This is a genomic window from Chloroflexota bacterium, from assembly GCA_009840355.1.
Classification (GTDB): domain Bacteria; phylum Chloroflexota; class Dehalococcoidia; order Lucifugimonadales; family JADFKI01; genus Bin90.
On record VXNZ01000044.1, the window covers coordinates 1 to 50260 of the forward strand.

Below are 50260 nucleotides of genomic sequence, written 5' to 3' on the forward strand. Positions count from 1 at the left end.
AAGCTGCGGTCGTTGAAAACGGACGACAACCTGCTGCTGCTGAAGACCAACATGGAAGCTGGGCACGGCGGCAGATCAGGCAGGTATGACGGGCTTTACGAAACGGCGGAGGCTTACACGTTCATACTCGTGAGCATAGGGCTGCTTGAGTAGCAGGAACGCTCCCGGCTGACTCCGAACACACGAAAGATGGACGGAGTATAAACTCCCTCGCGATACATCATCGAGTCGGGAAAGGGTCTTAACTGAAATGAACTCCGGCTTGCGACACCCTCCACCCAATAATTTGACTCTTCTGTTCAATGCCACTCCGGGCCGCTGGATAGAAGATGCACTTGGAAGTCGTTTTGCGCATGTAGAGTCCCTTGTACCCAAAGGATATGCGGCATACGCCCGCCTGTTCCATCCTGCTATGACGCAGGAAGACCGGCGCGTTCGATGGGCTACGGTCGCCGAATGGAGCGGCAAGGTCTATCACAGTCTGATGGCATTCCAGGGCATCAGCGTCCCAATAGCGGGGTATGGCTCCGCAGACCGGCCGTGGGCAGATGAACCCCGCGCAGGCGAAATGGATCCTGAAGATATTGTCGAATTGTCCCGCCTCCTCTCTGATTTCACCGGCACGCCGGACCAATACTACTTTGCCGTGTGGGACGGATCCTGACCTGCGCCCCGCTTACTCTGGGACTGAGCGAGTCAGCCAACTGATCAACGTCTCTAGGCTTTACCTGGCGAATTTCCATTCTTCGGTCCCCTGCCTTAACTCTACTCTACGTACTTGAGCAACTCGCATCGTAATCTGTCGAAGTACACAAGAGTGTATATGCTATTCTCCCTGTTGTAAGATTCCCCTCGGAAGAGAGAGAAACAAATGGCTGAGTTCGATCTCAATTATACCGCCAGATTCTACAACGCTTACGGAGACCTCGAGTGGGAGAGACTTGAAGCCACGCCCTACGGTCGTCTTCAAGCGACGATACACGCCGACTTCATTATCGACTCTACCACTTCTCGCACTTGCGACAGACTGTCCGCATCCATCAGTGCCTTCGATTCCGCGAATACCGCGCTGCCTATGTTCCGTCTGTACTCTCTAAGCAAGTTGAACTGGTACAACTGGTGTCTGTCCTACCGCCGTACATCTGCACACGGATGACGGGTGCCTGTTCCGGTTTCTTTCCTTTTGAAGAGATTGCTCACGAAAGCACCCAAGCCATCTCTCATGCCAGTCGACCATTCTGTGTCATAAGTAAAGCGAATCGGTATTAGTCCCTTCCCTCCATGGGGGGAAGGTAAGGATAGGGCAAAGAAACCCATAACGCGCACATTGGCAAGAAATGTTGAGGACGGTCTCTCGATCGCTCTCTCTTTTCTTATCGATGCGTGATTGCGGAATGGAGGAATGGCTAAAACAAAGACGCCTGCGCCGAATTCGGCTCGTCCTTGCCGTAGTTGAAGCCAAGATGGTCGTATGCTAGGCGTGTTGCGATTCTGCCGCGCGGTGTCTTGTCCAGAAAGCCTAGCTGCAGGAGATACGGCTCGTACACATCCTCGATGGTGTCGGAGTCTTCGCTGATGGATGCGGCTATCGTGTCCAAGCCTACGGGACCGCCGTCGAACTTTTCGATTATCGAACGCAGCATCCTAGTGTCCGTGCCATCTAGCCCACGACCGTCCACTTCAAGCTGCGACAGCGCCGCTCGCGCGATGTCCGCCGTAATGACGCCGTCGCCTATCACTTGCGCGTAGTCGCGGACGCGGCGCAGCAGCCGGTTGGCGATGCGCGGCGTTCCCCTCGCACGGCTGGCAATCTCGACTACGCCCTGCTCTTCCGCATCAATTTCCAGTATGCGCGCCGAACGCCCAACGATGGTCGCCATCGCGTCTTCGTCGTAGAAGTCGAGGCGATGGATGTTGCCGAACCTATCTCGCAGCGGCGGGCTGAGCATACCGTATCGCGTGGTCGCGCCGATGAGCGTGAACGGCTTGATGGACAGGTTCATGCTACGCGCCTTCAGCCCCTTGTCGATGACCCACGACACGAAGTAGTCTTCCATCGCCGGATACAGCACCTCTTCCACGACGCGGCTGAGGCGGTGGATTTCGTCGATGAACAGGATGTCGCCCTCTTGCATCTGCGTAAGCGTGGCGACCATATCGCCGGGACGTTCTATCGCCGGGCCCGATGTGGTCTTTATCTGCGCGCCCATCTCGAACGCCATGATGTTGGCAAGAGTAGTCTTGCCAAGACCGGGCGGACCGTACAGCAGCACGTGGTCGAGAGGTTCGCCGCGCTGCTGCGCCGCCTTGACGCTGATGACGAGCAGGTTTTTCACGGCGTTCTGGCCGATGTAGTCAGCGATACGGCGCGGGCGCAGGCTGCTGTCCAACGAGTGGTCGAACTCATGCGGCGCGCCGGAAACGATGCGTTCGTTCATAGCTCAGAAATCTCTTCTTGGATGCGGGATATTGCCGCCTGTGTGTAGTAATCGTCGATGTCGCAGCCGGCAAACATCCTGCCCTCTTGGAGCGCGGCGACGGCGGTCGTGCCGCTGCCTAAGAACGGGTCTATTACCATCGCGCCGCGCTCGCTGTGTTTGCGTATGAGTTCACGGAACAGGTCGAGCGGCTTTTGCGTGGGGTGAATGCGCTTGCCGCCGTGTCTCGGTATCGGATATGCGTAATCGCCGCTGTCGTAGGCGCTGTTGAACGCGGGGCTGCCGCCCTTCACGCCGACAACCGCCGTCTCGCGGCTGTTGGACAGGTAGGTGCACTTGCTGTTCAGCGGCACGGGATTGGTCTTATTCCACACCACAAGGCGCAGCATCTTGAACCCGGCATTCGATAACGCGTCGTACAGGTGGCTGATTTTCCACAAATCGTACCATACTATCGCCGTGCCGCCGCGCCGCAATACGCGGTATGCTTCCTGCGCGAGCGCGTCCAAGTCAATCTGCCGGTGGTCCCACTCCCCAAAGTCCATAGAGACGGCGAAGCGCTGCACGCCTGTCTTGACACTGCCAAAGCCTGTCTTCCTGCTGACGGAATAGGGCGGATCAGTGAGCACGAGGTCAACCGAGTTCCTGTCGAGCGAGTGCAGGAAATTGCGATAATCGGCGCACTCGATGCGGGGTTGGCTTGGGGCTGTTGTTGGGGTAATTGTAGGTAGCACGGTGTTGACCTGCGGGTAGCATGTGTTGGCTTGACAGTTGTTTTCACTATGAAAGCGGCGCGGATGGCGCTTACCCAGAACTGGTGTTCATTCTATGTGTCAGTAACATGATATGTCAAGAAACTAGCAACTTGTCTGGCATTATGACCAATGGCGGCGCACAGAAGACATCCCCACCCCCCATCTTAACCTTCCCCCGTTAAGGGGAAGAGGACAGACTTGCAAGCGACAACAATAGCCTATCTCAAATTGAGCGCGGAAGGCGCCGCATTGCAGTATAATCGGGGGCATGGAGGTTGCGATGGTTGATTTTGCGTCGCTGGGACAAGAGACGATTGGGATTTGGAACAGGAATGCCGACTTCTGGGATGAGCGGATGGGGGAAGGGAATGAGTTTCACAAATTTCTAATCGAGCCCACGCAATTGAAACTGCTCTCGCTGCAAGCAGGTGAGCGCGTGCTGGACATTGGATGCGGCAATGGGCAGTTCGTGCGGAAAATGGCGTCGCTTGGCGCGGATGTGCTCGGCGTGGACGCTGCGCCCGGTATGATCGAACACGCGCGGCGGCGCACTTCGACAGATACCGATTACGCCGGCAGCGTGCAGTTCGATGTCGTGGATGCGACGGACGAAGCCGCGATGGTGGCGCTCGGCGCGGGCGAGTTCGACTCCGTAGTCTGCACAATGGCGCTGATGGACATATCAAGCATCACACCAATCGCGAGCGCGGCACGGCTGCTGCTGAAACCGTCCGGACGGATGGTGTTCTCCGTGATGCACCCGTGCTTCAACTCGACACAAGGCTTTCGGCAGACTTTGGAGCGCGAAGAGAACGATGGCGAACTCACGGAGCGCGTGTCGGTGCAGGTTACACGCTACATCGAGCCGCACACACATAAGGGATTGGCTATGGTCGGGCAGCCGCTGCCGCAGAACTACTTCCACCGTCCGATAAGCGCGCTGCTCGGCGTATTCTTCGCGGTGGGATTCGTGGTGGACGCGATCAAAGAGCCGGTATTTCCGGAGGATTTACCGGACGACGACAAGCTAGGCTGGCTGATGTACAAAGACATCCCGCCCGTGCTTTCGGTGCGGCTGGTTAACTTACATCGCTAGACAAGATGGCAGCATAGGATAAGGACTGAGGGTATGGTGAATTGGGATGAGGGCGATTCGGCGGTTTATCGCGCGCTGGCAGAAGTCGCGGTGCCGAGGCGGGATGAGCAGCTCGCGACTTTGCTGTGCCTGCTGCCGTTTGGCAGGTATGACGCCTTTCGCATTGTGGATTTGGGGTGCGGCGAGGGTGTGTTGGAATATGCGGCGCTGACGGCGTTTCCGAAGGCGACGGCACTGGCGCTGGACGGATCGGAGTCGATGCGCGAACATGCCTCGAAACTGCTGCTGCCATTCGGGGGGCGTGTCGATGTGCGTTACTTTGCGCTGGAGTCGGATGACTGGCAGGGAGAACTGGACGGCGCGGACTGCGTAGTGTCGTCGCTCGTGGTGCATCATCTGACCGACGATGGCAAGCGGCAGCTGTTTCGTGAGGCGTATGGACGAATGAACGATGGCGGCGCACTGATGCTGATAGACTGTGTGCAGCCGGAGCGCGTCGAGGGCGTCAGACTGTTCTCGGACGCTTACGACAGAATATCGGCGCGGCAGTCGGTCGAGCGCACGGGCGATACGGCGCTGTTCGACAGGTTCGTGGAAGAGAAGTGGAATATCTTCAGGCATCCGGAACCAAGCGAGATGCTTTCGCCGCTGTCCGCTCAGCTCGCGTGGCTTGCGGATGCGGGGTTCGAGGGTGTGGACTGCTTCTGGCTGAACGCGGGGTATGCGGTGTTCGGCGGATACAAGGGCGGCGGCACGAAAACCGGCGGGCTGTCGCTTGTGGACGCGCGGTCGGCAGTTGAGGCGGCGTTGACGGAAAATAGAAGCATTTAACAGGATGGACAGGATATTCAGGATAGTGGGATAGTGGGAGATTGAGAATGTCGGGTTATTTGTTAAGCGAGGAAGAAGCGCTGCTGAAGTCAACGGTGAAAGACTTCGTGGACAACGAAATCGCGCCGCGAGCCGCCGCATACGACGAGAGCGGCGAGTTTCCTTATGACAACTTCAAGGGGCTTGCCGAATTGGGTCTGCTAGGGCTGACCTTGGACGAAGAGTACGGTGGCAGCGGCGGCACATTCCGGCAGCTTGCCATCGCGGTCGAAGAGGTTGCACGGGCGTGCGCCGCGACAAGCACATCGTACATCGCGCATCTATCGCTGTGCGCGCAGTTCATCAATATGTGGGGCACGGACGGGCATAAGCGGCAATTCTTGCCCAAGCTGGCAAGCGGCGAGCATATCGGCGCGTTCGCGTTGACCGAGCCGGGCTCGGGCAGCGACGCCGGGGCGATGCGCACGACCGCGACGCGCGACAACGGCGGCTACCTGCTCAATGGCAGCAAGACATTCATCACCAACGCGCCGGAAGCGGCAGTGTTCGCGGTGCTGGCGACGCACGACCGATCGCTGCGAACACGCGGCATAGACGCGCTCATCGTCGAGGGCGACAGCGCGGGGCTAAGTGTCAACCCGCTAAAGGGCAAGATGGGCATGCGCGCGTCATCCATCGCCGAGGTGGTGTTCGAGGACTGCCCGGTGCCGTCGGAGAATCGCATGGGCGACGAGGGCGAAGGATTCCGCGAGACGATGCATGTGCTGAACTCCAGCCGCATATCCATCGCGGCGCAGTGCGTCGGCATCGCGCAGGCGGCATACGAGGCGGCGGTCGCGCATGTGAAGCGGCGCGAGGCGTTCGGGCAGAAGCTGGCGGAATTGCAAGCAATCCAGTGGATGATAGCGGACATGGCGACGCAGATAGACGCGGCGCGGCTGTTGGTGATGCGCGTAGCCACGCTGCGAGACGAGGGCATGCCGATAGTCAAGGAAGCGTCGATGGCGAAGCTATACGCCTCACGAGTGGCGGTGGAATCGGCTGACAAGTCGGTGCAGATGCACGGCGGCGCAGGCTACCTCGCGCCAACGGACGCCGAGCGCTACTACCGCGACGCCAAGGTTACGGAGATATACGAAGGCACATCAGAGATACAGCGGTTGGTGATTGCGCGGAGCATCTTGCGGGACGGATTGGTGTGACAGGATGTACTGGATGGGGAGGATTGAAATGACCAAATGGGTGTCCTGCGACGCGGTGGAGAGCCATCCTGAAAAATTTGGGAGGTGCGCTGATATTTCGAGGCACGCGCGTGTTGGTGTTGGTGCTGCCTGAGAATCTCAAAGACGGCGCTACGGTCGCCGAGTTTCTGGAGTGGTTTCCGGGGGTAGAGGCATGGCAGGTGCAGGCGGTTCTGGAACATGAAGCTAAAGATTCGGAGGTTTCAAGTGGCCAGCAGACGGAAAGTTAGGCTGACGACTGGTAGGCGTCCAAATCTTTATCAGGCGAATTTTGGGGGCGTAATTGCGAATCCTTATAAAGAGAAAGGCTCTCGTCCCGGCAAAAGTGAAAGGCAATCTCTAAAAGAGAATCGGCGCATCTATCGCAACATACGGCGCGTTCTAGCCAGCGTAGGTTATAGTACACACTTCAATCCTAATCCAGACCATGATTGTTACGAAAAGAAAGTAGACGACGGCACCGTTTTCTTCGCGCATCTTCCTGACGGAAGGGTCACGGAGCACAAACCGGCGCACAAGTGGATTCTGACGATTTATGCTGCCGCTGGAGGGCACTTGCATACACACCACTCCAAGATTAGGGAGAGGATTACCTTCGTCCCAGACTTCATCCTTTCAGACGATCCCCAATGATTCATACGCCGATTAGAGCGTAGATTGATGAATCGTCCTGCGCACTCTACCTACAACAAGAGGAGAATCCAGCGCATAGGCGTTAACAATCTTGCTGCATAGCGCGTGTTGAAAGTACGGTGAGGCGTCTATATGATTGGCTTGCCATTGGTCAATTGATGTTATCCCATAAAGGTGGTTCGACAGGCTCACCACGAACGGAACAGATAGTCTTTCTACCAACAATGAATCGGTATTTTCGAAAGCAAAGGATGGCAATATGTCAGATAAGTTCAGTCGCATGTTCGCCGAGTATTCGGCAGGGCTGCAGTATGAGGATGTGCCGGCGGAGTCGGCGCACGAGGCGAAGCGCCGAATTCTGGACAGCATCGGCGTGAGCATGGCAGCTTTCTCCGAGGACGCGCCTAAAGCGGCGCGGATGTTCGCGTATGATTTCGAACAGCCGAACGGCGCGACCGTCTGGGGCGCGCCATCGCGCGTTACCCCGGAAGCGGCAACATTCGCCAACGGGCTTATGACGCGGTATCTGGACTTCAATGACACCTATCTGTCGCTTGAGCCGCTGCATCCGAGCGATATGATTCCCGGCTTTATGGCGCTGTGCGAGTGGGCTGGCAAGCCACCGCGCGACATCCTGACTGCCATCGCAGCCGGCTACGAAGTATCGGTCAACTTGTGTGACGCGGCGAGCGTGCGCGCGCACCAGTGGGACCATGTGGTGTACACCGGCATCGGCGCGGCGTGCGGCGCGGGCAGCATTATGGGGCAGTCCGCGGACACCATCGAGCACACGATTTCCATCGCCAGCGTGCCACACGCGTCAATGCGGCAGACACGCGCTGGCGAACTTTCCATGTGGAAAGGCGCGGCGGCGGCGAACTCGGTGCGAAACGCGGTGTTTGCAAGCCTCGTAGCACAGCGCGGACTAACCGGACCATACCAGCCGTTCGACGGCGAGATGGGTTTCTTCGCGCAGCTGCTGGGCGGCAAACCCTTTGACGATGCCGCGCTGACCTCCCTCACAGACGGTGCCGCTCCGACACGCATACAGGACACCTACATAAAGAAGTGGCCCGTCGAGTATCATGCGCAGAGCGCCGTGGACGCCGCGGTCGAACTGCGAGACGAACTCGGCGGCGACATCAACTTGATAGATTCGATTCACCTCGACACATTCAAGGTGTCGTACGAAATCATCGCGAAAGACCCAGAGAAGTGGGCGCCGAAGACGCGCGAGACTGCCGACCATTCGCTAATGTACATCGTGGCGGCGGCGCTGCTCGACGGCACGGTTACCAAGCATTCGTTCTCGCAGCAGATGCTCGACAGTGCGGACGTCAAGTCGCTGCTGGGCAAAACGACCCTTGAAGAGGACGACGCGCTGACTGAAGGCTATCCGGAAGGCATACCGAATCGCATTACCATCAAGACGAAGGACGGCGGCATGCTGGCGCGCGAGGTGAGCTTCCCGCGCGGGCACGCGATGAATAAGATGACCGATGATGAGGTCGAGCGCAAGTTCATGCTGAATGTCGAGGATGTGTGGACGGAAGAGCAGGCGCGGCGGGTCATCGACTTGGTGTGGCATATCGACGAGCAGCGCGACTTGTCGGCGCTGATGGAGGCGATGCGGATATGATCTGGATGCTGGAACGAGAGCCGGCGCAGAACCACGCCGTAAAGCTGCGCAAGATCCTGGACGCCGGCGAAACGGTGGTCGCGCCCGGCGTGTTCAACCCGCTGACTGCGATGATAGCTCGCAAGGTAGGGTTCGATGCGCTGTACTTCTCCGGCGCGGCGTTCTCGGCGAGCCTGGGGATACCGGACATCGGGCTGTTAACGCTCGCGGAGTTGACCGACTCGGTGCGGTGGATGACGCGCGCGTCCGGGCTGCCGTTTATCGTGGACGCGGACACGGGCTTTGGCGAGGCGATAAACGTCATTCGCACAGTCAGGGAACTCGAACTGGCAGGCGCGGCGGCGGTGCAGATAGAAGACCAAGTGCTGCCCAAGCGATGCGGACATCTGGACGGCAAGACGGTCGTTTCCACTGACGCATTCGTGGAGAAGATAGCGGCGGCGGCGCAAGCGCGCGAGAATATGCTTATCATCGCGCGCACCGATGTACGGGCAATCGAAGGCATGGAAGCGGCTATAGAACGCGGACGGCTGTGCAAGGAAGCGGGAGCCGACATCATCTTCCCGGAGGCGATGCAGTCGCCCGACGAATTCCGCATGTACGCGGACGCCGTGGGCGGCAGCCTGCTGGCGAACATGACCGAGTTCGGCAAGTCGCCGTATCTTACGGCGAACGAGTTCGCGGCGCTGGGCTACAACATCGTGATATTCCCGGTCAGCACACTGCGCGCGGCGGCAAAGACGACCGAAGCCTTGCTGACAGACCTAAAGCGGCACGGCACGCTAGTCGATTGGCTTCCGCAGATGCAGACGCGCGCCGAACTATACGACCTAATCGAATACGACGCCTACGCCGAAGCTGATAGCGCCATAGCCCTAACCGGCGATAGGGAGTATATGAGTGGACGCGGTTAACAAAAGAGCAGTTGAGCCGCCTAATACATGGAAACTACTGAATACTATGATACCGTTGACAGGCGCAATCACCCCGAAGTAAAGGATGAATGGGTTGAGAGAGTGTTGGACAAGCCGTACCGTACCGAAGTTCAGCCGGATGGCAGGATAAGGTATTGTGGTTACATCCCTGAAGCAGAAAAGTGGCTTCGCGTGATAGTTGAAGACGGCAAATTGCTCAACCGATTCTTCGACCACCACGCCTTGAAGAGATGGGGAACACCATGAATCTGAAGATCTCATATTTCATCGATACTGACACTCTGTCCATTTGGAGCGGCATGCCTGCAAGTGAGGCGGGTAATGTTACTCAAAACCTGATTGCCGACTATGACGCGGAAGGTGAAATTGTAGGATTCACTTTGGACCACGCGGCCGAATTGCTCTTGAACATTCCATTCCAAACTGGAATGGACTATGGTTACGAGACTATCTCATCTTCTGATCCAGACGCGTACAATCATTACGTTAAGGACGGGGCTCTGACTCTGGTCAATCTCAACGCCGTGAAATTCTCAAATCAAGTCTCCGAAAATCTAACGGCGCACTATGGCGACGATGGCGATGCGGTGGGCTTTACTCTGCTGCACGCCGCCGAATTGCTGTTGCCTTACCTGAAGGGTGAAGTTACAACACAGGACATGCGAACCTCCGCAGGTGCAGCGGCAGATAACGACTGATCACACATTCACTGGGAGAAAAAAGATGACAACACCGGATTACAGCCCCGGACTTGAGGGCGTGATTGCTACGGAGACTTCGGTTTCATACCTAGACGTGGACATCGAGCAGATTCTGGTTCGCGGCTATGACCTTATAGAGCTGGCTCAGAATCTATGCTATACGGATGTGGCGTATCTGGTGATTTACGGCGAACTGCCGACGCCGGAGCAGGCGCGCGCGTTCTGCGACAGGCTGGTTGCCGAGTCGGAAGTGCCGGACGAGATATACCGCCTGTTCGATCTGATGCCAAAGTCCACGGTGGCGATGGATGCGCTGCGAACGGGACTGTCGTTCTTGGCAGGCTACGAAGACCCAGCCCTGCTGCACGATAACTCGCATGAGGCAAACCTTGAGAAGGGCATCAAACTGCTTGCGCAGACGCCGACCCTGGTGGTCAATTCGTACCGAGCTCTGAACGACCTGCCCATCGTGCGCCCCAATCCCGATCTTCCTTACATGGAGAACTTCCTGTACATGCTACGTGGAGAGAAGCCGGATGCGGAGTCGTTGGACGCATTCGACCGCATTCACATGTGCTACATCGAGCACGAGATGCCGAATTCGACATTCGCGGCGCGGGTCATCGCTTCCACGCTGTCGGACATGTACGGCGCGATGGTCGGCGCGGTGGCATCGCTTAAGGGACCGCTGCACGGCGGGGCGAACGAAGCGGCGATCGAGTTCCTGATGGACATCAACGGCACAGGCGGTCCCGGGCACGCCGAGGACTACACGATGGGCAAGCTAGAGCGCCGCGAGCGCATTATGGGCTTTGGGCATCGCGTCTATATGCGCAAGTACGACCCGCGCGCGCGCTTCCTGATGGACTACATCCCGAAGCTTGCCAACCGCATACCGGAAGGCGAAGAGCTAGCGTCAATCTACTCGACGGTCGAGAGCGTGATGTACCGCGAAAAGGGCTTGTACCCAAATACGGACTATCCCATCGGATTGCTGTACTACCTGCTTGGCATACCGATTCCGCTGTACACGCCGATATTCTTGGCGTCTCGCACGGCAGGCAATGTGGCGCACGTGCTAGAGCAGCACGACGACAATCGGCTGTTCCGCCCGCGCGTGATTTACGGCGGCGGGCGCGGACTCACCCCGCCGGACAAGCCTATTTCGCCGATGTAGCCAACTAACAGGACGGGGGATCGGTAGGATTGGTCGTTAGCCTGTTGGCGGCGTGATGACGATGTCGGTGTTGTAGTCTGTGTAGGTAATGGTCACTAGAAACTCGGCGTCGCCGCCAATGTCGGCTGCGCCGAGTGTATTGCTTGCAATGCCTGCGGTGTCTTGCTCATCTACGGATGTCTCGCCAGCCATGCTGAGTTGGCGCAGCAGGTTGTCGTCCGTGCCTATCCACACTTCCACGAACAGTTTGTCAAAGGCGCTGCCCAGCACATTGGCGCGCAGGTCTGCCCTGATGTGATGCGTCTGCACGCCGTCGGTCGTCTTCTCGCCGACATACTGCAAATTCGTGTAGCGCGATGTGTCCGACGGCGCCAGCACTAGATCGTATGGGTCCGGCAAGCCTGTTAGAAATAGCGGGAATTGCTCCCACGCGCCTGTTTCGGGATTGGTGATGTATGCGGTCTCGCCAATCGTGATGATGTCCAATTCCAGCAGCGCTAAGCCCAAGGCGATTTGCAGCTTGCCGTCCGAGCGGTCGGGCATTTGGAAATCGCCTATGTATCGGATGGGGAACTCCGTGCCGAATGTCTCCTCGTCCATGCGGAAACTCGCCTCCGTCTGCACGACCTTGAACACAGCGTCCACTTCGGCGTGAAACGATTGCGTATGCTGCATCGCCTCGATTGAGGCTGCAATCAGCGCGGCGGGATCGCTGTCCCTACTGATTGAAGAACCTGTGCTTGATGATGCTTCGCTTCCTTGCGCGCCGGTTGTGCTTGCGCCGACGGCGACCGGTGTACGCGTTGGCGGTGGCATCGGCGGTGCGGTTGGTGGCGGTGCTGGTGTTGCCGTTGGGACGGGCGTGAGTGTTGGCATCAGCGTTGATGTGGCTGTTGGCGTGGAGGTTGGTATGGGCGTGGGCAGTGTTTCCTCTGCCGTGCCGCATGCGGCACTGAGCGGCAGCAATGCCGTCAGCAGAATGGTGATAGTGATGATTGTAATTTTGGTTGTTCGCATGTTTCCAATGGTACTTGAATGGCGGCTCGCGGGCAATTTCACATCAATGGACAAGAAGCCATTGATATAAGTATGCGGCTAAACAAATGTTGACATGTTTTCGTGTCTGAATGTAAAATACCCGTTTGTACGACCTTTTTGTTCGTGCTGATTTTGCGTTGAGCAATTCCACACATTTTTGAGTGAATGGGGTAGAAGTATGCCTACTGTGAACCAGTTGGTCAGGAAGGGACGAAAGGCGAAGCGAAAGAAGGACAAGGCTCCCGCGCTGCGTTTTTCGTTCAACTCGCTGCGAAACAGAGGCAAGCGAGATTCCGGCTCGCCGCAGAAGCGCGGCGTATGCACGCAGGTGCGTACTCAGACCCCGAAGAAGCCGAACTCGGCGCTGCGCAAGGTCGCTAGGGTGCGCCTGACAAACGGTATGGAAGTTACAGCTTACATACCGGGCGAGGGCCACAACCTGCAGGAGCACTCGGTCGTGCTGATTCGCGGCGGTCGCGTGAAGGACCTGCCCGGCGTGCGCTATCACATCGTTCGCGGCGCGCTGGATACATCCGGCGTTGACGGACGCAAGCGCGGTCGCAGCAAGTACGGAAGCAAGAGAAACTAGGTTTTTGCTGCGGTATGCAAGGGCTGCGCTGCCAAAGCGACAAGCGCGAGACGGCGGCTCCCACATTTTCGCAGCGAATATGGCTGACTATAGCTGGCAAGGGTCGAGACAAGAAGGATTTCAGATATGGCGCGTCGCAGAAGGGCAGAAGTACGCACACCACCACCTGACATCAAGCATGGCAGCGTGGAGTTAAGCCAGTTCATCAACCGGGTTATGTGGAGCGGTAAGAAGACTACCGCGCAGCGCATTGTGTACAACGCGCTGGACCTGGTGGAACAGGAAGCCAACCGCCCCGGTCTGGAAGTATTCGAGCAGGCGCTTCGCAATACAATGCCGATGCTGGAAGTAAAGTCGCGCCGAGTTGGTGGCGCGACCTACCAAGTCCCGACAGAAGTTCGACCTTCACGGCGCATGGCACTTGCCATGCGCTGGATTATTACGGCGGCACGCGCACGCGGCAGCAGGCCGATGCACGAAAGCCTAGCCGGCCAGCTGCTCGAAGCGGCGCGCAATCAGGGCCCCGCAGTGCGGCGCAGGGAAGAAGCGCACAGAATGGCGGAGGCGAATCGCGCCTTTGCCCACTACAGATGGTAATTCCGATTCCCCCGCAAGGGAGAATCGCGAGAAGTGAGAAGAGATGCCTGCAAGTTTGCAGAGTCTGGAAAAGACGAGAAACATCGGGTTCATAGCCCACATCGACGCCGGCAAGACTACGGTTACGGAACGCGTGTTGTATTTCACAGGACGCATTCGCAAGATTGGCGGCGTGGATGATGGTACGACCGCGATGGATTGGATGGCGCAAGAGCGCGAGCGCGGCATAACGATAACATCCGCCGCGACGACCGCTCAGTGGGGCGACTACGACATCAACATCATCGATACGCCCGGACATGTGGACTTCACCGCAGAGGTGGAGCGCAGCCTGCGTATCCTTGATGGCGGCGTGGTCGTGTTCGACGCCGTCGCGGGCGTTCAACCGCAATCGGAAACGGTCTGGCGGCAGGCGGACAAGTACGAAGTGCCTCGTATCTGCTTCGTGAACAAGATGGACCGCGTGGGCGCGGATTTCTATCGCACCATCGATTCCATATCCCATAGATTGCAGGCGAACCCAGTCGCGGTGCAGATTCCAATCGGGCAAGAGGACGATTTCCTCGGCGTCATCGACCTGATCGAAGGCAAGTCTTGGACTTGGGCTGAAGAAGGCGTTGAGATACCCAAAGAGGGTCCCGTTCCCGAAGAGTTCATCGAAGAATACCTTACCTATCGCGGCTTGATGATCGAGAAGATTGCCGAGACCGACGACGAACTTCTTTTCAAGTATATTGAAGAAGAAGAGATTACCAATCAAGAAATCAAGGATGCGCTACGCAAGGCGACAATCGGATACAGCATCGTCCCCGTGTTCTGCGGTACCGCGCTGCGAACGAAGGGCGTTCAACCGCTGATTGACGCCATCTGCGAATATCTCCCATCCCCTCTCGATGTCCCCCCTGTTACTGGCACTGCCCCCACTTCGGATTCAGACGAAGAGCTAATCCGTTCACCCGACCCGGAAGAGCCGTTCTCCGCGCTCGCATTCAAGACGGTCTCCGACCCGTACATCGGGCGGCTGGTCTATTTTCGAGTGTATTCCGGCACGGCGGCGTCGGGTTCGTCGGTGTATAACTCCACGAACCGCAGGCGCGAGCGTCTCGGACGCATTGTGCAGATGCACGCGCAGCACCGTGAGGAAATTGACGAAGTGCACGCAGGGCAGATTGCCGCCGCCGTAGGATTGAAGTTCACGGCGACCGGCGACACTATCTGCACGCAGAACGACCCCATCGTGCTGGAGACCATCAGCTTCCCGGAGCCGGTCATATCGGTCGCAATCGAGCCGCGCTCGCGCGCCGACCAAGACAAGCTCTCGGACGCGCTCGTCAAGTTGTCGGACGAAGATCCTACTTTCAGGATTAACTACGACGATGAGACCGGGCAGACGATAATGTCCGGCATGGGCGAGCTTCACCTTGAGATTCTGATTGACAGGATGAAGCGCGAGTTCAGCGTTGAGGGCAATGTCGGGCAGCCGCGCGTCGCATACCGCGAGACTGTTCGCAGGGCGGCAGGCGGTGTCGGGCGGTTCGTCAGGCAGACGGGCGGGCACGGTCAGTTTGGGCATGTAGTCATCGAGATGGAGCCGGGCGAAAGCGGCTCGGGCATCGTCATCGAAGACAAGATTACCGGCGGCGCAATTCCGCGCGAGTTCATCCCATCGGCAGAAAACGGCATACGCGAAGCCCTGAACACGGGTCCGCTGTCCGGCTTCCCGATGATTGATGTGAAGGTAACGATGGTTGACGGCAGCTTCCACGAAGTTGACTCGTCGCAGGTCGCCTTCCAGATTGCCGGCTCTATGGCGGCGAAGGATGCGGTTAGCAAAGCGCGCGCGCAGCTGCTTGAGCCCATTATGAGCCTCGAAGTGGTAACGCCGGGCGATTTCCTTGGCGAAGTGCTGGGCGACTTGGGTCGCCGGCGCGCCGCCATCCGCAATATCGAAGGGCAAGGCGAGATTCAGGTGGTCAAGGCGGCTATCCCACTGGGCGAGAGCTTTGGCTACGCGAACGCCATCCGCTCGCAGACGCAGGGACGCGCCAGCTACAACATGGAGTTCGACAACTACGAAGCCGCGCCGGACAGCCTGCTAGTGAACAAGTAGCATCAGACAGACTTTAGCAACACAGCCTTTGGCGCGTCCGACTGACGAATCTGGCAGACCAGGCGCTTGTGAGCAAGACGGCAACGGCATAGACGACAAGGGAGTTGGTAGAAGCGCGATATGGTTACAGCCAACAGCCAAAAGATACGCATCATACTGAAGGCATTCGACCACAGGCTGCTAGACCAGTCTGCTGGGCAGATTGTGGAGGCGGCTGAGCGCACTGGCGCGCGCGTTTCTGGCCCTGTGCCACTGCCTACGGCAATCAAGCGCTTCTGCGTGATTCGTGGTCCGCACATTGACAAGAACTCGCGCGAGCACTTCGAGCTGCGCACGCACAATCGGCTCATCGACATTCTGGAGCCGACATCGAAGACCATCGACTCGCTGACACGGCTGAATGTACCCGCGGGCGTGGACATTTCGATCAAACTCTAAACGCGGCATGTAACGAGATAGGCAAGGGCAGGCGGGCAAGCCCATAGAGCCTCCCACATCGCCCATCGCATAAAGAGAACAACAATGACGGTTCATGCACTAATTGGCAAGAAAATAGGCACGACGCAGGTCTTCCACGAAGACGGGCGCGCGGATTGCGTTACCGCCATCGAAGTTGGTCCCTGCACCGTAACACAAGTGAAGACGATCGAGAACGACGGCTACGAGAGCGTGCAGCTCGGCTTCGAGCCGGTCAAGCGGCTGAACAAGCCACGCGCCGGACACCTCAAGCGAAGCGGGCAGCAGATGTTCCGCCACCTGCGCGAAGTGGGCGTGGACGATGTTAGCGAAGTCGAAATCGGGCAGACGCTGGACGCCAGCCTGTTCGAGGAGGGCGAGGCGATCGAAGTCACCGGCAAGTCCAAAGGACGCGGATTCGCGGGCGGCGTGCGAAGGTACAACTTCCGCGGCGGTCCCAAGACGCACGGTCAGTCCGACCGACATCGCGCACCCGGCTCCGTCGGCGCGGGCAGCACGCCCGGCCGCGTGATCAAGGGACTGCGGATGGCAGGACACATGGGAGACGAACGGGTTACATCGCGCGGGCTGGAGATTGTGCTGGCAGACGCAGAGCGCAACCTAGTTCTCGTCAGGGGCACTGTGCCGGGCGCGCGAAACGGGCTTGTTATCGTCAGAAAAGCGGGCAAGAGGAAGTAGTCGTGAAGTTAGATGTGAGAAATATGAGCGGCGCCGTCGTGGAAGACATCGAAGTGCTCGACGACTTGTTCGACGTGCCGATGAACGCCGCGCTTGTGCACCAGGTCATGGTAGGACAGCTGGCGAACAAGCGGCAGGGCACCGCCAAGGTGAAGACCCGCTCAGAGGTTGCCGGTGGCGGCGCAAAGCCCCGACCGCAGAAGTACACGGGAAGGGCTAGGCAGGGCTCAATCCGCTCGCCGATTTGGCGTGGCGGTGGCGTCGTATTTGGTCCTACGCCGCGCAGCTACAGGCAACGAACGCCAAAGCGCGTCAAGCGACAAGCGCTCAAGATGGTGCTGTCTGACAAGGCTCGCGAGCAGCAGCTGATCGTGGTGGACGAATTGAGCATCGCGGCTGCGAAGACGAAGGAACTAGCGCAGGCGCTCAACGCGCTGGGAGTCGGCTCTTCCGTGCTGCTGGTCAGCAACGGCGCGAACGATGCCGTTGTACGCGCCGCGCGAAACATTCCCAAGACGCGAACGCTGCCCGTTGACCTGCTGAACACGGTTGACCTGCTAAACGCGAAGAGTGTCGTGATTTCCGTTGACGCGGTGCGCGAGGCGGAGCGGCTGTGGGGCGGCGATCTCGTGCGCATCAAGCAGGCGACGGCAGGTGCGGAGGAGGAAGCGTAATGGACTTGCATCCCTTCGAGATACTCAGGAAACCAGTAATCACCGAGAAGAGCACAGACCTTCAGGACGACGGTCGCTATGTGTTCGAGGTTGCGCGGTCTGCAACCAAGCACCAGATAAAGTGGGCAGTGCAGGAAGCCTTCGGCGTTACCGTAACGAAGGTGAACACAATGAACAGGCGAGGCAAGAAGAAGCGCTACGGACCGCGCATGTCGCAGAAGAAGGCGATAAAGAAGGCTATCGTAACGCTCCGACCCGGCGACACGATAACGATATTTGAAGGCGTATAGGCGAAGGCGGACATAATGCCGTTAAGAGCACTAAATCCACGAACACCGGGGCAGCGCGGCGCAGTGCTGTCAACATCGGACGACATCACCACGCGTAAGCCCAAAAAGGCGCTCGTGCGCCCGATGAAGAAAAACGCGGGCCGCAACTCCCATGGCCGCATCACGGTGCGGCACCGCGGCGGCGGTCACAAGCGCCGCTACCGCGTCATCGACTTCAAGCGCGACAAGCACGGCATACCGGGCGAAGTTACTACCATCGAGTACGACCCGAACCGCTCCGCGCGCATCGCGCTGATTAAGTACCCGGACGGCGACTGGCGCTACATCCTCGCGCCGGACGGCTTGACCGTCGGGGACAAGATCGAGTCGGGCGAGAACGCGGAACAGCGCGTCGGCAATGCGCTGCCATTGCGCGTCATTCGCGACGGCACGCAGGTGCACAACATCGAGATGAAAGTCGGCAGAGGCGGGCAAATGGTGCGAAGCGCCGGCGGCTCAGCTCAGCTGCTCGCGAAGGAAGGCAAATACGCGCTGCTGCGTCTGCCGTCCGGCGAGATGCGCAATGTGCTAAGCGAGTGCATGGCGACTGTCGGTCAGGTGAGCAATCTCGACCACAAGAATGTGAAGCTGGGCAAGGCCGGTCGCAAGCGCAATATGGGCTGGCGGCCGCAAGTGCGCGGTTCTGTGATGTCCCCGCGCGACCATCCGCACGGCGGCGGCGAAGGTCGTTCGCCCATCGGTATGCCGGGCCCTAAGACGCCTTGGGGCAAGCCCGCGCTGGGTTACCGCACGCGCAAGAAGAAGAAGCCGTCCGATAAGTTCATCGTGCGGCGCAGAGGTCGGAGATAGGGTTGAGATATGTCTAGGTCAACGAAAAAAGGGCCGTTTGTGCATCCCAAGCTGGCGAAGAAGGTGACGGCAGCGCAGAACAGCCGCAGCCGCACCGTAATTCGCACATGGTCACGCGCATCGACGATTATGCCCGACATGCTCGGGCTGACGATAGCCGTTCACGACGGACGCCGGCATGTGCCGCTGTTCATCACGGAGAACATGGTCGGGCACAAGCTCGGCGAGTTCGCGCCAACGCGCACATTCCGAGGACATATCTCCCGCTCCGAACGCGCGACTAGGGCTAGGTAGCACGCCGCACATCGCCAATCAAGCGTAACGCGTATCAAGTATCGCGGTAATGTACTGGGTATCCAGTAACCGCCCTGTCCTATCGCAATTATCGATAACAGGATTCCCGACGAATCGGGGAATAATGGAAGAGTAACATTTAGCGAGTCTGAACAATGCCGGTCCGAGCAGTAGCAACAAACACGGGCTATTCCGTGAAGAAGGTCAAGCCCATCATAGACATGATACGGGGCATGCATGTGGAAGATGCGCTGAACGCGCTGCGCTACCTGCCTTCGCCGATTGCGGCGCAGGTGGCGAAGGTGGTAAGCTCCGCCGCGGCGAATGCGGAAAACGAGCTGATGGCGCAAGTGAGCGACCTACGCATCACCGAGATTTACGCGAACGAAGGTCCGCGCGCCAAGCGCTTCAGAGCGCGAGCTCGCGGGCGCATCACGCGCATCATACGGCGCAACAGCCACATCACCGTTGTAGTTGACGAGGAGGTCTCGTAAGTTGGGTCAGAAGACGCACCCCATAGGGTTTAGGCTGGGCATCAGCAAGGACTGGCAGTCTCGCTGGTTCGCGTCGAAGCCCGAAGAGTACCGCAGCCTCGTCAAGCAGGATGTCGAAGTGCGAGATGTCATACTGTCTCGCTACCCGGACGCCGGCATTTCCCGCGTGGAAATCGAGCGCGGCAACGATGTCGTGATTACGATTCACACGGCACGGCCCGGCATCGTCATCGGACGTGGCGGGCAGCGCGTGGAAGAACTGCGCAAAGACATCGAACAACGGTCTGCACGGCGCGCACGCCTCAATGTACAGGAGATTAGGCAGCCCGAGTTGGATGCCTTCCTCGTGGGACGCAATATCGCGGAGCAGCTGGAACGCCGAGTCGCGTTCAGGCGCGCGATACGGCAGACCGTCTTGCGCACGATGCAAGCCGGTGCGCTCGGCATCAAGGTGCTGATTTCCGGCAGGCTTGGCGGCGCAGACATCGCGCGGCGCGAGAAGGCGATGGAAGGCAGAGTTCCGCTGCACACCCTGCGGGCGGACATCGACTACGCAATCTCAGAGGCGGCGACAGAGTTCGGCGTCATCGGCATCAAGGTTTGGATATACAAGGGCGACATAGTGCCAGAGCCGAAGCAGGCTCCCGTAGAAGAACCCGTGGCGCCGGAAACCATCGCGCCCATCGAGGTTACGGTCACGGCCGGATCCGCGGAATCGGATGGCGCAGCTCAAACGGCTGTGGCAGAAGCCCCCCCTGCACAAGCGCCTGCCGCTCCGGCAGAGCCGCCTGCGCAAGAAGCACCACCGACCGAACCCACAGCAGAGGTTTAACATGCTCCAACCCAAGAGAGTCAAGTATCGCAATCACCACAGAGGACGGCGCAAAGGACTCGCCACATCGGGCAGCACAATGAACTACGGCGAGTTCGGAATCAAGGCGACGGAGGCTGCGTGGGTCAGCTCGCGACAGATTGAAGCCGCACGCCGCGCGATGACACGCTACGCGCGCAGAGGCGGGAAAATCTGGATTCGCATTTTCCCGGACAAGACGGTTACGGCGCGCGCCGCGGAGACCCGCATGGGCAGTGGCAAGGGCGCGGTCGATCACTGGGTCGCAGTGGTCAAGCCGGGCAGAGTACTATTCGAGATTGCGGGCGTGCCGGAAGACACAGCGAAGCACGCGCTGCGGCTCGCATCATCCAAGCTGCCGATGGGCACGACTATCGTCACCCGGCAGAACATATAGATAATTCAGCGATCCGTTATCAGCAGCATAACGGCGAATGGCAGGTTGGCAATAATGGCGGAGATAGACGACATCAGAGCGATGTCTGACGAGGAACTCGAAGACGAGCTCGAAGATACGCACAGGGCGCTCATGAACCTGAGGTTCCGCGCCGCTACGATGCAGTTGGCGGACATGAACGAAGTGCGTAGAGCGCGAAAGCGCATCGCGCGCATCAAGACCGTGATACGAGAAAGGGAGCTTGCCGCAGGCGCAGTATGAGTTACGAACGACGCAAGGTAAGAATCGGCAAGGTGGTCAGCGACAAGATGGATAAGACCGTCGTCGTCGCTGTGGAATGGCGCCGCCCACACCGCATCTACAACAAGCCGGTGAGACGCGAGACGCGCTTCATGGCGCACGACGCGCAGAACGAATGCAGGCTCGGCGACACGGTTCGCATCCGCGAAGGTCGCCCGATGTCCAAAACGAAGCGCTGGCGCGTGGTTGACATCCTCCAGCGCGAAGACCTCGCCGAAGTGCAGCCGGAAGATCTGACCGCATCAGACGAGAGTGACATTATCGCCGAAGCGCGACCGAGCACCGATGTGAGCGCCAAGGTCGCTTACGAAGACGATTCCGCCGGCGATGGCGATGGATCGGAGGCACAACAACAATGATTCAGCAGTATTCGCGCTTGCGAGTTACGGACAACTCCGGCGCAAAGACGATTAGCTGCATCGGTGTTCCCGGTGGCAGCGGCAGAAAGTACGCTTGGCTCGGCGACATAATCGTCGCATCGGTCAAGGAAGCCGCCCCCGCATCCAATGTGCGGAAGGGCGAGGTTGTCAAGGCGGTCATCGTGCGCACTACGAAGAGCCACCGAAGGCAGGACGGATCGCACATTCGCTTCGACGACAACGCGGCGGTGCTGGTCAACGACGACCAGATGCCACGCGGCACACGCATCTTCGGACCTGTGGCGCGCGAGCTGCGCGACAAGAATTTCATGCGCATCGTATCCCTCGCGCCGGAGGTGCTGTAATGCGACTTCGACCTGACGACATGGTAATCATCACCAAAGGGCGAGACCGCGGCAAAACCGGGCGCGTTCAGCAGGTTATGCCGAAGGACGGCAAGGTGCTTGTGGAAGGTGTGAATGTCGCCATGCGGCACACGAAGCCAACGCAGGGCATCCGACAGGGTGGCATTATCCAAAAGGAAATGCCGGTGCGTATCAGCAATGTGCAGCTGATTTGCCCGACCACGAACGAGCCCACACGCGTGGGCTACACGCGTCTTGCGGACGGTACCAAAGCGCGCGTCTCCAAGAAGAGCGGCGAAATCATCGAACAGTAAGAGGGACCAGCGAGTGAGTACACAGAACGAGAACGGAGCGGCTCCCAAAGCGCCGCCCCGCATGCTGGAAAAGATACGCAGCGAAATCAGCCCCGTGATGATTCAGGACTTCGGCTACACCAGCGCTATGCAGGTGCCGCGCCTGAGCAAGGTTACGCTGAACATCGGGCTTGGCGAGGCGCTGACGAACGCGCGCGCGCTTGAAAACGCAACCCGCGACCTGACCGCAATCGCCGGGCAGAAGCCGGTTACGACCCGCGCTAAGAAGTCCATCGCCGGCTTCAAGATTCGCGAGGGCATGCCCATCGGCGTGAGCGTAACGCTGCGCGGACGGCGCATGTACGAGTTCGTGGACAGGCTGATAAGCTCGTCGCTGCCTAGAATACGCGACTTTCAGGGCGTATCGCGGCGCGCGTTCGATGGCAGGGGCAACTACTCGCTGGGCATACGCGAGCAAGTGATATTCCCCGAAATCGACTACAACTCAATCGACCGCATCCGCGGGCTGCAGATTGTCATCGTAACCACGGCGCGCTCCGATCCCGAAGGGCTTCGGCTGCTGGAACTGATGGGCATGCCGTTCGTGCGCCAAGAATCGCGGCAGGACGCGGCGTAAGCACATTTCACATTAAGCCTGTCCCCTACTTTGGACGGTAACTCGCCCTAGACGGTAACAGGCTTGAGCTAGAATTGACCGCAGTTTGACCTTACAAAAGGCAGGACAAAATTGGCTAAGGAATCTTCAAAGGCGAAGAACGATCGGCGCAAGCTGACTGTAGCGCGGTACGCCGCCAGGCGTGCCGAACTGCTTGAGATAGCGCGAGACATGAGCCGCCCGCAGCAAGAACGAGCGCAGGCACGCGACGAACTCGCGCTGCTTCCGCGAGACGCCAACCCGAACCGCGTCCGCAATCGCGACCTGATGACCGGGAGACCGCGCGGTTACATCCGCCACTTCGGGCTGTCACGCATCACCTTCCGCGAAATGGCGCTTAAGGGCTTGCTGCCCGGCGTGCGAAAGGCAAGCTGGTAAGCAACACCGCCGAAAGCCAAGCAACTGACAAGGGAATTGAGATGCCAGTAACAGATCCAATATCGGATATGCTGACCCGTATCCGAAACGCGATTATGGCGGGGCACGATTCGGTGCCGCTGCCGCTATCCAAGATGAAGGAATCGCTCGCCGAAATCCTGAAGAACGAGGGTTTCATCGAGGGATACAGCGTTCATCGCAGGGGCACGCCACAGGGAAACATCCGCATCTACTTGCACTACCGCGACCGCGACGAACCCGCCATAAGCGGGCTCAAGCGCGTCAGCAAGCCAGGCTTGCGAGTGTATGTGAAGAAGGGCGAGATTCCCCGTCCATACGGCGGCTTGGGTGTAGCCATCCTTTCCACTTCGCAGGGAGTGATGACGGGACGGCAGGCGTGGAGAGAGAACATAGGCGGAGAACTCCTCTGCTATGTGTGGTAAGGAGCCAATATGTCCAGGATAGGCAACATGCCCGTCACACTGCCATCCGGCGTTGATGTGGATATTGACGGAAGCGATGTTACGGTCAAGGGCGCTCAAGGCGTGCTGACTTACTCGTTCCACCCAGATATGACGATAGAGCGGGACAACGGTGCAGTGCTGGTCAGGCGACCAAGCGACGAGGGACCTCACCGCGCGCTGCACGGTCTTACGCGCAGCCTGCTCGCCAATATGGTAACCGGCGTGAGCCAGGGGTTCAGCAAAAGCCTCGAACTCGTTGGCGTAGGCTACCGCGTGCAGCAAAGCGGCAAAGGCATCTCCCTCAGCGTTATGTACAGCCACCCGGTAGTCATCGACCCGCCGGACGGCATCACGCTCGAAGTTGAAGGCAACAACCGCATTCATGTGCGCGGCATCGACAAGCAGAAGGTCGGACAGCTGGCGGCACAGATCCGCAAGGTGCGACCGCCCAATGTCTATACGGGCAAAGGCATCCGCTACCTCGGCGAACAGGTGCGCCTAAAGCCGGGCAAGAGCGCCAGAAGGGCGTAGCGAAACAGCCTTAATACCAGCCTAGCCTATGCCCGCTTGGGCATTTCAGGCTAGGGCAGGAGTGAACAAAGCGATGGTGAAGATTCGCACTAACAAGGCGAGAAGAGTGATGCGGCACATCCGCGTGCGGCGCAAGATTGGCGGCACGGCGGAACGACCTCGGCTGGCCGTTTACCGCAGCCTGAACCACGTGTACGCACAGGTTATCGACGATACGCAGGGCGTTACGCTCGCCGCTGCGTCCAGCGTGGAATCCGCAGTCCGAAGCCAGCAGAACGGCAAGAGCAAGACTGGCGTCGCCGAGATGGTCGGCGAACTTGTCAGCGAACGCGCAAAAGAAATCGGCATCAGCCAGGTCGTATTCGACAGGGGCGGCTACAAATATCACGGCCGCGTCAAGGCTCTGGCGGATGCAGCCCGCAAGGGAGGACTGGTGTTTTAAATGGCGATGCAGCGAGACAGAGACCGAGGCAGGGACAATCGCGGGCGTGGCGACAACCGCAACCGCAGTGATAACCGCAATCGGGACAACCGAAATAGAGACAGGGATAGGGACAACCGCAACCGGGACGGCGAAGGCGAGGACGACGAGTTTCCGTTGACCGAAAGGGTCGTCAGGATTTCCCGTGTCGCCAAAGTTGTCAAAGGCGGACGACACCTTAGCTTCAACGCCGTCGTGGTCGTGGGCGATATGGACGGGCATGTGGGCATCGGCATGGGCAAGGCGGACGCCGTTCCCGACGCCGTGCGCAAGGGCGCGACAGACGCTCGCAAGAACATCATCGAAGTTCCGCGTCAGGGCAGCACCATCCCGCACGAAGTTCTGTCGAAGTACATCGGCTCGGTGGTAATGCTCAAGCCGGCTCAGCCGGGCACGGGCGTAATCGCGGGCGCTTCGGTGCGCGCCGTCGTCGAGCTCGCGGGCATTCAGGACATTATGACGAAGGTACGACGCAGCACCAATCCGGTGAATGTGGTGAAGGCGACATTCAACGGTTTGCAGGAGCTGAAGAACCCGGAGCAGGAGTTTGCCAATCGCCGCAACCTGTACGAATACGGCAGGCAGCGCGAACGCGAACGCGCCGAACGCCAACGCCAACGCCAAGCGCGCCGAGCGGCACAGCAACTGGCAGCGGCTCAACGCGCGGCGGCAGCAGAACAAGCAGAACCGGCTCCTGTAGCACCTGCGCCTGCGCCTGCGGCACCCGCAGCGCCGGCAGCGCCACCCGCGACGCAAGCGCCTGAAGAATAGATAAAGGTGCGCACATTCGGTTCACCCCATTCTAATCTCCACCATCAAGAGGGAAGGAACAAGGTGAACGGCAGTTGCGCCCAGCCCTAATACGTCCTAATACTTGGCACGGAAAGTAGTTCCAAATGGCAAACAAACTATCGGTAACTTGGAAGGTCAGCGGGATAGGCTATAAGCGAGACCAGCGCCGCACCATCGAGGCGCTAGGACTTCGCAAGCTTCACCAGACAGTCGTTCACGACGATACGCCATCCATTCGAGGCATGGTGTTCAAGGTGCGCCACCTAGTCGAGGTCGAAGAGGTATAGTCGCTGCCGAAAAGACGGCGCGACCTACCACGCATATTCACGAATACTGCACGAATATCCAGGCCATAACGAAGAATCACCTTCCAACGAACAGATTACAAGCAAGCACTCTGCAACAGGACAGAAAATGCAACAGCAAGATTTCAGGCCGCCGGCGGGCGCGAAGAAGGCGCGGCGACGGCGCGGACGCGGCGACAGCAGCGGCTACGGCAGTTTCGCCGGACGCGGCATGAAAGGGCAAAACTCCCGCAGCGGCGGCGGCGTGCGACCCAACTTCGAGGGTGGTCAGCTACCACTCACCAAGAAACTGCCGTTCATTCGCGGCTTCACGAACATTTGGCGCGTGGATTACAACGTGGTCAATGTCGAAAAGCTCGCCGCTGAGTTTGAGGCAAACAGCGAAGTCAGCCCGGAGACGCTGCGCGAATCCGGCGTGCTGCGGACGCTCAACAAACCTGTGAAGATTCTCGGACGCGGCGAAATTGACATCCCGCTTACGGTCACGGCGCACAAGTTCTCCGCATCAGCGCGGCAGAAGATCGAAGCCGCAGGCGGAAGCGTTAGGGAGACAGGCTGATGATGCGCCAAGCGCCGGCGGCACGGCAGGATGCGGTCTCACGGCCGCAGCTTATCCAGTCTATGATCGACGCCATGCGCGTCCCGGACCTGCGCGGCAAGATTCTGTTCACGCTGGCGATGCTGGTCGTGTTCCGCTTTGTGGCGCATGTGCCAGTGCCGGGTGTTGACCCACAGGCGCTATCGCAGGCGTTCGAGTCGCAGGCGCTGCTCGGCTTCTTAGACCTTTTCAGCGGCGGCGCGCTCGCAAACCTGAGCGTTGCGGCGCTGGGCGTGTATCCCTACATCACATCGTCCATCGTGATGCAGATACTCGTACCGGTCATACCAAGCCTGAAGGCGCTCTCACAGGAAGGTGAGTACGGCCGGCAGAAAATCAACCAGTTCACGCACTACCTCGCCGTGCCAATCGCCGCGCTTCAAGCGTGGGGGCAGCTCACATTGCTGCAGCAGGCGGGCGTGCTGCCATTCATCGATTTCGGCTTCAATCTGCCCACGCTGGCAATGGTCGCATCGATGATCGCGGGCACGATGTTCCTGGTATGGCTGGGCGAGCTCATAACCGAGCGCGGACTGGGCAACGGCATCTCGCTCATCATATTCGGCGGCATCGTGGCGAGTTTCCCACGAATCATCGGTCAAGGTTTGCTGCAAAGTCAGCAGGGCGAGGGACTGCTGCTACTGGCGGCGTTCACCTTCATCGTAATCTATGCCATTGTGCTGTTCACCGAAGCGCAGCGGCGCGTTCCGGTACAGTACGGGCGCAGCGTGTTCCGTGGCGGCAGGATGCAGCGGCAATCCGGCTCCACATTCCTGCCCTTGCGCGTGAACTCGGCTGGCATGATTCCGCTTATTTTCGCGTTTTCCATCGTCATTCTGCCCGGCACGATTGCCAGCTACTTCCGAAACCCGCTGAGCGACGACTTCGGTTCGCGCATCGCGCGGTTCTTCGCGGACAGCCTAGACCCGTCGGCGTTCCCATACTGGGCGCTGGTGTTCGTCTTAGTCGTGATATTCACCTTCTTCTACACGCTGGTAACCTTCCAGCAACAGGACTTATCGGGCAACCTACAGCGAAACGGCGGCTTCATCCCCGGCATCAGACCCGGTCAGCCGACGCAGGATTATCTGACGCGCGTGCTGGTGCGAATCACCTGGGGCGGCGCTCTGTTCTTGGGCATCGTCGCCATCCTACCCTTCTTCGTAACATACGCCACCGATGTGCGCTCTCTCACGCTCAGCAGCACGAGCCTGCTCATCATGGTGGGCGTCGCCCTCGACACGATGCGACAATTGGAAGCCCAGCTCCTGATGCGTAACTACGAAGGGTTTATCAGATAGGCTGAGGTGGGCATAGCTCGGCTCATTCGCATACGAACCCTCCTATCAAGGGGGTATAAGACACATAACAGGTAGATAGGCGCAGAGCGCCGAATAGGGAAACAAGCGTAAGTGAAAGTCATACTCTTGGGACCGCCGGGCGCGGGCAAAGGGACACAAGCGGCGCGTGTCGCCGACGAACTGGGCGTGACACGCGCGGCGTCGGGCGACTTGTTCCGCGAAAACCTGCGCAACGAGACGGAGTTGGGCTTGCTCGCCAAGTCGTACATGGACAAGGGCGAGCTGGTGCCGGACGATGTCACAATACGGCTGGTCATGTCGTGGATTAATGCGCCAGAGCAGGACGGCGGCTTCGTACTGGACGGCTTCCCGCGCACACTACCGCAAGCGGAAGCGCTCGATAGCGCGCTAGAGCCGAGCGGCGGTCTAGACCGCGTGCTGTATGTCAATGTTGCGGCAGACGAACTAGTGCGGCGGCTCGCCGGACGCTTCATCTGCCCTATATGCCAAACGCCGTATCACCTGCTAGCATCACCGCCCAAAATCGAGGGCAGGTGCGACTTCGAAGGCGGCGTACTTTACCAGCGAGACGACGACAAGCCAGAAGTGGTAAAAAATAGGCTGCGGGTCTATTTCGATGAGACTGAGCCGCTCGTGGGACACTACCGTGGTTCCGGCGTGCTGCGCGAGATTGACGGAAAAGGCACAATTGACGCCGTTGGCGCCCAACTCGTGGACGCGCTCCGCTGAAACGGCTACGCAATGCGTAAACTTAATTTGCTATAATAAATGTTCGGGATTAGCATTGCAGTGAAAGATGATTACCTTGCGGCAAAGAGCAGATGGCATAACGATTAAGTCAGACCGAGAGATTGGTCTAATGCGGCAGGCTGGCAAGGTCGTCGCGGAAGCCAAATTTCACGTTAAGGAGGCGGTCAGGCCCGGCGTAACCACCGGCGAGCTGGACCAAATCGCCGAAGATGTGATACGCAAGATGGGTGCTATTCCGGCATTCAAGGGATATGACGCCGGCGGACCGACTCCCTTTAGCGGCACGATTTGCGCTTCGGTAAACGAGGAGATTGTACACGGCATCCCGGGCAGCAGAGTTCTGCAAGACGGGGACATATTCAGCGTGGATGTCGGCGCGATAGTCAAGGGCTTTCACGGCGACAGCGCATTCACCGTAGGCGTAGGCGACATATCGGACGAAGCGCAGCGGCTAATCGACGACACGCGCGAATCCCTGAAGCGCGCCATAGCGCAGGCAAAGGTGGGAGCGCGCGTAGGCGACATCGGCAACGCGGTGCAGACTTACGCCGAAGGTCTAGGATACGGCGTGGTGCGCAAGTATGTCGGACACGGCATCGGGCGCTCGTTGCACGAAAATCCGCAAGTTCCGAACTACGGCAGACCGGGACGCGGAGCGCTGCTCAGAAAGGGTATGGCAATCGCCATCGAACCTATGCTGAACATCGGCACAAGGGAGACTTTGGAGCTTCCGGACGGCTGGACTGTCGTCACCGCGGACGGCAAACTTTCGGCGCACTTTGAGGACACTATAGCGATAACGCAGAAGGGACCCGAAGTGCTGACTACGCCGGAAGGGTATTACTTTTAGAACGAACCTACCCGCAGCAATGGTAAAGGCAATAGCCAAGAATACGATTGGCGGGAAAACGAAATGACAACGGGCGAGCGGACGAAGAACGCCGCCCACGAATGGCACTCAAGGGAGAGTGTATGCCAAAAAGGGAAACCATCGAGGTCGAAGGCACTGTAACGGAGTCTCTGCCTAACGCCAGTTTCCGCGTGGAGCTGGCTAATGGGCACGAAGTGATGGCGTATGTGTCCGGCAAAATACGCATCAACTTCATTCGAGTACTGCCCGGCGACAAAGTTCTGGTGGAACTGTCGCCCTACGATCTCGCAAGGGGCAGGATAACCTACCGCTTCAAGTAACCACAATCGGGCTGTCCGCAATGCCCAAAATGCCATGCCAAGCGCATGGTGGGGCATGTTCACACTTCATACGGGGCAAATCTGCAAGATTCGCCTGATTTGCGCCCCAATCGCGCGCTGATTAGGCGGAATTTGGCAGTGGATATGCGGCAGCAGGAAAGGCAATCAGCATGAAAGTATCAGCATCGGTCAAAATCAGGTGCGCCAAGTGCCGCGTGATAAGGCGGCGCGGCAGAGTTCTGATTATTTGCGAGAATCCGAAGCACAAGCAGCGTCAAGGCTAGGAGGGACGCAATGGCGATTGTATCCGGCGTAAATATCCCCGACAACAAGCGCGTGGAAATCTCCTTGCGCAGTATCTACGGCATTGGTCCCTATCAGGCGAAGGACATCGTGGACAAGGCAGGCATCGTGGGCAATCCGCGAGTGCGCGAACTCGACGAGACCGACCTGACGCGAATCAGGGAAATCGTTGACCGCGAGAAGATGGTCGAAGGCGACCTGCGGCGCGAGGTGGACATGAACATTCGCCGCCTGATGGATGTGGGCACATACCGCGGCTTGCGCCACCGGCGTGGACTACCATCGCGCGGGCAGCGCACACGCACGAACGCCCGCACCAAGCGCGGCAGACGCCAGACCGTAGCCGGACGCGGCCAGCGCTCCACTACCAAGTAGCGCGCCAATTGCACAATTTTATCTCTACGGACAACAATCACGGAAAGGCAAGGCAGAATGCCGCGAAGACCGCGAACCAGGCGCAGAGAGCGCAGGTCCATCCCAATCGGGAAGGCATACATACAATCCACATTTAACAACACAATAATCACGCTGGTGGACCCGGAAGGCAATGTCATCTGCTGGGGCAGCTCAGGCACGGCAGGCTTTCGCGGATCGCGTAAGTCAACGGCGTTCGCCGCACAGCGCGCCGCAGAAGACGCAGCGCGCAAAGCCCGCGACAACGGATTGCGCCAAATAGAAGTCTTCGTCAGGGGACCCGGCGCCGGCAGAGAGGCCGCTATCCGCACGCTGCAAGCGCAAGGCTTGCTGGTAACGAGCATCCGCGATGTTACGCCCATCCCGCACAACGGCGCGCGACCTCGCAAGCGGCGGCGCGTATAGCCGCAGCAAAGCGAACAGGCATAACAAGTGGAACAGCCGGAGCAGCCCACACATCAGTCACCGTTCAAACGCAGCCCGTTCGAGATTGTCGGGGAGTGCCTCGGCATCTATGCCAGACACTTTCGGAAACTCTTCCTGATTGCGCTGATAGTCCAAGTTCCTTTGGCAGTCTTGGGGTTCGCTATGGCGGACAGTCTGCCCGAGGCAGAAGACCTAGAGCGCCTTCAAGTCAACTTCATGGGCGACCCGCGAGCGTCCTTACCGGAGACTGCGACGTATTCGATGACGGATACGCAGGAACTACCCGAACCTCTGACAAGCGATGAGATTGTCGGATTTGCGACTTCGGTGGCTAGTTTGTTCATCGCAACGCTGATCCTGCAAACCTTCGCAAGCGGGGTAACCGTAGTGGCGGTTGCTATGCAGTACGCAACCGGACGGATAGATGTAGGCGTGTGCTATGGCAGGGCTTGGTGGCGAGTGCTTTCGCTTGTCATTCTAGGTTTGTTGCTGTTTGGCTTAATCGTGCTAATGGTAGCGGGCTTAGTGCTGTTCATTGTGCCCGGCATAGTCATAATTGTGCTGATAATCTACTGGTCTGTGGATGTGTCGGCGGTTGTGATAGAAGGCTACAAACCGATGTCGGCATTGAAGCGAAGTTTTGAGTTGGTGCGCGGAAATTGGTGGAGAACATTCGCGGCATTGATACTGATGACGCTTGTAGTCTTTGGACTGTCTATCGTGTTGACGCTGCTGCTAACAGTTCCGATGATGCTAATAGGAAATGAAGGGGTTATAACGCAGGCGGCGAATGCGCTACTAGGAATGCTGACGAATGCGATTGTTGTACCGATAGCCGCAACTGTCGGCGCACTGATATACCTCGACCTGCGAGCGCGCAAAGAAGACTACGACATAGACACGCTAAGCCAAGAACTGGGCTTCGCGCCGCGAAACGGAAGTCAACCTGATTTACAGGATGGATAGGATTTAGTCCCTTCCCCATTGGCGGAGAAGGCGTCAAACAAAAAATCCCTTCCCCTTAATGGGGGAAGAGGCTAGGATGGCGGGGCCCCCGCTCAACAAACATCCTTTGGAGGGTGAAGAAGAGAAGAAATGGCAAGATACACCGATGCAGTATGCCGACAGTGCCGCCGAATTGGGGAAAAACTTTACCTCAAAGGCGAGCGCTGCTACACGCCCCGATGCGCTGTGGAGCGCCGCAGGAAGCCGCCCGGAGACAGCATTCCGCGGCGCAGGCGCTCGTCCGACTGGGCGCTCCAGCTCCGTGAGAAGCAGAAGGCGCGCTTCACTTATGGCGTGCTCGAAAAGCAGTTCAGGAAGTACTTCGAGATGGCGCGGGAAAACCCCGGCGTCACCGGCGATACGCTGCTGCAGCTGCTCGAGACGCGCTTGGACAATGTGGTGTTCCGCCTTTCCTTCGCAGAGTCGCGGCAGCACGCACGCCAGCTCGTCAACCACAGCCACTTCACGGTGAACGGCAGGCGCATGGACATCCCGTCGTACCTCGTGCAGCCGGGCGATGTCATCGCTTGGAAGCGCGGTGGCTCCAACGGCAGCGTGCCGCAGTTCATCCAGGACCTGACGGAGGGTCCGCCCAAGCGGACCGTGCCTATCTGGCTGCGGCTGGACGCCGGAAAGCGCGCCGGTGAGATGGTCGCGCTTCCGGACCCGTCCGAAATCGACACGAATATCGATGTGCGCCTAGTTGTGGAGTTCTACTCGAAGTAGCGCCGCCACTCGTCGAACTGCAATTGCACCACCGTGATACGGCGCTCATAGCGCGGACAGGAGATGCACTATATGGTCTTGGATTACACATTCGCACTTTCTGACATCCAAGAAGAAGAAGAAATAGAAATCACTACCGAGATAAATCAGATCGAATCCGCGGACAGGTATGGCAAGTTCGCGATCGAGCCGCTGGAGCCGGGCTTCGGCATGACGCTCGGCAATCCTCTGCGCCGCGTGCTTTACGGCTCGCTTACCGGCACGGCTATAACCTGGATTAAGATCGAAGACGTGCTGCATGAGTACGCCACGATACCCCACATGAAGGAAGAGGTCTCCGAGTTCCTGCTGAATGTCAAAGGCATTCGCCTGCGCTCCGAGACGGACCGGCCCGGCAAGTTGCGGCTGGAAGTCGCAGGTGAGGGCGAGGTGTGCGCCGCCGACATAATGGCGTCATCAAACTTCGAGGTGGTCAACCCTGAGCTGCACTTGGCGACACTCGATTCGCCGGAGGCAAAGCTCGCCGTCGAGTTCAATGTCGAACAGGGCGTCGGCTACAAGGAAGCCACAAGCGGCAGCGACCAAGTCATCGGCACGCTGCCCGTGGATGCCGTTTTCACGCCTATTCGCAAGGTCAATTATCGCGTAGAGCCGACGCGCGTCGGGCAGCGAACCGACTACGAACGGCTCGTCATCGAAGTATGGACAGACGGCACAGTCGAACCACTCGACGCGCTGCGGCAGTCCGGCGAAGTACTGATGAACAAGTTCTTCCTGTTCGCCAAAGTGCAGATGGATTCCAGCGAGGCAGGCAGCCCGGTGCTAATTCCGAGCATATCGCCGGAGAAGTACAACGTAACCGTCGAGACGCTGCAACTGTCATCAAGGACGCTGAACTGCCTCAAGCGCGCCGGCATCGACAAGGTTGGCGAAGTGCTTGAGAAGTCCAAGGAAGAACTGATAGCCATTCGCAACTTTGGCGAGAAGTCATACGCCGAGTTGTTCGACCAGCTTCGCGCAATGGATCTGCTGCCCGAAAATCTCGACCCGCAGAACATTGAAGAAGACGAAGAGCAAGCCGTCGCGGCCGTCGAAGAATAGCCTCATGTCCCTTGACATTCCCTACCCCTAACCCCTATGGGAAAGGTATAAGATGGGGCAATCTGAAATACATTCAATAGAAATTTCCAAGACAACATACTGATTAGGAGTAGAGAGGACGACAATGAGACACCGCCTCTCGGGAAGAAAGCTAAACCGCCCGACCGCGCACCGCATGCTGATGCTGCGCGGGATGGTTACGGACCTGCTCAGGCATGAGAGCATTAGGACAACGGAAGCGAAGGCGCGCGAAGTGCGCCCGCTCGCGGAGAAGGTCATTACGCGCGGCAAGCACGGGACGCTGCACGACCGCAGACAAGCCGCCGCGTTCCTGACCGACGACGATGTGCTGAGAAAGGTGTTCGACGAATTAGCCGACCGCTACGAAGACAGGCCCGGCGGCTACACGCGCATCACCAAGCTAGGACCCCGCAAGGGTGACGCCGCACCAATGGCTGTCCTAGAACTTATGCCATAGCGAAGTTCCTTCTCCCTTCGGGGAAGATTAGGATGGGGCATGGGGGCAATGAAATCGCCCACCTTCCCCTGAAAGCAACTTGCAGAACCGGAAAGCACGCCGCTATATGCGACTTGCGTTAACAATCGAATACGAAGGCACGCGCTACCACGGTTTTCAGTATCAGGTAAATGCGCCATCGATACAAGCCGCGTTGGAGCAGGCGATAGAACGGCTGACCGGCGAGCGCGTGCGAATCAAGGGCGCGGGGCGCACGGACGCCGGCGTGCATGCAGAAGCGCAGGTCGTCGCGTTCGACACGGATTCGACGCATACTGCGGACACATTCGTGAGCGCGCTGAACCACCACCTGCCGCAGGACATCGCGGTGAAAGCGGCACACATCGTTGAGCCGGATTTCGACCCGCGAAGGCACGCGATAAGCCGCACATACCGATACAGCATCCTGAACAGCACGACGCCATCGCCAATGATGCGGAGGTTCGCCTGCCATATCCACGAGCCGCTGGATGTGCCCCGGATGCACGGCGCGACACGCCCGTTTATCGGCGAGCACGACTTCCGCAGGTTCGCGGCGCCATTGCCGCACGGCAAGTCTAGCAGCGTCCGCGCAATCTACGATGCTTCCGTGCGACAAGACGGCGATGTGATATACATTGGCGTTAGGGGCAGCGCGTTCCTGCAGCGCCAGGTGCGGCGAATGGCGGGCGCGCTGGTGGACATCGGACGCGGCAGGTTGTCGCCTGACGACCTGCAAGCGATGATAGACAATGCGCCCACGGACAAGATAGCGCACTCGCTGCCGGCGCATGGTCTGTGCCTAGTGAGAATAGAATACGCGAACTATCCCCCCTGCGCGAAGTGAAACTCGTTTCGCCGGACAGGGCAAATCGAACAATTGGAAAAGGTGAAGAAATGCCAAGAGGTAACAAGCCGTATCAGACGACGGCTGCGGAATTAGAACCGGAGTGGCATGTGGTTGATGCCGCCGACAAGACGCTCGGCAGGGTGTCGTCCGAAATCGCCGTGCTGCTTCAAGGCAAGCACAAGCCCATCTACGTGCCGCATCTGAACACCGGCGACTATGTGATTGTGGTGAACGCCGAGAAGATTCGGGTTACCGGCAAAAAGCTGGAACAAAAGATGTACTACCGGCACAGCGGCTATCACGGCGGCTTGACCGAGCGCACGCTGTCGGACATGCTAGAGCGCACGCCGACGCGCGTCATCACGCAGTCGGTCAAGGGCATGCTGCCCAAGAACGCGCTGGGCAGGCACATGCTCGCGCGAATGAAGGTGTACGCCGGACCGGACCACCCGCATCAGGCGCAGCTCGCGTCTGCCGCAGCCAAGCAAGGAGAGGAAGCCTAAATGACGACGATGCAGCAGCAGTATTACTACGCCACGGGCAGACGCAAGTCGGCTATCGCGCAGGTCCGCCTGTTCATGGAGAACGGCCCCATCGTGGTCAACGGCAAGCCAATCGAAGAAGCATTCCCGTGGGACAACTGGCGGCGCGAGATAATGGAGCCGTTCCGCATCGCGCGTGTCGGTGGTCAATTCCGCGTGGTGGCGAAGGTAACCGGCGGCGGCGTAACCGGGCAAGCGGGCGCACTGCGGCACGGCATATCGCGCGCGCTAATCGAAGCCGATCCATCGCTGCGAACGCCGCTCAAGCGAGCCGGTATGCTAACCCGAGACCCGCGAGTCAAGGAACGCCGCAAGTACGGTCTAAAGAAAGCCCGCAAGGCACAGCAGTACACGAAGCGGTAGTTTTTCTCCACATTCCACGAGAATAATGACAGGATTGGATGGCCTTACTGATACAGCATCCATCCAATCCCGTTACTTCCTGCCCACGTAGTTGGGTATTCCCCTACACCATCGCCCGCAGCGGGTCTATGTTCGCCTCGGCGTAGGGCATGTCGCCGCGTTCTACTCGGCGGACTATGTCCACTATGCCGTCGCAGAAGGGCGTGTCCACACCGACAACATCGCCGCGAGACGCGACAAAGCCGTTCAGGTAGTCAATCTCCGTGCGGCGTCCCTTCATCACATCTTGCAACATTGACGGGCGCCCCGCGCCCAAGCTGCTTGCGCCCTCCGCTAGGCGCGATTTCAGGTCTTCCATCGCCTCGGTGTTGTCGGTCGGCAGGTAGGCGTCCGCCGGCACGCCGCTTATCGGCTCGACCTGTATGCCCAGCGACTGCGCCACCCGCACGACCTCCGCCGCGATGTTGACGGACACATCGTTGACGCCGGGCGTACTCCTGACGGCTGCCGAACCCAGCCCTGTCGATGCCGCTATCGGGTTCGCCATGCTGTTGACGGCGAGCTTTGCCCAGCGCTCGCCCCAGATGTTGCAGCTGACCTTCGTCGGCGCGATGTCGTTCATCACTTCGGCAAGCGCGTTCACGCGGTCGGTGGGCAGACCGTTCAGCTCGCCAAGCGTGAACGACAGCTTCTCCGGGTCGCCGGTGTGAATCGCCTGCGCGGGTTCGTACAAGCCTGCGCCGAGCGTTATCACGCACGCGATTTCGCGCGAATAGCCGACGATTGGCGCAATCGTTTCGTCGTTGATGCCATTCTGCGCGGACACGATAACGCCCGTCGGCTTCAGAAAGCGCATCGCGTAGTGAGTCGCCCAAACGGTGTCGTACGACTTGACAGCGAGAAATATCGCGTCGAACGGCTCTGATATCTTGTTCGCGTCTCCGAGATGCACGGCGTTGACGCTTGTGGTGAACTCGCCATTCTCAGCTGAAATATGCAGCCCGTCGGCGTTCATCGTGTCCACATGCTCCGCCCAAGTGTCGATGAGTGTGATGTCGCGGCCTGCCCTAGACAGGTATCCGCCTATGACGCTGCCTATTGCGCCCGTCCCTACGATTGCAAGTCTCTCGAACATTCCTGTGTCCTCCGTATCGGTTAAATTATCCTATCCTATGCATCCTGCGCATTGATGTAATGTAGTCGTTACCCCAGCAGTTCGCGGCGCACTTCGTCTAGCCGGGCGCGCTGCTCGTCGGTTACATCCGCATACGGCTCGCCCTTCTGCCGAATACTGCCTGTGAACTCGGGAGCGCGCTTTTCTATGAACGCGCGTCTGCCTTCGTCACCGTCCGCGCTGAGCTGCGTGAGCAGCGTGTTCATCAGAGTCTGCACGCGCCACGCCTCCGTTACGGGCGTATCCCGGAATCTTATCACGAACTCTTTCATCATACGCACGGCGAGCGGTGGCATGCCAGCGATATGATTCGCCACTTCTTCGGCACGGGTCATAAGCAATTCGTGCGGCACGACCTCGTTGATGAGGTTCATCCGCAGCGCTTCCTTCGCGTCGAACGGTTCGTCCGTGAGCAGGATGCGCATCACATCGGCATAGGCAATCTGCTTCATCAAGTATGTCGCGCCGGGCCCATTGCCTACCCAGCCCTGGCTTAACAGCGCGAACTTGAAGCGCGCGTTCTCGGCGCTGGCGATGCGAATGTCGGTGGATGTGAGCATCAGGTAGAAACCCGCACCCGCCGCCCAGCCGTTGATCGCTCCGACGACAGGTTTCCAAATCTGCGGGTAATGGTCACCGAGCCGCCCGTCTGCCCCAATCTTCGCCGCGCCGTTCACCGTGCCGGACGGCGGCCAGAACACGGCTTCGGCGCGGATACGCTCGCGCTCTTCGACGGTGATGTCCGGTCTAGTGGCGAGATTGTGCCCGGCGCAGAAGTGCCGGTCGCCCTTGCCGGTCAGAATCGCCACGCGCACATTCCAATCGTCCCAGACTTCTTTCCACACTTCCGCCATTTCGTCCGAAGTCTGCCGGTCGAGAATATTCGCCTTCTGCTGATTGTCAATCGTTACATAGGCGATAGCGCCCTGCTTTTCATATTGAACTGCCATTGTTGTACCTCATGAGTTGGTCAGTGTTTAAGTAGGTCAGTTTGTTGGTAGGTCGGTTTGTCCAAAGTCCCTTCCGCCTTGATGCGGAATGGTCAGGATGGGGATTATGACGCCCGAAGGTGCATTCACGCTACATTCTGAACTAACCCACATCATTGGATTGGTATCTGATAAATCGTCCTAGTATATGATTTGCCGCTCAATCAAGTCATGAATTTCATCATCGGACAGCCCTAGCAATTCGCCGTACACATAGGCATTGTGCTGCCCTAATACGGGCGCGGCGGTGATGCGCGGCGCGGGACCGCCATCGAAGCGCCAGCCTAACGCGGGCAGGTCGCGCCGTTCTCCATCGCTTGTCGTAAGTGCGGTGAAGAAGCCGCCTTCGCGCAATTGTGAATCAGTGAAGACGCGCTGCGGATCTAAGTACGGCGCGGCGGATATGCCGGCGTCCTGCAGGATTTGCATGGCGTCGTAGTCGTCGTGTTTGCGCGTCCATTCGGTGATTGCGGCATCGATGAGTGCAGCGTGGTCGCGCCTGCCGTGTGCGCCGGACAACGAAATGTCATCTGCCAAATCCGGTCTGCCGATGATGGTACAGAGCCGGCACCACTCGTCATCGGTCCGCACGGCTATCGCAAGCCAGCGGTCATCGCCCTTGCAGCGATAGACATTATGCGGCGCGTGGTGCGTGTCCGCGTTGCCCATCGGTTGCGGCACACGGTCGTTCATCTGGTAGTCGAGCAGCGCTTCCGGAAGGCTTGCCGTCAGCGCCTCCGCCATGGAGAAGTCGATGTAGTTTCCCTCGCCGGTGGCGGCACGGTGGTTGAGCGCGGCAGTGGCAATCATCGCGAGTTCCATGCCGACCCACGGATCAGCCCACAGCCCACCCTTGATCGGCTCGGAATTCGGATAGCCGGAAATGGAGTTCCAGCCGGTGTAGTACTGTAGCAGACTGCCGTATGCCACATAGTCCTTGTCCGGACCGGAGTGCCCAGTGCCGGACGACGACACCATGATAATGTCCGATTTCGCCTGTCGCAGCGCGTCGTAGCCAAGCCCAAGCCGTTCGATTACGCCTGCCGCGAAGTTCTCCACAACAATATCCGACAATGAGACGAGGGACAGCGCGAGTTCCAAGCCTTCCGGACGCGATATATTCAGCGCGGCGTAGAGTTTGGACTGGTTGTATGCTTGAAACGGTGCACCTCGCGTGGACGGATCCGGACGGCGCGCGCTGCCCACCTTTATGACCTCCGCGCCCATCATCGCGAGAAAGCGCGTTGCAGTGGGGCCGGCTATTATCCAGCTAAGGTCAAGCACGCGCACGCCGGTCAACGGCAGGGATTGTCCGGGCACGGCTGTATCGGGCAGGTTGTCGTGCATGGCTAGGCGTCCTCGCGCAAGTAGATTTCGTTGTGCTGGCCGAGCAGCGGCGCGGGGCGTTCAGCCAATGGCAACGGCGTGCTGGGCAGATTGTACGGCGTGCCCGGGTATTGAAGCGCGCCGGCTATCGGGTGCTCTATCGTCTTGAAGAAACCGCGCTCCTTCAGGTGCAGGTCGTTAAACAGATCGTGCACCGTGTTCACCGGAAAGCAAGGGATGCGCCGCTCCTGCCCCATCCGCGCGATGTCGTGCTTGGAACGATGGCGTGTCCAATCGCCGACCAATTCCCACAAGGCGGCGAAGTTGCCTTCCCTACCTTCGCGCGTTAAGAAGCGGTCTTCGCTCGCCCAATCGGGACTGCCCATCAGCTCGACCCAGCGTTGCCATTGCGCGTCTTCGCGCGGCGAGATTGCGACATAGCCATCATTACACGGCAATATGCCGCCAACAGCGGACACCACGCCGCCGGTCGCCGCCTCTCGGACTTCTGATATTGAACGCGACGGCGGCGATTGATCGAAGGCGCAACTCGCAAGCGCGCTGATGAGATGCGTTGCCATCGCTTCGTACGCGGACGATTGGATGTGGCAGCCCTCGCCGCTCATCCGCCGGCGAAAGAGCGCCATCAGTGTGGCAGTCGCAGCCGACATTCCGGCGACAAGTTCGGCTTGATGCCCACCGGCGCGAATCGGCGGCTCGCTATCCGTGTCCGAAACTGGTCCAAGGAGGCTGTGTGCCTGCCCACTCATGTGAAAAAGCGTCAGCTCGGTAAGCCGATAACCTGCATAAGGTCCCCAAGTCCCGAATGGCGAAAGCGAGGTCATAATGAGCGCAGGGTTGTCTTCGATGAGATGCGCGTATCCCAGTTGTCTTTCGTCAAGCCAGCCTATTGGCATGCTCTCTATCACGATGTCGGATGCCCGCGCAAGTCGGCGTATCGCGTCAGGACAGCCTTCGGCATCAATGTCCACCGTTACGCCATGCTTGTTGGCGTTCAGCGCGAGGAACACGCCGCTCTTCTCCGGATGCGGCTCATCGCCGGGGAAGGGGCCCATACGCCGCGCGATGTCGCCCTCAAGCGGCTCGACCTTGACGACTTCCGCGCCGAGCTGCGCCAGAATCTTGCCGCAGTACGGCACGGACACCCCTTCGCCAATCTCTAGCGCTCTGATACCTTTCAGCAGACCGTCCGCCATGTGATTCTCGCTTGCAGTTACAAGATTCAGTTTGCTTCGCAACAGACTATATCACAATCGATGGTGTGGTCTTCGCGCATTCGCATACAGCGTCTTCGATAGTTCCTTTTCCCTAGCTGGTACAAGGGACTGAGTGAATTGGCATTCACCTTTTCCTACATATCTTGTCCATCCGGTCGATTGTGCCCGCCAATTCGCACAGGGGGGTGTGCTATAATTCGGCGCTGACGACGATGCTGCAAATTGCGCCTGACAGGGAGGACTGCCATGGAACTAGGCCTTTTTCTGATGCCCCTGCACTACCCACACAGACCTCACTACGAGACTTACGAAGAAGACCTTCAGCTGATGGCGCACGCGGACAGGTTGGGCTACAGCGAGACTTGGGTTGGCGAGCATTTCACGCTGCCGTGGGAAAACATGCCGTCGCCGGAGTTGTTCATCGCGCGGGCGTTGGGCGTTACGCAGCAGATGAAATTCGGCACGGGCGTGTCGCTGCTACACTACCATCACCCGGCGCATGTCGCGCACCGCATCGCCATGCTCGACCACATGGCGAAGGGGCGCATCTATCTAGGCATCGGATCGGGCGGACCATCGACCGACACCGAGCTGTTCGGGCTGGACACCGAACTCGGCGAACCGCGCGAGCGCCTGTACGAGGCAGTTGACCTCATCCTGAAGATATGGGAAGGGGAGCCTTTCGAGTACGACAGTAAGTTCTACGACGGCAGACTGCCGGAAGCCGTGCCGGAGCGTAGGCTTGGCTTTCACATGCTGCCGTATCAGAAGCCGCATCCGCCCGTCGCGGTCGCGGGCAGCAGTCCCTTCTCAGGCACGCTGGAGATTGTCGGCGAGCGCGGTTGGATGCCGTTGAGCACCTGTTTCCTGCACGACACATTCCTGCCGAGCCACTGGCAGGTAGTAACAAAGGGCGCCGCCAAGAGCAAAATCACGGCGTCGCGCAAAGACTGGCGCATCTCCCGCGAGGTGCATGTCGCGGAAGACGGCAACAAGGCACGCGAAGAGGCGTTCCACACCTTTGGCCGCTTCTTCACCGACTACTGGATCCCCCTGCTGGGCAGCGGCAGAGGCTTGGACGGCTTGAAGATCGACCCAAACATGCCGGACGAAGAGTTGACACCCGAATACATGCTGGAAAACCTATGGATAGTCGGCGACCCGGACGAGGTTACGCACAAGCTGCGCAAGCTGCACGACGAAGTAGGCGGCTTCGGCACGCTGCTAATGCTATGCCACGACTGGGAAGACAATCGCCAGCAGTGGCTAAACTCGCTAACGCTGATGAGCGAAGAAGTGCTGCCGAGACTGCCGTAGCGGAGTAATGCGCCACTCCGCACCTATGCGACCGGATGATGCGCCTACGACGGCTACTTGCCCAACAGCGCCGCAGTGTTCCCCTTGACCAGCACGGACACTTCGGCGGGCGGCATTCCGCAATCTAGCAGCGCGGCGATTGCCATTCGCATACCTTCGGCGGGCGGTGGGTTTTGCCATTGACCTAAAGCGGTTGTGATGATGCAATGGCGCGCGCCTATGGCACGGATTGTCTTGACGAGCTGCTGCGGTGTCATTGTGGCTCGCGATGGCATGCATGCGAGAAAGGCGAACTCGGCATAGGCGCCGAGCGCGATTATACGGTGTTGCTCGTCGGGTGTGGCGACTGCGAAGGTGTGCGGTGTGGCTATCAGGCGCTCGATGCCGGCGTCTTTCGCAGCGGCGAAAAGTGCGATTGCTTCCGATGACGATATGCGCCCTGATACAAGAGTCATATCGTTGGCGGCTATGATTTCTAGCGCTTCTCGGACGCCGGCGGTCAAGTTCCCGTTGTCGTCGGTTACTCTGACCCTATTGTAGTCCTGTGAGGGCATCGAGACTACTTGCGCACCCAGTCCGGCGGCGACTTGCACGGCGTCCGGGTTTATGCCGCCTACTGCGCTGTTGAGCGTTATCGAGCCGAATACACTCAAGCCAGGGTACATCTGGTTGAGCGCGTATGTCAGCGGCACGGTGTTGTAGTCTTGCGACCGGAGCACGAACCCACCCATCTCGGCTTCGTAGGCGCAACGGGCGACTTCCAGCGCGTCCATGCGGCGCAGTTGGCTGCCGTCCGGCGCTGCATGCACATGCAAGTCATACGCGCCGCGCAGCATCTCTTCGACCAGTTCGTTCATCGCCGCTCCAACAGGTTAGTTCAACACTGCCAATCCAGATCGTTTGCCAGTGGGCATCGCTGTCCATTCAAAGCCGCGAATTAGTGTACACTATTGGCAACGCTATCGCCCATGCGCCGTTATGCCTGAAACTGCATCTAAATAAGTGCAGGGTAGAAGCCCGAGAAATTCAAGACATTCTAATGGAGGACAACAGCATGCTGAACAAGCTGGGACGAATCAACCGCAGGCGAATGCCTACATTGGAGGACGACACGCCGCCGGGTCAGTTCGTTACAGAGAAGTTCCCAATACTGACATACGGCTCCACGCCGCGCATCAGCCTGGACACTTGGCAGTTTCGAGTATTCGGGAATGTCGAGGAAGAGATTACGCTCAACTGGGAAGAGTTCACCGCGCTTCCGCACATCAAACTGGACGCTGAGTTTCACTGTGTAACGCAGTGGAGCAAGCTGAAGAACACCTGGGAAGGCGTGGCGTTCAACGATGTGATGAAGCTGGTCAAGCCGAATGCCGATGTCACGCATGTGATGGCGCACTGCTACGGCGGCTATTCGACGAATCTGGCGCTTGATGTGATAACCGACGACGATGTGTTGTTCGCGTGGGCGCACGACGGCGAGCCGCTCGCCGAGGCGCATGGCGGTCCGCTGAGGCTGGTCGTGCCAAAGCGCTACGGCTGGAAAAGCGCGAAGTGGGTGAACGGGCTGGAGTTCATGACCGAGGACCGGCCCGGCTTCTGGGAGATACGCGGCTATCACATGGAAGGCGATCCGTGGAAGGAGCAGCGTTTCTGGGATGAGTTGATGTAGAGACAGTAGTTTGTCAGTCTATCAGCGCGTCAGTCGGACAACGAGTTGAAAAACTACCTGCTGATTTGCGTTAGGCTTGGGTATGTTGCGAGAAGGGAGGGTGTCTATGCAAACCACATCGAAATCCAAAAGCGCAGCTGCGAACTTGGACACGACGGCTAATCACAGACTTGGCACCCCGAATTGCCCGGTCGCTACCACCACTCTAGTGTTCAACACATTCAAGGAAGCGTTTCTGCATCCGACTGTTACAGGCACTCTGGAAATGCGAACAGGTAGAGTGGTAGCACGCGACGGGAGGCGGCTTGACTAGCCACCGACACTGGGATGTGAAAAAGCCCCTCTCATATTGGAGAGGGGCTTTGCTTTTGCCATCAAGCTGCCGTCAATTTGGCGCCGGATGGAACGGGCGCTCGTTAGATTCCGGAGCTATGCTGCCTTCTTCTTGCCGGCTTGGGCGGCGAGTTTTAGCGAGAAGAGGTCGGACTCTCTCGGGATGTCTATCACGTTGCCGCACTGGATGCACATGCGATACTCGCCGTAGATGTCGCGATTGGAATTCATGTCGCCGCCGCAGCGGTTGCAGGACTTCAGGTACACAGCCATTTGCCACCTCACTTATTTCTTTCCTGTCTTGACGCTTGTATTTAGCAGATTGCGTTCATCTGCAACTACACGAATAATGATATAATATTGACACGCATCGTGTCAAGATATAAACTATACATCGAATAGTGCTTCTATATTCAACGATTGCCAATGCCTTGTAGCAACAGCGCCTAATGCATCTACGACAATATCTGCAATTTGCAGTAGGCGTTGCGTATAATATAACGAGTGAAATGGCGATAGGTTAGCAGAACGGCGACATAGCACGAGTGCTTTCGTCAGTCGTGCTGCATCGCGGGAGGGAACATGAACAGACACCGGCATGCAAGCGAGCAACTGGATGGCGTCTATATCATCAGCGTGGCGGCACGCATCCTCGAAATGCATCCGCAGACGCTGCGCAAGTACGAGCGCATCGGACTCGTGCGCCCGTCCCGCACCGTGGGCATGCTGCGTCTGTACTCGGACGAAGATGTAGCACGGCTGCGGCTCATCAAGCATCTCGTCGGCGATATGGGATTGAACCTCGCCGGCGTGCAGCTCACCTTGCTCTTGTTCAACAGGCTGTTGCAGATGAAAGCCAAAGTGCGAAACCTCGAAGGCGAGGAACTCCGGCAGTCGCTTGACGACAGCATCGACGAGATGCTGGGCATGCTGCACGGGCAGACATAAGAGAATCGGACACAGCAATCACGGAGGACAAGAATTGAGCAGCGAAGAGAGACAAGAAGAAGACGCGCCAGCCCCGGACAGCAGCGAAGAATTACTGCGCCAAGTGCTTTCGGAGATGGAAACGCAGACGCTTCCTGAAGCGAAAGACGAAATGGAACGCGAACGCGACCAGTTCAAGGCGATGGCGCAGCGCGCGCAGGCGGACTTGGTCAACTACAGGCGGCGCGTGGACGAAGAGCGCCAGGAACTGCAGCGCAACGCGAATGCCAGCCTGTTGGCGAAGTTCCTAGGCGTGGTGGACGACTTCGAGCGCGCGATAGACATGCTGCCCGAAGACGCGGCGGCAGCGGGCTGGCAAGAAGGGCTGATGCTGGTCAAGCGCAATCTCGACCATCTGCTGGAATCCGAAGGCGTCAGTAAGATAGAGGCGGACGGAAAACAGTTCGATCCTTATGAGCACGAAGCGGTGCACTACTTGGAATCGCCCGACGCCGAAGACGGCTCTATCATTCAAGTATTCCGAGACGGCTATCGATTGCACGACCGAGTGTTGCGTGCATCGCAGGTCATCGTCGCGAAATCCGCGCAGGACGCGCAAACAGAATCGAACGATCAGTCAAGTTCGCAATAGACCCTGACACACATCATTCATCAGACACAGAACTCATTCAAGCTATTATTTTTCAGGAGAAACATAGATGGCAAATATACTCGGAATCGACCTCGGAACCACGAACTCGTGCATGGCGGTGATCGAAGCGGGCGAGCCGCGTGTGGTGGAGAACGCAGAGGGCGGGCGGACTACACCGTCGGTCGTGGGTTTGAACACGCGATCCAACGAGCGCTATGTAGGCACGACCGCCAAGCGCCAAGCGGTAACGAACCCGGAGAACACGGTCTATTCAGTGAAGCGGCTGATGGGCAGGCGCTTCGAGGACGACAGCGTGCAGCGCGACCTGTCGCTGCTGCCCTACAAGGTAGTGCAGCATACGAACAACGACGCCTATGTCGTAATGGGCGGCAAGAACCACGCGCCGCCGGAAATCTCCGCGATGGTGCTGCAAAAGCTGAAGCAGGACGCCGAGGCAAAGCTTGGCGAGAGCATCAACCAAGCCGTCATCACCGTACCGGCGTACTTCAACGATAGCCAACGCAACGCAACGAAGGACGCGGGCCGCATCGCCGGGCTAGAAGTGCTGCGCATCATCAACGAGCCGACGGCGGCATCGTTAGCCTACGGGCTGGACAAAAAGACCGACGAGACTATCGCGGTATATGACCTCGGCGGCGGTACATTTGACATCACTGTGCTGCAAATCGGCGAGGGCGTGTTTGAAGTCAAGGCGACGAACGGCGACACGCACCTGGGCGGCGACGACTTCGACGAGCGCATCGTGGACTGGATTGTGGAAGAGTTCCGGCGCGAGCAGGGCATCGACCTGAAGCAGGACGGCATGGCATTACAGCGTCTGCGCGAGGCGGCGGAGCGCGCGAAGATCGAACTTTCCACGCTGATGCAGTCCGAGATAAACCTGCCGTTCATCACCGCGGACGCATCCGGCCCCAAGCATCTGGTAATGAGCCTGTCGCGCTCCAAGCTGGAGCAGCTGGTCGCCGACCTCGTACAGCGCACGATTGACCCTTGCAGGAAGGCGATCTCAGACGCCGGCGTGAGCGTGGGCGAAATTGACGAAGTAATCCTTGTGGGCGGCATGACGCGCATGCCTGCGGTGCAAAAGGTCGTAACGGACCTGTTCGACAAAGAGCCGCATCAGGGCGTCAATCCGGACGAGGTAGTGGCGATTGGCGCAGCGATACAAGCAGGCGTGCTGCAAGGCGAAGTGCAGGATATTCTGCTGCTGGACGTTACTCCGCTCAGCCTAGGTATCGAGACGCTCGGCGGCGTGTCCACCACGCTTATCTCGCGCAACACGACAATCCCGACGGCGAAGAGCGAGACATTCACCACCGCAGCGGACAATCAGCCGAGCGTTGAGGTGCATGTGGTGCAGGGCGAGCGCAGCATGGCGGCTGAGAACAAGAGCATCGGCAGGTTCATCCTCGACGGCATACTGCCCGCGCCGAGGGGTGTGCCGCAGATCGAAGTTACATTCGACATCGATGCGAACGGCATCCTGAACGTGTCCGCGCAGGACAAGGGCACAGGCAAGGAGCAGCGCATCACCATCACGGCGAGCAGCGGCTTGGCGCAAAGTGAAATCGACCAGATGGTGCGCGACGCCGAGATGCATGCCGAGGAAGACGCGCGCCGCCGCGAAGATACGACCACACGCAACAACGCCGAGAACTTGGCATACAGCGCGGAAAAGCTGATTGCGGACAACACAGACAACCTGCCGGCAGACCTGAAGTCCACGGCAGAAAGCAAAATTGCCGCAGTACGCGCAGCCCTGAGTGGAGGCGACATAGCCGCGATTACCACTGCGTCCAACGAACTGCAAGAGGCGATACAGCAGCTCGGTCAGGCAGTGTACGCCCAAACAGGAGCGCCCGGCCAGCCCGGCGCGGCTCCCGGCGACATGCCGCCGGACGACGGCACCGTCGAAGGCGAATACCGTGAGGTTGACCCGAAGGAGTAAGGAGTGAGGTGGGCGGATAAGTCCTCCCAATCAACAACAGGGGCGGTTCTAAGTTAAACCGCCCCTGTCATTTTGTCCATGCCCCGGACACTATCTATTCTGAGTGCCGGCACGCGCTCGGTGTCTTCGTCGCCCTCTTGTCATTGTATTGATGCGCCCGGGAATCTTCTGTTTGCACTTAACTCTCATTTTCATTTAATCAGCGTGGTGTCGATGTGTAAACGGCGTGGGCCGTCAGCGGTTGGACTGCGAGCGCTGCACCCGTGCCCATGTGTCGCGCAGGGTTGTTGTGCGATTGAAAATGGGCTTGCCGGACATCGTATCGCGCGTGTCCACGCAGAAATAGCCTTGCCGCTCGAACTGATAGCGGCTGCCCGGAGACGCATCCGCAAGGCCCGGTTCGAGTTTGGCGGCTTCGACGACTACCAGCGATTCCGGGTTCAGGAGCGACAGCCAGTCCGCGCCGTCGTCGGCTTCTTCGTCGGGGTTCCAGCGCGTGAACAGGTGGTCGTAGAGGCGCACCTCGGCATCTATCGCGTGCGCGGCGGAAACCCAGTGCAGCGTGGCGCGCACGCGGCGTCCGTCCGGCGCGCTGCCGCCTCGCGTTTCCGGATCATAGGTGCAACGCAGTTCTATCACCTCGCCGTCATCGTCCTTCACTACTCCCTCACACTTGATGAAGTAGCCGTAGCGCAAGCGTACTTCGCGTCCGGGCGCGAGACGATAGAACCTACGCGGCGGGTCTTCCATAAAGTCATTGCGCTCGATGTACAGTTCGCGCGAGAACGGGACATTGCGCGTGCCGGCGGTCTCATCCTCAGGATTGTTCACGGCATCCAGCCAGTCTGTTTCTCCTTCGGGGTAGTTGGTGATGACGACCTTCAACGGACGGATAACAGCCATGGCGCGCGGCGCGGTCTTGTTCAGATGACCGCGGAGGCTGTGCTCTAACAGCGCGATGTCTATGATGGCGGCGTTCTTCGCCACGCCTATTCTGTCGCAGAAGTCGCGGATTGCCTCCGGCGTGTAGCCGCGCCTGCGAAAGCCGGCAATCGTTGGCATTCGCGGGTCGTCCCAGCCGTTCACATAGCCGCCTTCGACTAGGCGCAATAGACGGCGCTTGCTAAGCACGGTATGGCTCAGGTTTAGCCTCGCGAACTCTATCTGGCGCGGCTGGTACATGCCCAGTTCTCCCAAGAACCAGTCGTACAGCGGGCGATGATCTTCGTATTCCATCGTGCAAATGGAGTGCGTGATGTGCTCGATGGAGTCGGATTGCCCGTGCGCGAAGTCGTACATCGGATATATGCACCACTTGTCGCCGGTGCGGTGGTGCTCGGTGTTGAGTATGCGGTACATCACGGGGTCGCGCATGTTGATGTTGGGCGATGCCATGTCGATTTTGGCGCGCAGCACATGCGCGCCGTCCGGAAACTCGCCGTCTTTCATGCGCTCCAGCAGATCAATGTTCTCTTCGACTGAGCGCTCGCGGTAAGGGCTTTCCCTGCCCGGCTCGGTCAGCGTGCCGCGATACTCGCGTATCTCGTCCTGGCTGAGGCTGTCCACATACGCCTTGCCGTCTAGCACGAGCTGCTTGGCGAATTCGTAGAGTTCGTCGAAGTAGTCGGATGCGTAGAGTTCGCGGTCGTGCCAGTTGAAGCCCAGCCAGCGCACATCCTCTTTCTGCGATTCGACATATTCGACGCTTTCCTTTGTGGGGTTCGTGTCATCGAAGCGCAGGTTGCACAGCCCGCCGAAGTCGCGCGCCAAACCAAAGTTCAGGCAGATGGACTTGGCGTGCCCGATGTGCAGGTAGCCGTTCGGTTCGGGCGGGAAACGGGTGTGAACGCGCCGGTCGAACCTGCCGGATTCGTTGTCGTCGTTGATTGCCTGCTGAATGAAGTTAGACAATGCCGATTCTTCGTTGATAGTCATGGGTTACTACTTCCTTGTCTCATGCCGCCTAGACTCGTCCCAACCTCGCCGTCCGGGAGAAATTATTGTGAAAAGAATAACACATCCATAACTTTGCTGGTTGGCGACTATTGGCGGCAATTACCGTATGACGACGGCTCATCTGGCGAAAATGTGTCGCAACACGAAGGCGTAATTGTGGTAATATCAAGCGCGGAGCAGACCTCGTAGGGCTAGGCACAGTCAATTCGAGCCAATGCACCGCATCCTAGCCTTCCCCCACCAAGGGAAAATACAAACGGAAATCATGCACACTTCTGATATTTCAGGGGCATTAAGAAATGGCGGCAGTATTAGCTTGCCGTTTCACTTGATATAGATTTGACTTTTGGCAAGCGGACGCTTCACTGAAACGGCTTCGAGTCTGGGCGGCAAACACAATGGATGATACACACAGTCAAGAGCTGACGGCACGATTCATAGCGGCGGCAGAGTTTCTCAACCGGCAGATGCATTTGCACCGTCTGGACGCTTGGGAAAACCTGGGCCTGACCATTCCACAACTGCGAACTCTGATGTTGCTGGAAGAACAAGGCCCCATGCGAATGGGTGCCATATCCTCGCACTTGGGCAGAGCGCTGTCCGCAACCACTTCCGTCGTGGACCGCCTTGCGGAGAAGGGCCTAGTCGGGCGACTTGCGGACCCGGACGACAGGCGAGTGGTCCTGTGCGACCTGACCGATAGTGGACGCAGCACCGTCTACCAGTTCTGGCGACTCTCGGAGGACCGCACGCAAATGATAATAGATTCGCTCAGTCCGGAGCAGGTCGAAGCCGTCGTACGCGCTCTGGAAGTAGTTCAGGTCGCCGAGCAGGAAATCCAAGGGAATTATACGGAAAGGTTGACAAGATAACCAAGTCCTGCTATACTCAATATC

At 58.7% G+C, this 50260-nt stretch carries 64 protein-coding genes and 1 pseudogene; 56 read left to right on the plus strand and 9 right to left on the minus strand.

From position 1 onward, the window contains the following. Nucleotides 1-412: 412 nt before the first annotated feature. Nucleotides 413-664: a hypothetical protein gene (locus tag F4X57_11220; protein MYC07719.1), complete on the plus strand. Its 252-nt coding sequence runs from the start codon at nt 413-415 to the stop codon at nt 662-664. Between the two features lie 207 nt (nt 665-871). Beyond that, a complete protein-coding gene (locus F4X57_11225; protein ID MYC07720.1) occupies nt 872-1156 on the plus strand; it encodes a hypothetical protein in 285 nt (94 codons plus the stop codon). 250 nt (nt 1157-1406) lie between these two features. On the opposite strand, the gene ruvB is transcribed toward F4X57_11225, so the two are convergent. Both ruvB and F4X57_11235 read right to left on the minus strand, forming a co-directional pair. Further along, on the minus strand, nt 1407-2438 hold the full coding sequence (gene ruvB / locus F4X57_11230) for a Holliday junction branch migration DNA helicase RuvB (protein MYC07721.1): 1032 nt from the start codon (nt 2436-2438) through the stop codon (nt 1407-1409). Next, the gene (locus F4X57_11235) at nt 2435-3250 is read right to left on the minus strand and encodes a site-specific DNA-methyltransferase (protein MYC07722.1); all 816 of its coding nucleotides are present in this window, start codon (nt 3248-3250) and stop codon (nt 2435-2437) included. Before F4X57_11235 ends, ruvB begins: the two co-directional genes overlap by 4 nt. A gap of 211 nt (nt 3251-3461) precedes the next feature. On the opposite strand from F4X57_11235, the gene F4X57_11240 reads away from it, so the two are divergent. From F4X57_11240 to F4X57_11280, 9 genes and pseudogenes are all read left to right on the plus strand, one after another. After that, complete coding sequence (locus F4X57_11240) at nt 3462-4289, plus strand: methyltransferase domain-containing protein (GenBank protein ID MYC07723.1); 828 nt, start codon at nt 3462-3464, stop codon at nt 4287-4289. Nucleotides 4290-4322: 33 nt separating this feature from the next. After that, complete coding sequence (locus F4X57_11245) at nt 4323-5120, plus strand: class I SAM-dependent methyltransferase (GenBank protein ID MYC07724.1); 798 nt, start codon at nt 4323-4325, stop codon at nt 5118-5120. Nucleotides 5121-5167: 47 nt separating this feature from the next. Beyond that, nucleotides 5168-6322, plus strand: coding sequence for an acyl-CoA dehydrogenase (locus F4X57_11250; GenBank protein MYC07725.1), 1155 nt, complete (start codon nt 5168-5170; stop codon nt 6320-6322). A 28-nt stretch (nt 6323-6350) separates the two neighbouring features. Continuing rightward, a pseudogene (locus F4X57_11255) lies at nt 6351-6591 on the plus strand (DUF433 domain-containing protein). 662 nt (nt 6592-7253) lie between these two features. Beyond that, complete coding sequence (locus tag F4X57_11260) at nt 7254-8633, plus strand: MmgE/PrpD family protein (protein ID MYC07726.1); 1380 nt, start codon at nt 7254-7256, stop codon at nt 8631-8633. A gap of 44 nt (nt 8634-8677) precedes the next feature. After that, the gene (gene prpB, locus F4X57_11265) at nt 8678-9547 is read left to right on the plus strand and encodes a methylisocitrate lyase (GenBank protein MYC07727.1); all 870 of its coding nucleotides are present in this window, start codon (nt 8678-8680) and stop codon (nt 9545-9547) included. Nucleotides 9548-9574: 27 nt separating this feature from the next. Next, nucleotides 9575-9814, plus strand: coding sequence for a hypothetical protein (locus F4X57_11270; GenBank protein ID MYC07728.1), 240 nt, complete (start codon nt 9575-9577; stop codon nt 9812-9814). Nucleotides 9815-9816: 2 nt separating this feature from the next. Continuing rightward, a complete protein-coding gene (locus tag F4X57_11275) occupies nt 9817-10266 on the plus strand; it encodes a DUF2283 domain-containing protein (protein ID MYC07729.1) in 450 nt (149 codons plus the stop codon). A gap of 25 nt (nt 10267-10291) precedes the next feature. Then, entirely contained in the window at nt 10292-11446 is a 1155-nt protein-coding gene (locus F4X57_11280) for a citrate synthase (protein ID MYC07730.1), read from the plus strand. Between the two features lie 36 nt (nt 11447-11482). Here the strand turns inward: F4X57_11280 and F4X57_11285 are convergent, their stop codons facing one another. Then, nucleotides 11483-12463: an LppX_LprAFG lipoprotein gene (locus tag F4X57_11285; GenBank protein ID MYC07731.1), complete on the minus strand. Its 981-nt coding sequence runs from the start codon at nt 12461-12463 to the stop codon at nt 11483-11485. Nucleotides 12464-12662: 199 nt separating this feature from the next. Between F4X57_11285 and F4X57_11290 the strand changes: the two genes are divergently transcribed. From F4X57_11290 to rpsI, 38 genes are all read left to right on the plus strand, one after another. Then, a complete protein-coding gene (locus F4X57_11290; protein ID MYC07732.1) occupies nt 12663-13073 on the plus strand; it encodes a 30S ribosomal protein S12 in 411 nt (136 codons plus the stop codon). A gap of 126 nt (nt 13074-13199) precedes the next feature. Further along, nucleotides 13200-13670: a 30S ribosomal protein S7 gene (gene rpsG / locus F4X57_11295; GenBank protein MYC07733.1), complete on the plus strand. Its 471-nt coding sequence runs from the start codon at nt 13200-13202 to the stop codon at nt 13668-13670. Between the two features lie 43 nt (nt 13671-13713). Next, entirely contained in the window at nt 13714-15780 is a 2067-nt protein-coding gene (gene fusA, locus F4X57_11300; protein ID MYC07734.1) for an elongation factor G, read from the plus strand. 120 nt (nt 15781-15900) lie between these two features. Next, on the plus strand, nt 15901-16218 hold the full coding sequence (rpsJ, locus tag F4X57_11305; GenBank protein ID MYC07735.1) for a 30S ribosomal protein S10: 318 nt from the start codon (nt 15901-15903) through the stop codon (nt 16216-16218). Between the two features lie 84 nt (nt 16219-16302). Next, nucleotides 16303-16935 carry a 50S ribosomal protein L3 gene (locus tag F4X57_11310; GenBank protein MYC07736.1) on the plus strand — a complete coding sequence of 211 codons (633 nt, stop codon included), beginning with the start codon at nt 16303-16305 and terminating at the stop codon, nt 16933-16935. Between the two features lie 23 nt (nt 16936-16958). Next, on the plus strand, nt 16959-17609 hold the full coding sequence (gene rplD / locus F4X57_11315) for a 50S ribosomal protein L4 (protein ID MYC07737.1): 651 nt from the start codon (nt 16959-16961) through the stop codon (nt 17607-17609). Then, a complete protein-coding gene (locus F4X57_11320) occupies nt 17609-17899 on the plus strand; it encodes a 50S ribosomal protein L23 (protein ID MYC07738.1) in 291 nt (96 codons plus the stop codon). Before rplD ends, F4X57_11320 begins: the two co-directional genes overlap by 1 nt. Nucleotides 17900-17914: 15 nt before the next feature. Beyond that, nucleotides 17915-18748 carry a 50S ribosomal protein L2 gene (gene rplB, locus F4X57_11325; protein ID MYC07739.1) on the plus strand — a complete coding sequence of 278 codons (834 nt, stop codon included), beginning with the start codon at nt 17915-17917 and terminating at the stop codon, nt 18746-18748. A gap of 9 nt (nt 18749-18757) precedes the next feature. Beyond that, nucleotides 18758-19042: a 30S ribosomal protein S19 gene (rpsS, locus tag F4X57_11330; protein ID MYC07740.1), complete on the plus strand. Its 285-nt coding sequence runs from the start codon at nt 18758-18760 to the stop codon at nt 19040-19042. 155 nt (nt 19043-19197) lie between these two features. Next, the gene (locus tag F4X57_11335; protein MYC07741.1) at nt 19198-19536 is read left to right on the plus strand and encodes a 50S ribosomal protein L22; all 339 of its coding nucleotides are present in this window, start codon (nt 19198-19200) and stop codon (nt 19534-19536) included. A 1-nt stretch (nt 19537) separates the two neighbouring features. After that, nucleotides 19538-20368 carry a 30S ribosomal protein S3 gene (rpsC, locus tag F4X57_11340; GenBank protein ID MYC07742.1) on the plus strand — a complete coding sequence of 277 codons (831 nt, stop codon included), beginning with the start codon at nt 19538-19540 and terminating at the stop codon, nt 20366-20368. A 1-nt stretch (nt 20369) separates the two neighbouring features. Continuing rightward, on the plus strand, nt 20370-20783 hold the full coding sequence (gene rplP, locus F4X57_11345; protein ID MYC07743.1) for a 50S ribosomal protein L16: 414 nt from the start codon (nt 20370-20372) through the stop codon (nt 20781-20783). Nucleotides 20784-20837: 54 nt separating this feature from the next. Continuing rightward, entirely contained in the window at nt 20838-21044 is a 207-nt protein-coding gene (locus F4X57_11350) for a 50S ribosomal protein L29 (protein MYC07744.1), read from the plus strand. Further along, nucleotides 21041-21442 (plus strand): 30S ribosomal protein S17, encoded by a 402-nt coding sequence (rpsQ, locus tag F4X57_11355; GenBank protein ID MYC07745.1) that lies wholly within the window; start codon nt 21041-21043, stop codon nt 21440-21442. Before F4X57_11350 ends, rpsQ begins: the two co-directional genes overlap by 4 nt. Continuing rightward, the gene (gene rplN, locus F4X57_11360; protein ID MYC07746.1) at nt 21439-21807 is read left to right on the plus strand and encodes a 50S ribosomal protein L14; all 369 of its coding nucleotides are present in this window, start codon (nt 21439-21441) and stop codon (nt 21805-21807) included. Before rpsQ ends, rplN begins: the two co-directional genes overlap by 4 nt. Continuing rightward, a complete protein-coding gene (locus F4X57_11365; protein ID MYC07747.1) occupies nt 21807-22121 on the plus strand; it encodes a 50S ribosomal protein L24 in 315 nt (104 codons plus the stop codon). The genes rplN and F4X57_11365 overlap by 1 nt, the downstream gene beginning before the upstream one ends. Nucleotides 22122-22182: 61 nt before the next feature. Beyond that, the gene (gene rplE, locus F4X57_11370) at nt 22183-22737 is read left to right on the plus strand and encodes a 50S ribosomal protein L5 (protein ID MYC07748.1); all 555 of its coding nucleotides are present in this window, start codon (nt 22183-22185) and stop codon (nt 22735-22737) included. A gap of 111 nt (nt 22738-22848) precedes the next feature. Continuing rightward, entirely contained in the window at nt 22849-23154 is a 306-nt protein-coding gene (rpsN, locus tag F4X57_11375; protein MYC07749.1) for a 30S ribosomal protein S14, read from the plus strand. Between the two features lie 41 nt (nt 23155-23195). Continuing rightward, the gene (gene rpsH, locus F4X57_11380) at nt 23196-23597 is read left to right on the plus strand and encodes a 30S ribosomal protein S8 (protein ID MYC07750.1); all 402 of its coding nucleotides are present in this window, start codon (nt 23196-23198) and stop codon (nt 23595-23597) included. Nucleotides 23598-23606: 9 nt separating this feature from the next. Beyond that, the gene (locus F4X57_11385; GenBank protein ID MYC07751.1) at nt 23607-24149 is read left to right on the plus strand and encodes a 50S ribosomal protein L6; all 543 of its coding nucleotides are present in this window, start codon (nt 23607-23609) and stop codon (nt 24147-24149) included. Between the two features lie 73 nt (nt 24150-24222). After that, nucleotides 24223-24591 (plus strand): 50S ribosomal protein L18, encoded by a 369-nt coding sequence (locus F4X57_11390; protein MYC07752.1) that lies wholly within the window; start codon nt 24223-24225, stop codon nt 24589-24591. A gap of 6 nt (nt 24592-24597) precedes the next feature. After that, nucleotides 24598-25401: a 30S ribosomal protein S5 gene (locus tag F4X57_11395; protein ID MYC07753.1), complete on the plus strand. Its 804-nt coding sequence runs from the start codon at nt 24598-24600 to the stop codon at nt 25399-25401. A 125-nt stretch (nt 25402-25526) separates the two neighbouring features. Next, on the plus strand, nt 25527-25709 hold the full coding sequence (rpmD, locus tag F4X57_11400) for a 50S ribosomal protein L30 (GenBank protein ID MYC07754.1): 183 nt from the start codon (nt 25527-25529) through the stop codon (nt 25707-25709). Between the two features lie 127 nt (nt 25710-25836). Next, nucleotides 25837-26286 (plus strand): 50S ribosomal protein L15, encoded by a 450-nt coding sequence (locus F4X57_11405; GenBank protein ID MYC07755.1) that lies wholly within the window; start codon nt 25837-25839, stop codon nt 26284-26286. Then, a complete protein-coding gene (secY, locus tag F4X57_11410) occupies nt 26286-27626 on the plus strand; it encodes a preprotein translocase subunit SecY (GenBank protein ID MYC07756.1) in 1341 nt (446 codons plus the stop codon). Before F4X57_11405 ends, secY begins: the two co-directional genes overlap by 1 nt. Nucleotides 27627-27737: 111 nt before the next feature. Further along, nucleotides 27738-28376 carry an adenylate kinase gene (locus F4X57_11415; protein ID MYC07757.1) on the plus strand — a complete coding sequence of 213 codons (639 nt, stop codon included), beginning with the start codon at nt 27738-27740 and terminating at the stop codon, nt 28374-28376. A 67-nt stretch (nt 28377-28443) separates the two neighbouring features. Continuing rightward, nucleotides 28444-29247, plus strand: coding sequence for a type I methionyl aminopeptidase (gene map / locus F4X57_11420; protein MYC07758.1), 804 nt, complete (start codon nt 28444-28446; stop codon nt 29245-29247). A gap of 122 nt (nt 29248-29369) precedes the next feature. Continuing rightward, nucleotides 29370-29588: a translation initiation factor IF-1 gene (gene infA / locus F4X57_11425; GenBank protein ID MYC07759.1), complete on the plus strand. Its 219-nt coding sequence runs from the start codon at nt 29370-29372 to the stop codon at nt 29586-29588. A gap of 170 nt (nt 29589-29758) precedes the next feature. Beyond that, nucleotides 29759-29872, plus strand: a complete 114-nt coding sequence (gene rpmJ / locus F4X57_11430; GenBank protein MYC07760.1) for a 50S ribosomal protein L36 — start codon at nt 29759-29761, stop codon at nt 29870-29872. A gap of 10 nt (nt 29873-29882) precedes the next feature. Further along, on the plus strand, nt 29883-30266 hold the full coding sequence (rpsM, locus tag F4X57_11435; protein MYC07761.1) for a 30S ribosomal protein S13: 384 nt from the start codon (nt 29883-29885) through the stop codon (nt 30264-30266). Between the two features lie 57 nt (nt 30267-30323). After that, nucleotides 30324-30710: a 30S ribosomal protein S11 gene (rpsK, locus tag F4X57_11440; GenBank protein ID MYC07762.1), complete on the plus strand. Its 387-nt coding sequence runs from the start codon at nt 30324-30326 to the stop codon at nt 30708-30710. Between the two features lie 27 nt (nt 30711-30737). Then, a complete protein-coding gene (locus F4X57_11445; GenBank protein MYC07763.1) occupies nt 30738-31697 on the plus strand; it encodes a hypothetical protein in 960 nt (319 codons plus the stop codon). A gap of 129 nt (nt 31698-31826) precedes the next feature. Next, the gene (gene rpsD, locus F4X57_11450) at nt 31827-32462 is read left to right on the plus strand and encodes a 30S ribosomal protein S4 (GenBank protein MYC07764.1); all 636 of its coding nucleotides are present in this window, start codon (nt 31827-31829) and stop codon (nt 32460-32462) included. Between the two features lie 72 nt (nt 32463-32534). Beyond that, the gene (locus F4X57_11455) at nt 32535-33563 is read left to right on the plus strand and encodes a DNA-directed RNA polymerase subunit alpha (protein MYC07765.1); all 1029 of its coding nucleotides are present in this window, start codon (nt 32535-32537) and stop codon (nt 33561-33563) included. A 124-nt stretch (nt 33564-33687) separates the two neighbouring features. Further along, a complete protein-coding gene (locus F4X57_11460) occupies nt 33688-34041 on the plus strand; it encodes a 50S ribosomal protein L17 (protein MYC07766.1) in 354 nt (117 codons plus the stop codon). 106 nt (nt 34042-34147) lie between these two features. Continuing rightward, on the plus strand, nt 34148-34906 hold the full coding sequence (truA, locus tag F4X57_11465; GenBank protein MYC07767.1) for a tRNA pseudouridine(38-40) synthase TruA: 759 nt from the start codon (nt 34148-34150) through the stop codon (nt 34904-34906). Between the two features lie 50 nt (nt 34907-34956). After that, a complete protein-coding gene (gene rplM, locus F4X57_11470) occupies nt 34957-35412 on the plus strand; it encodes a 50S ribosomal protein L13 (protein MYC07768.1) in 456 nt (151 codons plus the stop codon). Nucleotides 35413-35421: 9 nt separating this feature from the next. Next, on the plus strand, nt 35422-35814 hold the full coding sequence (gene rpsI / locus F4X57_11475) for a 30S ribosomal protein S9 (protein MYC07769.1): 393 nt from the start codon (nt 35422-35424) through the stop codon (nt 35812-35814). 103 nt (nt 35815-35917) lie between these two features. Here the strand turns inward: rpsI and F4X57_11480 are convergent, their stop codons facing one another. The 4 genes from F4X57_11480 to F4X57_11495 all read right to left on the minus strand — a co-directional run bounded on the left by F4X57_11480 (nt 35918) and on the right by F4X57_11495 (nt 40562). Further along, the gene (locus tag F4X57_11480) at nt 35918-36949 is read right to left on the minus strand and encodes a 2-dehydropantoate 2-reductase (protein ID MYC07770.1); all 1032 of its coding nucleotides are present in this window, start codon (nt 36947-36949) and stop codon (nt 35918-35920) included. A gap of 68 nt (nt 36950-37017) precedes the next feature. Further along, on the minus strand, nt 37018-37938 hold the full coding sequence (locus tag F4X57_11485; GenBank protein MYC07771.1) for a hypothetical protein: 921 nt from the start codon (nt 37936-37938) through the stop codon (nt 37018-37020). A 180-nt stretch (nt 37939-38118) separates the two neighbouring features. Beyond that, a complete protein-coding gene (locus tag F4X57_11490; protein MYC07772.1) occupies nt 38119-39324 on the minus strand; it encodes a CoA transferase in 1206 nt (401 codons plus the stop codon). 2 nt (nt 39325-39326) lie between these two features. Next, nucleotides 39327-40562 (minus strand): CoA transferase, encoded by a 1236-nt coding sequence (locus F4X57_11495; protein ID MYC07773.1) that lies wholly within the window; start codon nt 40560-40562, stop codon nt 39327-39329. Nucleotides 40563-40787: 225 nt separating this feature from the next. Here F4X57_11495 and F4X57_11500 point away from each other — a divergent pair, with 225 nt between their 5' ends. Further along, a complete protein-coding gene (locus F4X57_11500; protein ID MYC07774.1) occupies nt 40788-41858 on the plus strand; it encodes an LLM class flavin-dependent oxidoreductase in 1071 nt (356 codons plus the stop codon). Nucleotides 41859-41911: 53 nt separating this feature from the next. Here F4X57_11500 and F4X57_11505 read toward each other — a convergent pair whose 3' ends face one another. Next, nucleotides 41912-42715, minus strand: coding sequence for a hypothetical protein (locus F4X57_11505; protein MYC07775.1), 804 nt, complete (start codon nt 42713-42715; stop codon nt 41912-41914). Nucleotides 42716-42948: 233 nt separating this feature from the next. Here F4X57_11505 and F4X57_11510 point away from each other — a divergent pair, with 233 nt between their 5' ends. The 5 genes from F4X57_11510 (at nt 42949) to dnaK (ending at nt 47408) form a co-directional block, all read left to right on the plus strand. Continuing rightward, nucleotides 42949-43527 carry a sulfite oxidase-like oxidoreductase gene (locus F4X57_11510; GenBank protein ID MYC07776.1) on the plus strand — a complete coding sequence of 193 codons (579 nt, stop codon included), beginning with the start codon at nt 42949-42951 and terminating at the stop codon, nt 43525-43527. A 106-nt stretch (nt 43528-43633) separates the two neighbouring features. After that, nucleotides 43634-43840, plus strand: a complete 207-nt coding sequence (locus F4X57_11515; protein MYC07777.1) for a hypothetical protein — start codon at nt 43634-43636, stop codon at nt 43838-43840. Between the two features lie 602 nt (nt 43841-44442). Beyond that, on the plus strand, nt 44443-44808 hold the full coding sequence (locus F4X57_11520; GenBank protein ID MYC07778.1) for a MerR family transcriptional regulator: 366 nt from the start codon (nt 44443-44445) through the stop codon (nt 44806-44808). A gap of 34 nt (nt 44809-44842) precedes the next feature. Then, the gene (locus F4X57_11525) at nt 44843-45439 is read left to right on the plus strand and encodes a nucleotide exchange factor GrpE (GenBank protein ID MYC07779.1); all 597 of its coding nucleotides are present in this window, start codon (nt 44843-44845) and stop codon (nt 45437-45439) included. 67 nt (nt 45440-45506) lie between these two features. Continuing rightward, a complete protein-coding gene (dnaK, locus tag F4X57_11530; protein ID MYC07780.1) occupies nt 45507-47408 on the plus strand; it encodes a molecular chaperone DnaK in 1902 nt (633 codons plus the stop codon). A gap of 234 nt (nt 47409-47642) precedes the next feature. On the opposite strand, the gene F4X57_11535 is transcribed toward dnaK, so the two are convergent. Further along, complete coding sequence (locus tag F4X57_11535; GenBank protein MYC07781.1) at nt 47643-49343, minus strand: glutamine--tRNA ligase/YqeY domain fusion protein; 1701 nt, start codon at nt 49341-49343, stop codon at nt 47643-47645. 419 nt (nt 49344-49762) lie between these two features. On the opposite strand from F4X57_11535, the gene F4X57_11540 reads away from it, so the two are divergent. Then, a complete protein-coding gene (locus F4X57_11540; GenBank protein MYC07782.1) occupies nt 49763-50236 on the plus strand; it encodes a MarR family transcriptional regulator in 474 nt (157 codons plus the stop codon). The last annotated feature ends 24 nt before the right edge of the window (nt 50237-50260 follow it).

Coding starts and splice junctions, on each gene's coding strand:
- rpsG (MYC07733.1), top strand. CDS start 13,200: ATGGCGCGTCGCAGAAGGGCAGAAGTACGCACACCACCACCTGACATC.
- rpsS (MYC07740.1), top strand. CDS start 18,758: ATGTCTAGGTCAACGAAAAAAGGGCCGTTTGTGCATCCCAAGCTGGCG.
- F4X57_11270 (MYC07728.1), top strand. CDS start 9,575: ATGGAAACTACTGAATACTATGATACCGTTGACAGGCGCAATCACCCC.
- F4X57_11335 (MYC07741.1), top strand. CDS start 19,198: ATGCCGGTCCGAGCAGTAGCAACAAACACGGGCTATTCCGTGAAGAAG.
- rplE (MYC07748.1), top strand. CDS start 22,183: ATGCTGGAAAAGATACGCAGCGAAATCAGCCCCGTGATGATTCAGGAC.
- F4X57_11395 (MYC07753.1), top strand. CDS start 24,598: ATGCAGCGAGACAGAGACCGAGGCAGGGACAATCGCGGGCGTGGCGAC.
- rpmJ (MYC07760.1), top strand. CDS start 29,759: ATGAAAGTATCAGCATCGGTCAAAATCAGGTGCGCCAAGTGCCGCGTG.
- ruvB (MYC07721.1), bottom strand. CDS start 2,438: ATGAACGAACGCATCGTTTCCGGCGCGCCGCATGAGTTCGACCACTCG.
- F4X57_11500 (MYC07774.1), top strand. CDS start 40,788: ATGGAACTAGGCCTTTTTCTGATGCCCCTGCACTACCCACACAGACCT.
- rpsQ (MYC07745.1), top strand. CDS start 21,041: ATGAGTTACGAACGACGCAAGGTAAGAATCGGCAAGGTGGTCAGCGAC.
- rplD (MYC07737.1), top strand. CDS start 16,959: ATGAGCGGCGCCGTCGTGGAAGACATCGAAGTGCTCGACGACTTGTTC.
- F4X57_11350 (MYC07744.1), top strand. CDS start 20,838: ATGGCGGAGATAGACGACATCAGAGCGATGTCTGACGAGGAACTCGAA.
- F4X57_11455 (MYC07765.1), top strand. CDS start 32,535: ATGGTCTTGGATTACACATTCGCACTTTCTGACATCCAAGAAGAAGAA.
- F4X57_11385 (MYC07751.1), top strand. CDS start 23,607: ATGTCCAGGATAGGCAACATGCCCGTCACACTGCCATCCGGCGTTGAT.
- F4X57_11365 (MYC07747.1), top strand. CDS start 21,807: ATGCGACTTCGACCTGACGACATGGTAATCATCACCAAAGGGCGAGAC.
- F4X57_11320 (MYC07738.1), top strand. CDS start 17,609: ATGGACTTGCATCCCTTCGAGATACTCAGGAAACCAGTAATCACCGAG.
- rplM (MYC07768.1), top strand. CDS start 34,957: ATGCCAAGAGGTAACAAGCCGTATCAGACGACGGCTGCGGAATTAGAA.
- F4X57_11240 (MYC07723.1), top strand. CDS start 3,462: ATGGAGGTTGCGATGGTTGATTTTGCGTCGCTGGGACAAGAGACGATT.
- secY (MYC07756.1), top strand. CDS start 26,286: ATGATGCGCCAAGCGCCGGCGGCACGGCAGGATGCGGTCTCACGGCCG.
- F4X57_11225 (MYC07720.1), top strand. CDS start 872: ATGGCTGAGTTCGATCTCAATTATACCGCCAGATTCTACAACGCTTAC.
- rpsH (MYC07750.1), top strand. CDS start 23,196: ATGCCAGTAACAGATCCAATATCGGATATGCTGACCCGTATCCGAAAC.
- F4X57_11515 (MYC07777.1), top strand. CDS start 43,634: ATGCAAACCACATCGAAATCCAAAAGCGCAGCTGCGAACTTGGACACG.
- F4X57_11390 (MYC07752.1), top strand. CDS start 24,223: ATGGTGAAGATTCGCACTAACAAGGCGAGAAGAGTGATGCGGCACATC.
- F4X57_11280 (MYC07730.1), top strand. CDS start 10,292: ATGACAACACCGGATTACAGCCCCGGACTTGAGGGCGTGATTGCTACG.
- dnaK (MYC07780.1), top strand. CDS start 45,507: ATGGCAAATATACTCGGAATCGACCTCGGAACCACGAACTCGTGCATG.
- rplB (MYC07739.1), top strand. CDS start 17,915: ATGCCGTTAAGAGCACTAAATCCACGAACACCGGGGCAGCGCGGCGCA.
- rpmD (MYC07754.1), top strand. CDS start 25,527: ATGGCAAACAAACTATCGGTAACTTGGAAGGTCAGCGGGATAGGCTAT.
- rpsM (MYC07761.1), top strand. CDS start 29,883: ATGGCGATTGTATCCGGCGTAAATATCCCCGACAACAAGCGCGTGGAA.
- F4X57_11405 (MYC07755.1), top strand. CDS start 25,837: ATGCAACAGCAAGATTTCAGGCCGCCGGCGGGCGCGAAGAAGGCGCGG.
- F4X57_11460 (MYC07766.1), top strand. CDS start 33,688: ATGAGACACCGCCTCTCGGGAAGAAAGCTAAACCGCCCGACCGCGCAC.
- F4X57_11220 (MYC07719.1), top strand. CDS start 413: ATGACGCAGGAAGACCGGCGCGTTCGATGGGCTACGGTCGCCGAATGG.
- F4X57_11505 (MYC07775.1), bottom strand. CDS start 42,715: ATGAACGAACTGGTCGAAGAGATGCTGCGCGGCGCGTATGACTTGCAT.
- F4X57_11480 (MYC07770.1), bottom strand. CDS start 36,949: ATGTTCGAGAGACTTGCAATCGTAGGGACGGGCGCAATAGGCAGCGTC.
- F4X57_11290 (MYC07732.1), top strand. CDS start 12,663: ATGCCTACTGTGAACCAGTTGGTCAGGAAGGGACGAAAGGCGAAGCGA.
- truA (MYC07767.1), top strand. CDS start 34,148: ATGCGACTTGCGTTAACAATCGAATACGAAGGCACGCGCTACCACGGT.
- rpsI (MYC07769.1), top strand. CDS start 35,422: ATGCAGCAGCAGTATTACTACGCCACGGGCAGACGCAAGTCGGCTATC.
- infA (MYC07759.1), top strand. CDS start 29,370: ATGCCAAAAAGGGAAACCATCGAGGTCGAAGGCACTGTAACGGAGTCT.
- F4X57_11485 (MYC07771.1), bottom strand. CDS start 37,938: ATGGCAGTTCAATATGAAAAGCAGGGCGCTATCGCCTATGTAACGATT.
- F4X57_11250 (MYC07725.1), top strand. CDS start 5,168: ATGTCGGGTTATTTGTTAAGCGAGGAAGAAGCGCTGCTGAAGTCAACG.
- F4X57_11310 (MYC07736.1), top strand. CDS start 16,303: ATGACGGTTCATGCACTAATTGGCAAGAAAATAGGCACGACGCAGGTC.
- F4X57_11540 (MYC07782.1), top strand. CDS start 49,763: ATGGATGATACACACAGTCAAGAGCTGACGGCACGATTCATAGCGGCG.
- rpsD (MYC07764.1), top strand. CDS start 31,827: ATGGCAAGATACACCGATGCAGTATGCCGACAGTGCCGCCGAATTGGG.
- rplN (MYC07746.1), top strand. CDS start 21,439: ATGATTCAGCAGTATTCGCGCTTGCGAGTTACGGACAACTCCGGCGCA.
- map (MYC07758.1), top strand. CDS start 28,444: ATGATTACCTTGCGGCAAAGAGCAGATGGCATAACGATTAAGTCAGAC.
- F4X57_11490 (MYC07772.1), bottom strand. CDS start 39,324: ATGCACGACAACCTGCCCGATACAGCCGTGCCCGGACAATCCCTGCCG.
- fusA (MYC07734.1), top strand. CDS start 13,714: ATGCCTGCAAGTTTGCAGAGTCTGGAAAAGACGAGAAACATCGGGTTC.
- F4X57_11260 (MYC07726.1), top strand. CDS start 7,254: ATGTCAGATAAGTTCAGTCGCATGTTCGCCGAGTATTCGGCAGGGCTG.
- F4X57_11535 (MYC07781.1), bottom strand. CDS start 49,343: ATGACTATCAACGAAGAATCGGCATTGTCTAACTTCATTCAGCAGGCA.
- F4X57_11510 (MYC07776.1), top strand. CDS start 42,949: ATGCCTACATTGGAGGACGACACGCCGCCGGGTCAGTTCGTTACAGAG.
- rplP (MYC07743.1), top strand. CDS start 20,370: ATGCTCCAACCCAAGAGAGTCAAGTATCGCAATCACCACAGAGGACGG.
- rpsK (MYC07762.1), top strand. CDS start 30,324: ATGCCGCGAAGACCGCGAACCAGGCGCAGAGAGCGCAGGTCCATCCCA.
- F4X57_11285 (MYC07731.1), bottom strand. CDS start 12,463: ATGCGAACAACCAAAATTACAATCATCACTATCACCATTCTGCTGACG.
- F4X57_11245 (MYC07724.1), top strand. CDS start 4,323: ATGGTGAATTGGGATGAGGGCGATTCGGCGGTTTATCGCGCGCTGGCA.
- rpsJ (MYC07735.1), top strand. CDS start 15,901: ATGGTTACAGCCAACAGCCAAAAGATACGCATCATACTGAAGGCATTC.
- F4X57_11520 (MYC07778.1), top strand. CDS start 44,443: ATGAACAGACACCGGCATGCAAGCGAGCAACTGGATGGCGTCTATATC.